Raw genomic sequence first — 51011 nt, forward strand, 5'->3', positions numbered from 1 at the left:
TTTTTTAGAAATTTTTTTATTTTTTTTTTTTAAAATTTCTTCTACTTTTTGTTCTATAGGTAACCCATGACAATCCCATCCAGGGATAAATGATGTATAATATCCATCCATATTTTTAAATTTTATAATAATATCTTTTAAAATTTTATTAAAAGCATGACCAATATGAATATTACCATTAGCATATGGTGGCCCATCATGTAAAATAAATTTTTTTCTATTTTTTTTAGTATTTGATATTTTTTTATATAAATTATCTTTTTCCCATTGTTCTAATATAGTTAATTCATTTTTTGTTAAACATGCTTTCATTGGAAATTTTGTTTTTGGTAAATTTAAATTAAATTTATTTTTCATACTAATTATCTTTAATTTATTTTTAATTTAATAAAATTAATAAGTATAAATTTTATTTTATTTATATATAGATATTATATATAATAGTATTTCATGTAAATATTTAATTTTTATAAAAAAATAAAAATTATTAATATAATTAGAAGGAATTTTTATATGGCAAATATAAAATCATCTAAAAAAAGAGCTTTAAAATCAGAAGAAAAAAGAAAACATAATATTAATTATCGTTCTATGTTACGTACTTTTATTAAAAAAGTTAAAAATGCTATTTCTGATAAAAATATTGAATTATCAAAAAAAAATTTTCAAAAGATGCAATCTGTTATTGATAAACAAGTACAAAAAAAGTTAATTCATAAAAATAAAGCATCTCGTTATAAATCTAGAATATATAATAAGATTATAAATCTTCTTTAACTATTATTAATATTAATTAAATACTAAAATAATGAATATTCATTTAATGAATGTACCTGTGCCTATTACTTTAACAAAAAGAGCATTAAAAAAAATCAAAAAATTATACAATAAAAATATAAATTTTAGAATATTTATTTTAGGTGGAGGATGTAGTGGGTTTAAATATGACTTTATTTTAGATAAAAAAATAAAAAAAAATGATATTGTAATAAATTTATCAGATATTAATATTGTAATAGATAAAATAAGTATGCAATATTTATCAGGAAGTATTATTGATTATATTGAAAGTATTGAAGAATCTAAATTTATTATTAAAAATCCATATATGAAAAATACATGTAATTGTGGTTCTTCTTTTGATATTTAATATAAAAAATTTATTAATATAAGGAAAAATTTATGTCCAATACAAAATTAGTATTATTACGTCATGGACAAAGTGAATGGAATAAAAAAAATTTATTTACTGGATGGCATGATATAGAATTATCTCCAGAAGGAGAGATTGAAGCAATACAAGCAGGTAAAGTATTAAAAAAAAATAATTTTAAATTTGATTATGCATATACATCTTTTTTAAAAAGAGCAATAAATACTTTATGGTTAACTTTAAAAGAATTAGATCAACTTTGGATTCCTGTTAAAAAAACATGGAGATTAAATGAAAGACATTATGGAAAATTACAAGGAATGAATAAAGATGAAATTACAAATAAATTTGGTATAAAAAAAGTACAAAAATGGCGTCGTAGTTTTATTTCTGAACCACCATCATTATCAATTAATGATCCTAGATGGTCCAGATTTGATCAAAAATATTCTAAATTAGAAGATTATCAGTTACCTTTATCAGAAAGTTTATCTAAAACTTTAGAAAGAGTAATATATATATGGAAAAATAGTATATCATCTAAAATTATGAATGGAGAACGAATTATTATTGTTGCTCATGGTAATTCATTAAGAGCTTTAATTAAATATATTGAAAATATTAATGATGCTGATATTATTAATTTAAATATTGCTACTGGTATTCCTATAATTTATGAATTTGATAATAATCTTAATTATAAAAAAAAATATTATTTAAATAATTAATATATAATAAAATATTATTTTATTTTTTTTTAGATCCAGCTTGGATAACTGTAACTGCAATTGTATAGATTATATCTTCAATTGAAGCACCTCTTGAAAGATCGTTAATTGGTTTTTTTATCCCCTGTAATATAGGACCTATAGAAATTATTTTAGATGTTCTTTGAACTGCTTTATAAGTAGTATTACCGGTATTAAGATCAGGAAAAATAATAATATTCGCTTTCCCGGCAACTAAAGATTTTGGTGCTTTATATTTACCAATACTTTTTATAACAGCTGCATCATATTGCAATGGTCCATCTATTATTAAATTTGGTAATTTATTTTGTACTAATTTAGTTGCTTTATATACTTTTTCAACTTCAATACCTGTACTAGAATTACCAGTTGAATAAGAAATCATTGCTATTTTAGGTTTTATATTAAATAATTTACTAGTTTGTGCTGATTGTATTGCTATTTCAGCTAATTGTTTATAATTAGGATTAGGATTAATTGCACAATCACTAAATATTAATATATTTTTAGGTAATAACATAATAAATATTGATGAAATTATAGAATATTCGGGTAAAGTTTTAATAATTTGTAATGCAGGACGTATAGTATTAGCAGTTGTTGCATTAGCTCCAGAAACAATACCATCTACTTCATTATTTTTTAACATCATAGTAGCTAAAAACATGTTATCTTTTAATAATTTTATAGCATTATTTTCATTCAATAATTTATCTTTTCTGATATACATTAATTTTTCTATATAATTATTTCTAATATATTTAGGATCAATAATATTCATATTATCATTTAAATCTATATTATTGATTTTAGCTATATTTATAATTTCTTTTTTATTACCTAATAATATGCATTTAGCTATATTTTTTTTAGAGCATATTGCTGCTGCTTTAAGAGTACGTAATTCATTACCCTCCGGTAATAATATTGTTTTTTTAAATTTACAAGCTTTATTAATTAAATTATATTTAAATATAAATGGGGAATTATAAATTTTATAATTTATATATTTTTTATTATTTAGAATTTTAGAGGGAATATATAAATTAATATAATTAATAATATTTAATATTAATTTATCATCACTAGTTGGGAAATTATTTTTATAAATACTCTGTATTTTTAAATAAATTTTATAAAAATTATTTTTTGTGTATATAAGATATATATTATTATTAATAATTTTAGAAAATTTTTTTATAATTAGATCAGATTCTTTTTTAATAAAATCTGTAAATAATATAGCTTTACAAAAAATATTTTTAGATAAAATATTATATATTTTTTTTATATTTTGATTATCTTTTAAAGATATAATAATTAAAGACTTAACAAAAAATTCTTTATTTACAAAAATTTGCTTATTAAAAAAAATAATATATTTAATATTATTATATTTCAAATTAATAGGTAAATTACAATTTAAATATATGCATATAATTTTTAAATCTATTCCAAATATAAAATTTTTTAACCATGGAATACATATAATCTTTTCTTTATTAAAAGATAATAAATTATTATTTATAATATTTTTTTCTTTTTTTAAAAAGAAATTTTTAAATATATTTATATTATAAAAAAAAGGATTACTATTTTGATTAGTGAATTTTTCTTTAACAAAAGAAAATATATATTTTGATTTTAAATCATATATATTTTTTTTAAAAATAATATCAATTATTGATTTTGTTTTTTTTAAAGTTTCATTTTTTGAACACATAGATGTAACAAAAATAATTTTTGCATCAAATATATTTGCTATATCACAATTTAATTTAAATAATATTTGCTCAATATAAAAAGGTATTATTCCTTCTATTAAGATAATATCTGTATTTTTTATATTTTGAAAATATTTTTTAATTATATTTTCAATAATATTATTATATGTAGTGTCATTATTTAATAAATTAATATCATTAATTTTTAATGAATTAATAGATTTTATATTAAGATTATTATATTGATTTAAAATATTATTAGTGTAATCAAAATTATAATTTTCTATTTGAGAAATAGGTTTAAAAAATTTACATCTTAATTTTTTATTATTAAAATAATTTAATAATCCTATATTTATACTAGTAAAAAAATGAATATCAATATTTATTGGTATTGACATAATTATTTTTAGCATATTATTATACACCTTTAATGTTAATTAATTTTTTATATTATTTATTATTAATTATAATATTAAATGTATCTTGTGCTATCATTAATTCTTCATTTGTAGGAATAATTAATATTGGTATACTATGAGTAGTATTTATAAGTCCAGTTTTACCAAATTTTATTTCATTATTTAATTTATGATCGATAAAAATATTTAAAATTTTTAATTTTTCTATTGTTTTTTCTCTAATTAATACGCTATTTTCTCCAATACCTCCTGTAAAAATAATTGCATCTATTTTTTCTTTCATTAAAATACTATAGGAAGCTATATATTTAGCTAAACGATATATAAATATATCAGCAGCTCTTTTTATTTTAATATCTTTAAAATAATTATTTTCAATATATCTAAAATCACTAGTTATAGTTGTTAACCCTAACATGCCTGATTTTTTAGTTAAAATATTATAAATTTCATCTATTTTAATATTTAAAATATTAAACATGTAAAAAATAATTGCAGGATCGATATCTCCACATCTTGTCCCCATAACTAGCCCTTCTAAAGGAGTTAATCCCATTGAAGTATCAATACTTTTACCATTTTGTATCGCAGTAATAGATGAACCATTACCTAAATGGCATGAAATACAATTTAATTTATTTAATGGAATATTTAATATTTTTGCAGCAATTTTGGTAACATATCTATGACTAGTACCATGTGCTCCATAACGACGTATTTTATATTTTTCATAAAATTCTATTGGTAAAGCATATAAATATGATTTTTCAGGAATTGTTTGATGAAAAGAAGTATCAAAAACAGCAATTTGTTTATTTTTTAAATGAGGTAATATTTTAATTATTTCTTTAATACCTATTAATTGAATAGGATTATGTAAAGGAGCAAAAATTGATGCATTTTTTATTGCTTTTAAAACTTTTTTTGTAATAATTACAGATTGTATAAATTTTTCTCCTCCATGTACTACCCGATGACCTACTGCTAATATATTATTATATAATAAATTTTTTTTTAAAATAATATTTATTATATAATTTAATATTATTTTATGATTAATTTTTGAATAAAAAATTTTTTTTTTTTTTATATTATTAAAATACCATTTAACATAAGAATGTTTAGTATTAAAATTTTCAGCTAAACCAAACAATAAAATTTTTTTTTCTAAAACATTGATAACTGAAAATTTTAAAGATGAACTACCGCAATTAATCACAAGTATCAATTTATTTGACATTTATTTTCCTAAATAAATATTTTAATAAATATATTTTATTATATATAAAAAAATCTTAAAATTATATATAAGATATATGATAAATTTATTAATAATAAAAAATATAATATATACATCATCAATAATTTAATATATTATATATTTAAATGGCGCATTGGCAGAATGGTTATGCAGAGGATTGCAAATCCTTTTATTTCGGTTCAATTCCGGGATGCGCCTTGTATAAAATAAAATAATTTATTTTTATTTTGCCCAGATGGTGGAATTGGTAGACACAAGGGACTTAAAATCCCTCGGCATTTATATTGCTATGCGGGTTCAATTCCCGCTCTGGGTATTTATGTTTTTTATAAAAAATATTCATATTTTTGTAAAATATTATTAAAATAAATAAAGAAAAACGATTGTTTTTTATTTAAAAAATAATTATATAAATTTTTATCAATATGTTTTAATGAATATAATAAAATAAAAATTATTAAATATCCTTTTAAAATACCAAAAAATAATCCTAATATTTTGTTAAAATTATTTATATAATAAAAATATATAATTTTTTTATTTAAAAATTTTTTAACTATATTTCCTGATATTATGGTTAATAAAAAATAAATAAATAATAAAAAAATTTTTTTAAAATAAAAATTAATTATTGTATAATCTTTTATAATCAGGAAATAATCATAATATTTTCTAGATAAATAAAAAGATATAAACCAAACAAATATTGTTAATATTTCTTTTATAAATCCTCTAATAAAACTAAATATCGTGGAAAATAACAATATTAATATAAATAAATAATCAATTATTAACATATTTTTTATATATTTCTTTATTTGTATTAAATTATTTAAAATTTTAAAATAATTTAAAATAGTAAAAAATGAACTAAATTATACAATTTATTCAAAACAAAATCTTTTTTTTAAAAAAAATTTATTAAATTAATTTTTTAAAAAAAAATAGATTATGTTTTATATTTGGAATTCTAAAATGTGTTGGATATTCAACTCCTGCTAAAAATAAACCATTTGGTTTTACTGTAACTGCGGCTTTAGTTCTATCTTCAGATTTAATTAATTCTAATAACCAATCTTCGTTTTGATTACCAATACCTATTTCTATTAAACTTCCTACAATATTTCTAACCATATGATATAAAAAAGCATTTGCTTTTATATCTAAAATAATATAATTTCCATATTTTTTAATGTCACAATTTAGAATATTTCTAAAAGAAGATCCATTTTTTTTTTTTCCAGATTGAAAAGAAGAAAAATTATGTTCTCCTAATAAATATTTCATTGCATTTTTTATTTTTTTAATATTTAATTTATGATTAGATAAAGTACTTAAATTATTAAATATTGCTGATCTATATTTATTATTATAAATAATATAAAAATATCTACGAGATAGAGCGCTAAATCTAGCATGAAATTCTTTTTTTACTGATACTATCCATTTTATAACTATATCTTTAGGTAAAAGACTATTTATCCCTAAAATCCATGATTTTTTTTTTCTAAAACTATATGTTTCAAAATGAACAACTTGGCCTAAACTATGTACTCCTATATCAGTTCTCCCTGCACAAAAAATAATTACATCATGATTAGCTATTTTAGAAATAACTTTTTCTAAATATTCTTGTATAGTTTTTTTTTTATGATATTTTTTTTGTTTTTGCCATCCATGATAATTAGTACCATTATATTCTACACCTAATGCAAATTTATATTTTTTTTTAAATTTTAAATTTATCATTTTATATTTATATACCTTAAGATATGTTAAAAATTGTATTTTACTAAAAATTAGTTACATTTTTTTAAAAATTCTATAAAATAATATTTTAATAATTTAAATAAAATTTAAAAACATAATTATGTGTGAGTATAAATATAATGAAAATATATAAAAAAAATAATAAATTTGTTAATAAAGTATTAAAATTAATTACTACTATATTTATAGTATACTCAACAATTATATATGCAAATGAAAATATATTTAATATTATATCTCAACCAGAGATTGATGTTAAATCATATATTTTAATAGATTATAATACAGGTATTATTTTAACTGAAAAAAATTCAAACGATATTCAAAAACCGGCTAGTTTAGCAAAAATTATGACTAGTTATGTAATAGGAAAAGCATTATCTAAAAATAGAGTACATCGAAATGATGTGGTTACGGTAAGTAAAAATGCTTGGGCTGCAGGAAATAATGAATTTAATGGTTCATCATTAATGTTTTTAAAAATAGGAGATCATATTTCTGTAAAAAATTTAATTAAAGGAATTATATTACAATCAGGAAATGATGCATGTGTTGCTATAGCAGAATATATATCTGGTAATCAACAAAATTTTGTTAGATTAATGAATTTTTATGCACAAAAAATAGGATTAAAAAATACTTTGTTTAAAAATGTACATGGATTAGATGAAGATGGGCAATATACATCAGCAAAAGATATGGCTATTATGGGTAAATCTTTAATTCACGATTTTCCTTATGAATATAATATATATAAAGAAAAAAAATTTACTTTTAATAATATTTCTCAAAAAAATCGTAATTTATTATTATGGGATAAAACATTAAATGTAGATGGTATTAAAACAGGTCATACTGAAAATGCTGGTTATAATATAATTGCTTCAGCCACAAAAAATAATATGAGATTGATTGTTGTTATTTTAGGAGATAAAACTGAACAATATCGTAAAAAAAATAGTAAAAAACTATTAAATTGGGGTTTTGAAACATTTCGTACAATTAATCCAATAAAAAAATATCAAAAAATAGCTTCTATTCCAATTTTATATGGTAAACAGAGTTATGTTAGAATTGGAATTAAAAATAATGTTTTTTTAACAATACTTAAAAATCAAGAAAAAAAAATAAAAATTTTATATCATGTAAAAAATAATAAAATATTTGCTCCAATTTATAGAAACCAGGTATTAGGTCATTTAACCTTTATGATTCATAATCATATAGTTGGTCATTATCCATTAATTGCATTAGAAAATATACCAAAAGGTAATATTTTTATTCGTTTATTAGATTATATAAGATTATTATTAAGTAAATGGATACACCAATAAAAATATAATAATATCATTTATATAAAAAATAATGTATAAAAAAAATTTTATTATAAGAGATTTAGGTATAGAATCATGGTATATAACTTATAAAAAAATGTATAATTTTAATTATATAAGATCTAATAATACATTAGATGAAATATGGTTAGTTGAACATAATCCTATTTTTACTCAAGGAAAATTATCTAAAGTAAAAGATATATTATTTTATAATCATAAAATACCAATTTTTAATACTGATAGAGGAGGGAAAATTACTTATCATGCTCCAGGACAACAAATTTTATATATTTTAATTAATTTAAGAAAAAGAAAAATAAAAATTAAATCATTAATTTTTATTTTAGAAAAAACAATTATTAATATATTATTATACTTTGGAATAAAACCTGATTATTCTTTTAATCATATGCCTGGTGTGTATGTAAATAATAAAAAAATAGCATCTATAGGGATAAAAATTTCAAAAGGATTTACTTCACATGGAATGTCATTTAATATTAATATGGATTTATTACCTTTTAATTATATTAATCCTTGTGGATTATATAAATTACAAATGACACAAGTAAAAGATTTTATTCCATATATAAAAATAATGACAATTAAAAAATTATTAATAAAAGAATTTTTATTCTTAATTAATAATATTTAAAATAAATTAAATTATTTTTTTTTTAAAATTTTTATTTTATAATAATATTATATATTTTTTAAAATAAATAATTTATATAATATGAAACAAAAAATTTTAAAAAAACCTAATTGGATTAAAATTAGATTTTCAGTAAAAAAAATTAATAAAATAAAAAAAATTAAATCTATTTTAAAAAATAATGGATTATATTCAGTATGTGAAGAAGCTTCTTGTCCTAATTTAATCGAATGTTTTGGAAAAGGACAATTAACTTTTATGATTTTAGGTAATATATGTACAAGAAATTGTCCATACTGTGATGTAACTCATGGTAGACCAAAAATAAAATATGATGAAAATGAAGCTTCTAACTTAGCTAAAATAATTTTTAAAATGAAATTAAAATATGTTGTTATTACTTCTGTAAATCGTGATGATTTACATGATGGAGGGGCAAATCAATTTATTAATTGTATAAAAAAAATACGAGAAAAAAATACTAATATCAAAATTGAAATTTTAGTTCCTGATTTTAAAAATTGTATAGAAAAAGCTTTAAATATATTAAGTTATGAATTGCCTGATGTTTTTAATCATAATATAGAAACAGTAGAACGTTTATATTATAAAATACGTCCTGCCGGAAAATATCAAAAATCTTTAATATTATTAAAAAAGTTTAAAAACTTATTTCCTCATATTATGACTAAATCAGGATTAATGGTCGGATTAGGAGAAACAAAAAAAGAATTATTTAATACTATAAAAGATCTAAAATATAATAAAGTCGATATCCTAACCATAGGTCAATATTTACAACCTAGTAAAAATCATATACCTGTTTATAAATATCTTAATTTAAATGAATTTTATCAAATTAAAAAAGAAGCAGAAAAAATTGGTTTTAAAAAAGTAATATGTGGTCCATTTATACGTTCTTCATATAATGCTGAAAAATTTTTCTTTTAGAATTATGTTTATTAAAATAAAAGATGCCTCTGATAAAATTTAAAAATTTTATTTTTAATTATTTATAATTAATAAAATAAAAAATTTTTTATTTATTAATTCAAATAAATAAATGTTTTAAATAATTTTAATAAAAAATAAATTTTTCAGAGGCAATTTTATTAAACCTTTTTCTTACTGACTAAGGAAATTTAAAGAGCAACAACATTAGCAGCAGAAGGTCCTTTGGCTCCGTTAGTAATTTCAAATTCTACTCTTTGGCCTTCGGTTAGTGTTTTAAAACCACTACTTTGAATTGCAGAAAAATGTACAAAAACATCTTTACTACCATCTTCAGGAGTAATGAAACCAAAACCTTTAGATTCATTAAACCACTTAACGTTACCTTTAATCTTGGACATCAATTATTACCTTTACATAAAAATAGACACCAAATTTGTGTCATTTAAAAGTACATCAATTAATAATACATTTGTCTAGTGAAACAAATCAAAAAAGTGATAAATATCAAATTTTTGATTTTTTTTTTAAAAAAAATATTTATTTTTTTTTAAAATATATTAAATTTATTGATATAATGTGGTTTTTTTAGGATTAAATTTTTATGGATTTATTATTAGGAAAAAAAATATTAATTACTGGGATTTTAAATAAATATTCGATTGCATATGGCATAGCTTGTACTATGTACAAACATAAAGCAAATTTAATATTTACATATCAAAATAAAAAAAATAAAGAAAAGATAAAAAAACTAGCAGGGAAAATGACAAAAAATCCACTTATAAAGTGTGATGTATCTAAAGATACTGATCTTAAATATTTATTTTTTAAAATATCACAAATATGGAATAAATTTGATGGTTTTGTACATTCTATTGCATTTGCGCCTAATAATACTTTAAAAGGAGATTTTATTAAAAATACATCTCGTTTAACATTTCAAATTTCACATGATATTAGTTCTTATAGTTTATTAGGTATGGTAAAAGAAAGTATAAATATATTAAATGAAAAATCTTCAATTATTGTATTAACTTATTTAGGATCAAGAATTGTCATCAATAACTATAATATTATGGGATTAGCAAAATCCTCATTAGAGGCTAATATTCGTTATATCGCATGTAATATTGGTAATAAAAATATTAGAATTAATGGTATTTCACCAGCTCCATTAAAAACTAGTGCATCTTCACAAATAAAAAATATTAGTAATATCATAAAATTATATAAAAAAAATAGTCCTTTATCAGAAAAAATTACTATAAAACATATAGGTAATGTTGCCACTTTTTTAGCTTCTGATTTATCTTTAGGTATAACGGGAGAAATAATAAACTTAGATTCTGGATTTAATATAAAATAAATATTTGAAAAATAAATTAATAAATGATAATTTTTAAATTTAAATAAATATTTTTTATACTATATGTTTTTATATATAAAAATAAATTTTTTATACTTAAGGAATAAATATGATAATCGGGATACCTAAAGAAAAATATTTTAAAGAAAAAAGAATAGCTATGACTCCTTTAAATATTAAAAAATTAATAAAATTAGGATTTAAAGTATATGTCGAAAAAGATGCTGGAATTCTTTCTTATTTTCAAAATCAAGATTTTATAAATGCAGGAGCAAAGATAGTAGAAAATAAAAAAATTTGGGAATCTAATATAATAATAAAAATTCATCCTCTTGATATAGAAGAAACTAAACTTATAAAAAATAATAGTATATTGATTAGTTTTATTTGGCCAAACAAAAATAGTATTTTGTTAAATATTTTAGTAGAAAAAAATATAACTACTATTGCAATGGACACAGTTCCCAGAATATCTAGAGCACAATCTTTAGATGCATTAAGTTCCATGAATAATTTATCTGGTTATAGAAGTATTATAGAATCTATAAATTTATTACAAAGAACTCCAAATGGACAAATAACTGCTGCAGGCAAAATATTACCAGCCAAAGTGATGGTTATTGGAGCAGGGGTAGCTGGATTATCGGCTATTGGTACTGCTAAAAGTTTAGGAGCAAAAGTAATCGCTTTTGATAAAAGGAAAGAAGTAAAAGAACAAATTCATAGTATGGGTGCTGAATTTTTAGAATTAAAAGAACAACAAGAAGATAATGATAATGAATATAAAACTCTTTCATCTAAAAAAAAATTACAATTAGAAAAAGATTATTTTACTAATATTGTAAAAACAACAGATATTATTATTACAACAGCAGTAATTTTAAACAAAAAAGCACCTATTTTAATTACTAAAGATATGATTAAATTAATGAAACCAGGTAGTATTATCTTTGATCTTGCAATTGAAAATGGGGGTAATTGTGAATTAACAGAAATAAATAAAATAATTACTACAAATAATAATATAAAAATATTAGGATGTACTAATTTACCTAGTAAATTAGCACCACAAGCTTCACAATTATATAGTACTAATATTATTAATTTAATGAATTTATTATCTAAAAATAATTTAGGTAAAATTTCTATTAATTTAGAAGATGAAATTATAAGAAATATGACTATTATTTATGATAAAAAAATTATTTGGCCTGCCCCAAAAATTATATTAAAAAAAACAAAAAATGATATAGAAGAAAAAAATAATTTCGAAAAAAATAAAAATAGTGTAAATATAAAAAAAAATACATGTTTTTTTAAAAGTAATTATTTTTTATATACTATAGGATTATTCTGTATTTATTATATAACAAATTTTATTCCTTATGAAATAATACCTCATTTTATAATCTTTTTATTATCTTGTATAATAGGATATTATGTGGTATGGAATGTAGATCATAAATTACATACTCCATTAATGTCTGTTACAAATGCAATTTCTGGTATTATTATTATTGGTTCTATATTACAAATAAATAGTAATTATTTTACTATAATTATATTATCATCTTTAGGAACTTTATTATCTAGTATTAATATTTTTGGAGGATTAACTATTACTCAACGTATGTTACAAATGTTTCGTAAAAATTAGGAGAATTTATAAATGTTTTTTGATAGGTCATTAATATTTATATATACTATATCAGCAATATTATTTATATTAAGTATTGCAAGTCTTTCAAAGAAAGAAACCTCCCAAAGAGGTAATTTACTTGCTATTAATGGTATGCTGATTGCTATTATAATAACCATATTAAAATCACCAATTAATAATATTGGTTATGTATTTGGGGCAATTTTTTTAGGAGCAATTATAGGAATTAGTATTTCTAAAAAAATTGATATGACTAAAATGCCCCAATTAATTGCAATATTACATAGTTTTGTTGGATTAACTGCTATTCTTGTTGGATTTAATAATTATTTATCATTAATTTATAATAAAAACATATTTTACAAAAATATTGATATTCAATTAGTGGAAATATTTATTAGTATTTTTATTGGTTCAATAACTCTAATTGGATCTATTATTGCTTTTAATAAATTATCTGGATTTATTAAATCAGAAACTTTAAATATTAAACATAAAAATAAAATACATATTTTAACTTTATTTACATCATTTATATTTATGATAATTTTTTTAAAAACACATAATATAAAATTACAAATTACAGTTTTAGGTTTAATATTTTTAATTTCACTAATATTTGGTTTTCATTTAATAATGAGTATTGGTGGAGCAGATATGCCTGTAGTAATTTCAATGTTAAATTCATATTCAGGATGGGCAGCTGCATCCTCTGGATTTATGTTAACTAACGATTTATTAATTATCACTGGAGCGTTAGTTGGGTCTTCTGGAGCTATACTTTCATATTTAATGTGTAAAGGTATGAATAGATCATTTATTAATGTACTTATTGGAGGAAATAATAAATTTTCTAATCAAAACAAATCTATTTTAAAAAATAAAGATATTAAAAATTATAAGAAAATATCTATTGAAAACACAGTAGATATATTAAAAAATTCTAATAGTATTATTATTGTTCCCGGATATGGTCTGGCTGTATCTCAAGCACAATATCCTCTTTCTGAGATAGTTAAAAAATTACTTTTATTAAATATTACTGTAAGATTTGCTATTCATCCTGTAGCAGGACGTTTACCAGGACATATGAATGTTTTATTAGCAGAAGCTCATATACCATATGATATAGTTTTAGAAATGGATGAAATTAATAAAGATTTTATTAATACAGATACTGTATTAGTAATAGGAGCTAATGATACAGTTAATCCATCAGCACAAGAAGATATTAATAGTCCTATATCAGGAATGCCTGTTTTAGAAGTATGGAAAGCAAATAATATTATTATTCTTAAAAGAAGTATGAGTCAGGGATATTCAGGAATTAATAATCCTCTATTTTATAGAGATAATAGTTATATGTTATTTGGGGATGCGAAAGATTTAATAAATAAAATTTTAAAAATAATCTAATAAAAAAGTTTACTCATTGTATATAAATAAAAAAATACTAGAGTAAACTTTACTTATATTAAAATAATTAAATAGATATTTTTAAAATTAAATTTTTTATAGAATAAAAATATTTAAGGTCTTTTTACTGGAGAAGTCGCATATCTTTTAGCAGCATGTCCACCAGCACCTTTTTTATTATTTAAATTGAATGATGAATTTATTAATTTATTATTATAACAATTTGTAAAATTACTCTGTATTTTTTTTTCACTTGATGAAATATAATTTCTATATAATTTCTTTTTTGTTATAAAATTATTATTTTTTATTTTAGAACTATTTTTATAAAAAAAATCAGAAATAATAATATTTGTTGTTTTGAACATTATTTTTTTTTTATTATGTAATTTAATTTTATCTAATACGATTTTATTAATTTTAATATGATTTTTAAATTTATTGAATTCTATTCTCTTTTCTAAAGAAATATTAGATATATTAGTTTGCTTATCATTATTAGAAATTTTACTATTACTAGTAATAGTATTACTATATTTTTTTTTACGAAAATAATAATTTTGATTGATTTTTATTTTTAAAAAATTTTTTAATTTAATATAATTAAAATTATTTTTATAATTTTTTTGGTTTTTAAAAATTAAATTATTATTTAATTTTACTGGTTTTAATTCATTTTTTATAAATTTTAATTTAGAAATAGGTATAATTTTTTTTTTATCCCAAATTAAAAGTTTTTTTTCTGTATTTAAATTAATTTTATCAGAAATATTATTAATATTTTTATTAAAATTATATTTTTTATTATTGAAAAAATATTTATTAAAAGTATTTAAAATAATTTTATTTGTAAAAATTATTTTTTGTATAAAAAAATTTTTTATTTTTTTAATATAAAATTTTTTTCTATTTAAAAAATTAAATAATTTATTTATTATATAAAATGGATATTTTTTTTTTTCCATTATAGTTTGATTATATATATTTAATGTTTTAATTTTATTATTTTTATCTATTATATTTTCATGTAAAAATTTATTTTTAAAATAATGATAATTATAAATATTTGCATTTAATTTACTAATTTTTTTAATTATAAAATAAACATTTTTTTTATCTTCTCCATGTTTTATTCGTATAATAGAATAATTAGGTGTATTTAATTTATCATTAGGGATGATGAATGTTCTTATCTTTCTATTTTCAATTGCATTCACTGCATTTCTTTTTTCATTTAATAGATAAGATGCTATTTTTACAGGAACTATAGCGTATACTTCTTTTGTATTTTCTTTAAAAGATTCTTCTTCTATTAATCTTAAAATAGATAAAGATAAAGATCTACTATCTCTTAAATTTCCATTACCTAAACATCTAGGACATAAATAATAATTAGATTCTTTTAAAGAAGATCGTAGTCTCTGACGAGACATTTCTAGTAATCCAAATTTTGAAATATTATTTATTTGAATTTTCGCTCTATCTTCCCGTATATTATTAAGTAATCTTTTTTCTACAGCTTTTTTATTTTCTAAAAGTGACATATCAATAAAATCAATTACAATTAATCCACCTACATCGCGTAATCTTAATTGTCGAATAATTTCATCAGCAGCTTCTAAATTAATATTTAATGCAGTTTCTTCAATATCTATACCTTTAGTAGCTTTAGAAGAATTTACATCAACTGATGTTAATGCTTCTGTAGTATCAATAATAATTGATCCTCCTGATGATAATCTAACTTTTCTTTGAAAAGCTGTTTCAATTTGTGATTCTATTTGATAATGACTAAATAAAGGAACAGTTCCTGTATATAATTTAATTTTATGATTTAAATCTGATCTTCCTAAAATATTAATATGTTTTTTTGCTAATTTTAATATTTTAGGATTATCAATTAAAATTTCATTTATATCTTGATATAAATAATCACGCAATGCTCTGATAATTATATTACTTTCTTGATATATTAAAAAAGGTGCTGATTTATTTTTAGCTATTTTTTTGATCATATTCCAATGTTTTAATCTAAATTTTAAATCTGATTTAAATGTTTCTATATCTTTACCTAATCCAGCAGTACGAATTATTAAACTCATATTATTGGGTAAATATAATAATGATAATATTTTTTTCAAATTTCGTCTATTTTCTCCTTCTATTTTTTTAGATATTCCATTTGCACTGGGATTATTTGGCATTAAAACTAGATAACTTCCAGCTAAACTAATAAATGTTGTTAATGATGCTCCCTTATTTCCCCGTTCTTCTTTACTTATTTGAACAATAATTTCTTTACCAATTGATAAAGAATTTTTTAAATTTAATTTATTAAATAAATTTTTATTATTATCATTAGATAAATATTCTTCTGTAATTTCTTTAATTGGTAAAAAACCATGTTTATCTACTCCATAATCTACAAATACCGCTTCTAAACTTGGTTCAATACGCGTAATTTTACCTTTATATATATTAGATTTTTTTTGTTTATAATTAGAATTTTCTATATCTAAATCATATAATTTTTGTCCATCTACTAGAGCAACACGTAACTCTTCATGTTGAGTAGCATTTATTAACATTCTTTTCATAATAACTTACTCATGTATTTTTTTATAAATTGATTAATATTTTTATATAAAATAAAAAAATTATGTAACAAGAAAATTGTATTTAATATTTTATGAATAGGTTTAAATTAAAAATTTTAATTATTTTAAAATCATAAAATATATTTTATGATTATTTATAATTTATAAAAAAATTTTATAAAATATTTTCTTTATTTAAAATATTTTATTTATTTTTATTTTATAAAATTATTTATTAAATAAATAATAACATAAATTTTTATTTTAAAATAATCATTTTATATGGAAAATATATTAAATATTATTATATTTTTTTATAATTATTAATTATATTAATAATAATTAATTTACCTTAAAAAAATTTCTATAATTTTATGTATAAAATAATAAAGAATAAAATCATAACTATCCCATCTACTATTGAAAATCAAAGAGTTGATAATTTTTTAATAAATAAATTTAAAAATGTTCCTAAAAGTAGGATATATAGAATGTTAAGAACAGGAAAAATAAAAGTTAATAAAAAAAAAATACTTCCAAATTTTAAAATTAAATCTCAAGATATAATTAAAATTTCTTTTATTTATATAAATAAAATAAAACCTATTAAAAATAATATAATATTAAGTAAAATAAAATTTTTTAAAAAAATGATAATTTTTGAAGATGAATATATGTTAGCTATTAATAAACCTTCTGGTATAGCAGTCCACGGAGGTAGTGGTATTAATTATGGTATTATTGAAAATTTTAGATATTTATTCAAAAAAATAAAGTTTTTAGAACTTGTACATAGAATTGATAAAGAAACTTCTGGAGTTTTATTAATAGCTAAAAAAAGATCAATATTAAAAATATTACAACAACAATTAATAGAAAAAAAAATACTTAAAGAGTATATAGCTTTAGTTAAAGGAAATTGTTTTGAAAAAAAAGATATTTATATTAAAAATTTTTTAGTAAAAAATTTTTTAAATAAAAAAATTAAAGTAAAAATAGATCATAATAAAGGAAAATATTCAGAAACTAAATTTAAAATTATTAAAAATTATAAAAATTTTATGTTAATAAAAATAAATCCGTTAACAGGCAGAACACATCAAATTAGAGTTCATATGGCTTATTTAAATTATCCTATAATTAATGACCAAAGATATGGTGATAATAGTTTAAACTCTAAATTTAGAAAAAATTTTAATATAAATAGATTGTTTTTACATGCAAAAAGTCTACAATTAATACATCCTAAAAATAATAAAGAAATTAAAATTTATGCTCCATTAAGTAATGAATTAAATAATTGTTTGCTAAATTTAGAACATTACTAAATAATATTGCATATATAAATAAACATATTTATAATATGTATATAATTTAATTTAAATAATATATTATATCAAAATTTAATAAAATAAAAAAGGTATATAAATAATAATATGGCTGTTCAAAAACATAAAAAATCAAGATCTAAAAGAGGTATGAGACGGTCTCATAATAAATTATCTAATAATAAATTTTTATTAATTAATAAAAAAACAGGTAAAAAATATTTATTTCATCATATGACTGATGATGGATTTTATAAAGGTATACAAATTATAAATAAAAATAATAAATAATTATAAAAATTTTTAAATATTTATTATAAAAGATATAAAATATGAAAAAATTTGCTGCTATTTTCCCTGGGCAAGGCACCCAATTTATTAAGATGATATATTCATTATATATAAAATATAAGATTATAAGAGATACATTTAATTCTGCTTCAGAAGTTCTGCAATATGATTTATGGAATATTATTAAAAATGGCCCATTAAAAAAATTAAATATAACATATTATACTCAACCTGCTATTTTAACTACATCTATAGCTATATATAGATTATGGTTACAAAAAAATAATATTATACCTAATATAGTTACTGGATATAGTTTAGGTGAATATACTGCTATGGTATGTAGTGATATTATTAGTTTTATAGATGCTATTAAAATAGTAAAATATCGAGGTAAATTAATGCATCAAATATCATCTAATTTAAATGATTTCAATATAAATGGATATTATATGCAAACCATTATTGGTTTAAAAAAAAAAAAATAGAAAAAATTTGTAAAAAAATATCTAAGAATAATTATATTATATCAATAGCTAATTATAATTCTTCAAATAATATAACAATTAGTGGAAATAAATTAGCTATAATAAAAGCTATTAAAATATTTAAATCTTTAGGTGCATCTACAATACCTATTAATATAAATATACCTTCTCATTGTTTATTAATGAAACCTATAGCATATAAATTTAAAAAATTTTTAGATAAAATTATTATTAATAAACCAAAAATTAAATTTATTAATAATGTAAATTGTAAATATGAAAAATCACCTAAAAAAATTAAAAAAAATTTAGTAAAACAACTATATTCTACAGTTAATTGGGTAGGATGTATAAAATATATAGAACAACACAACATATTTAATGTAATAGAATTTACACCTAAAAATATGCTTAAAAAAATATCAAAAAAAATTACAAATAATATTTGTATAAATTCAATTTATAACTTAAAAACATTTCTTTTAACATCAGAAAAATATAAAATTTGTAATTAATAATATGTTAAAAAATTTTAATTTAAAAAATAAAATAGCTTTAGTAACAGGAGCAAATAAAGGAATAGGCTATAGTATAGCTAATACATTCATAAAATATGGAGTATATGTAATAGGTACATCAACTAATATTTATGGAATAAAAAAAATTAATAATTATTTAGGAAAAAATGGAGTCGGGTTAATTCTTGATTTAAAAAATAAATCACCTTATATTATTAATAATTTAATTAGATATATTATTAAAAATTTTAAAACTTTAGATATACTTGTTAATAATGCAGGAATTATATATGATAAACTTGTATTAAATATGAAAGATTATCAATGGGATAATGTTTTACAAATTAATTTAACTTCTATTTTTAGAATTTGTAGAGAAGTTATTTATTATATGATAAAAAGATCATTTGGTCGTATAATTAATATTAGTTCAATTGTTGGCATAACTGGTAATATCGGGCAAGCTAATTATGCAGCATCAAAATCAGGAATTATTGGATTTAGTAAATCTTTAGCTAAAGAAGTAGCTTCAAAAGGTATTACTGTAAATGTTATATCTCCTGGATATATTAAAACTGATATGACATCACATCTTAAAAAAAAAAATTATGATAATATCATATCACAAATTCCATCTAAACGTTTTGGTTATCCTCAAGAAATAGCTGATGCTGTAATTTTTTTAGCTTCTGATAAAGCATCTTATATAACAGGAGAAACACTTAATATTAACGGGGGATTATATATGGGGTAATTTTATTATTTTATTTTTTTACAAATTATCCTAAAATAATTTTATAGGAAAATATAACGAGTATGAGTAATTCTATTACTAAACGTGTTAAAAAAATTATTATTGATCAATTAGGAATAAAAAAAGAAGATATTACAAATTCTTCTTCTTTTAAAGAAGATTTAGGAGCAGATTCTCTTGATACTATTGAAATTATAATGGCATTAGAAGAAGAATTTAATATTGAAATTTTAGATGAAGATGCTGAAAAAATTACTTCTATTCAAGAAGCTATTAATTATATTAATAATTATAAAAATTAAAATTTAATTTAAATTATGGAATTAAGAGTAAGTAACATATTTTACTCTATTCCATAATAATAAATTTTAAAGAATATAATTTTTTATATAGAAGAAATATATAATGTTGAAACGTAGGCGTGTAGTAATTACTGGTATTGGCATGATTTCCCCAATAGGAAATACAATAGAATCTAATTGGTATAATCTTATTAATGGTAATAGTGGTATTGATATAATTAATCATTTTAATACCGATCAATATAAAACTAAAATTGCTGGATTAATAAAAAATTTTAAATATAAAAATCATTTTTTTAATAGAAAAAAAAAAAATATTGATTTATTTATCCAATATGGATTAATAGCATGTCATGAAGCTATTAATAATTCTGGGTTAATACTTAATAAGTATGATAATCCTAGATTTGGAATTGCTATAGGTTCTGGATTAGGAGGAATGAATTTAATAGAAAAAAATACTCAAATTTTAAATAAAAAAGGTCCTAAAAAAATTACTCCATTTTTAATGACATCAACTCTTATAAATATGTTAACAGGAAATATTGCAATTAATTATAAATTAACAGGTCCTAGTTTGACTATTAGTACAGCTTGTAGTTCTGGGATAAATAATATTGGTATTGCTTTTAAAATTATATCTTATAATGATGCTGATGTTATGATAACTGGGGCATCAGAAAAAGCTGTAACTCCTTTAAGCTTAAGTGGGTTTTCTTCAATGAATGCTTTATCAAGAAGAAATCATCAACCACAACAAGCAAGTAGGCCTTGGGATAGAGATAGAGATGGATTTGTTCTAGGAGATGGAGCAGGTATTTTAATTTTAGAAGAATATACTCATGCTAAAAAAAGAAATGCGAATATTTTTGCAGAATTAGTAGGTTTTGGTATGAGTAATGATTCATATCATATAACTTCACCACCTATAAATGGTAAAGGGGCACAATTAGCAATGTTTAATGCATTAAGAGATGCAAATCTTAATCCTGAAAATATTAAGTATATAAATGCACATAGTACATCAACAAAAATAGGAGATATAGCAGAAGTAAATGCTATTAAAAAAATTTTTAAAAACAACTATTATAAATTATTTGTAAGTTCTACTAAATCAATTACCGGACATTTATTAGGTGCTGCTGGAGCAATTGAATCTATTTACTCTATTTTATCTTTAAAAAATCAAATAGTTCCTCCTACAATTAATTTAGATAATCCTGATAAAAATTTAGATTTAGATTTTATTCCTAAAATTTCACGAGATGTTAAAAATATGAAATATGTATTATGTAATTCTTTTGGTTTTGGTGGATCTAATGCTACATTAATTTTTAAAAAAATATAAAATTTTAATTTTAAATATTTTTATTTAAAAAAATGAATGTTAGTTATATGATAATATATAAATATCTAATTTTAAAAAAAAAATGAATAAAAAAAAATTTATTGTAATAGAAGGAATAAACGGTGCAGGAAAAACTACTATTTGTAATTATATAATAAAATTACTAAAAAATTTTAATATTAAAAATATTATTAAAACTCATGAACCTGGAGGTACTCCAATTGCAGAAAAATTAAGAAAGATTATTAAATTTTCTCAAGGAGAAAAAATCTCTTATAAAACAGAATTATTATTAATATATGCAGCTAGATTACAATTATTAGATAATATTATAAGAAAAAATATTAATATAAATTGGATTTTATCAGATAGATATGATTTATCTACATATGCCTACCAAATAGGTGGAAGAAATATAAATAAAAAAAACATCTTATTTTTACAAAATTTTATTAAAAATAATATAAAACCAGATATAATTATTTATTTAGATGTAAATCCAGTAATTGCTTTACAAAGAATAAATAATAAAAATTATGATAGAATTGAAAAAGAATCTATAAATTTTTTTTCTAGAGTAAGAAAATATTATTTAAGAATAGCAAAAAAAAATAAAACTATAAAAATAGTTGATGCCAATAATAAATTAAAAAATGTAAAATCATCAGTAAAAAAAATTATTAATAAATTAATATTAGTATAAAATGAAAAAATATCCCATATTACCATGGTATCCATGGTTAAATTTTTTTTATAAAAAAATAATTTATCAATTTTTAAATAAAAAAAATTACAAAGCTTATATTTTTTGTTCTTTAAATGAATTAGGGACAAATAATTTAATTTATGCTTTAACTAAATGGATTTTTTGTATTAATAAAAAAAAATTATATAGTTGTTCTAAATGTCAAAATTGTATTTTAATAGAGAATCATATTCATCCTGATTTACATATTATTAAAAATAATAAAGAAAAAAATAGTATTAGTATCGAAATAATTAGAAATCTTACTGAAATAATTTATCAATCATCTTATAAAGATATGGGTAAAATTATATGGTTTCCTTATGCTAAACAATTAAATATTTCATCTAGTAATGCTCTTCTAAAAATTTTAGAAGAACCTTCAAATAATATTTGGTTTTTTATACAATGTACTCATAAAAATGAATTATTACCGACAATATATAGTCGTTGTCAATTTTGGAATATATATCCTCCTAATGAAAAAATAGGTACATTATGGTTAAAAAAAAAAATAAAAAACTATAAAATTTTTAAAAAAAAATCATTAAAAACTGCATTACGTTTATGTAATTATTCTCCAATTAAAGCATATCAATTATTAAATAACGTAATATGGAAAAGTAGAAATACTTTTTATACTATTTTAGTATCTTCTTTAGAAGAAGATATAATGAAATTATTATCTATTTTAAATAGTAAAAATATTCTATTATATTTAAATTGGATTTATTTAATTTTATTAGATGTTATTAAAATACATTTAAATATAGATAAAAAATTTTTATACAATTTAGATCACATATACTTAATATATAAAATATCTAATTTAATTATAGTAGATAAAATTTTATTAATGGTAAAAAAAATATTATTTTATAATAATCTGTTAATAAAGATTAATAATATTAATCATGAATTAGTATTAATTAATTTATTATTATCTTTAGAAGAGATATATAAATCTAATAATAAGTATTAATAATATTTATTAAATTTCATTTAAAATAGGATATTATAATGTTTAGTAATATATTCGCTAATATGCAAAAAATAGGTAAATCTTTAATGTTACCGGTATCTGTTTTACCTATAGCAGGGATATTATTAGGTATAGGGTCGGCTCATTTTTATTGGTTACCTAATGTTATTTCTAATATTATGGAAAAAACAGGTAGTTCTGTTTTTGCTAATATGCCATTAATTTTTTCTATTGGGATTTCTTTAGGATTTACTAAAAATAATGGTGTATCCGCATTAGCATCTGTCGTTTCTTATGGTATTTTAACAAAAACGATTGAAGTTATGATTCCTATTTTATTACATAATAATTATACACAAGAAATAGTTATTCAAAAACATCTTGCAGATACAGGAGTATTAGGTGGAATTATTGCTGGATCTATTGCTGCATATATGTTTAATCGTTTTCATAATATCAAATTAGTTGATTATCTTGGTTTTTTTTCTGGTAGTCGTTTTATCCCTATAATTTCCGGATTAACATCAATTTTTATTGGTTTATTATTATCTTTTATCTGGATTCCAATTGGAAAAATAATTCAATCTTTTTCATATTGGGCTGCTTATCAAAACCCTATTGTTGCATTTGGTATTTATGGAATAATAGAAAGAACTTTATTACCTTTTGGTTTACATCATATTTGGAATGTTCCATTCCAAATGGAAATAGGTTCATTTATGAATATATTTACTAAACAAATATATCATGGTGATATTGCAAGATATATTGCTGGAGATCCATCTGCAGGTAAATTAGCAGGAGGTTTTTTATTTAAAATGTATGGATTACCAGGTGCAGCTATTGCCATATGGCAAACATCAAAAAAAGAAAATAAAAAAAAAATCGGTAGTTTAATGTTTTCAGCTGCATTAACATCTTTTTTTACAGGAATTACAGAACCAATAGAATTTTCTTTTATGTATGCAGCACCATTATTATATATAATACATATTATTTTATCAGGATTATCTTTTCCTATTTGTATTTTACTTGGAATGAGAAATGGCACAAGTTTTTCTCATGGGTTAATTGATTTTATTATTTTAAGTGGTAATGGTTCTAAAATATGGTTATTTCCAATTATAGGTTTTATTTATATAATTATATATTATAATGTATTTAAAATACTAATTATTAAATTAGATTTACGCACTCCAGGACGTGAAAAAATACAAAATAATATATATAAAACAAATGATATATCATTAAATTATGGGGAAAAATTAGTTAAAGCTTTTGGGGGGAAAAATAATATTACTAATTTAGATGCATGTATTACTAGATTACGTATAACTGTGATAAATATAAAAAAAGTTAATGAAAAAGAATTAAAATTATTAGGAGCTTCTGCTGTTATTATTTCTGGTAATGGGGTTCAAGCAATATTTGGTACTAAATCAGATAATTTAAAAACAGAAATGGATAATTTTATAAAAAAAAATAATTATGAATAATAAAAAAAACATATTTCAACAAATTATATCTAAAAAAATAATTACTAATATTGTTTATCAAGATAATTTAGTTACAGCTTTTAATGATATAAAACCACAAAGTCCAATACATATTTTAATTATACCTAATATTTTTATAAAAACACTTAATAATATTAAATCCGAACATCAGTTATTACTAGGAAGAATGTTATTAGTTGCTTCTAAAATAGCAAAAAAAAAAAAAATTGATAAATCTGGATATAGAGTTGTTATTAATTGTAATCATCATGGATGTCAAACAATATTTTATTTACATATGCATTTATTAGGTGGACGACAAGGTATAAATATTTTTTTTTAGTTTAAAAAATTATATTTTTTAAAATTTAAAAAAAAATTTTTTGTATTGCTATGTATCTATTAATATAATACATAGCAAATTTTTCTATTTTATTTTTATTTAAAAATATGTAATATTAAATCTAATATTTTAGAAGAATATCCTGTTTCATTATCATACCAAGCAATTAATTTAAAAAAATTATTATCGATAGCTATACTTGCTTTTTTATCAAAAATAGATATTAATGTTGAGCCATTAAAATCACTAGATACTACGTCATCTTCTGTATAACCAATAATTTCTTTCATATAATTTTGAGATGCAAATTTAATAACTTTACAAATATCTGGTAATGTAGTTTTTTTTAAAATTTGAACAGTAAAATCAACAACAGAAACGTTAGCAACAGGTACTCTTAATGATATCCCTGTTAATTTATTATTTAATTCTGGTAAAACAATTCCTACTGCTTTTGCAGCACCGGTACTTGAAGGGATAATATTTTGGTATGCACCTCTTCCTCCTCTCCAGTCCTTCATAGAAGGACCATCTACTGTTTTTTGAGTAGATGTTACTGCATGAATAGTTGTCATAAGACCATTTTTAATAATATAATTATCGTTTATAATTTTAGCTAATGGGGCTAAACAATTAGTAGTACATGAAGCATTAGAAATGATATTTTCTCCACTATAATTATTAAAATTAACTCCTTTTACAAACATAGGTATTGAATTATCTTTAGGAGGAGCTGTAATAATAACTTTTTTGGCACCAGCTATAATATGTTTTTTTGCTAATTCTTTTGTTAAAAAAATTCCTGTTGATTCAATAACAACATCAATATTTAAATCATGCCATTTTAATTTAAGTGGATCTGATTCTGAAAATACATGAATAATATTCTTATTTATAATTAAATTATTTTCATCAACTTTAATCTTTTTCTTAAAATTACCATGTGTTGAATCATATTTTATCATATATGCCATATAATTTATTTCTAATAAATCATTAATAGCTATAATTTTAATTTTAGGATTTTTTTGAGCAACACGGAAAAAAATACGTCCTATTCTGCCGAATCCATTAATAGCAACTCTAATAGACATTTAATTATCTCCTAATCATAAATACAAAATTATAAAAAAATAAAATTTTTAAATTTATATAATATATAAAGAATATATTCTTTCGGGATTTAAAATATTTTCATTATTTAATGATGAAAAATTTTTATTAAAAATAAAATTTATATAATTTTGAATTAAATTAGATATAATAAAATTATTTGATTTTATAAAATAATCTAATGGAGAAAAAGTATTTATAGTTATCCATTGTAATTTTACTTTTTTAATTTTTGTTAATTTTGCAATTTTCATTATTGCACTATCAAAATCACCTAAACCATCAACTAATCCATATTTTTGAGCATCTTTACCTAAAAGAACCATACCATTAGCTATTTTTTTTACTTTTTCAATAGATAAATTTCTTTTTTTAGAAACTAAATAAATAAATTCATCATATCCAGTTTTAATATTTATGCTCATTATCTTTTCTTCTATAGAAGATAATTTTTCATCCATAGAAAGAGTAAATCTATCTGATATATTAACCCCATCTTTTTTTATACCAATTAAATCTAAAATATCACTAATATTATATACAACACTAAAAATACCAATAGAACCAGTTAAACTTACTGGATCTGCAATTATAAAATCAGCTACTGTAGAAATCCAGTATGCCCCTGATGCTGCCATTTTACCCATAACTACTACGATTGGTTTATGAATTTTTTTTAATAAAAGTAATTCGTTATAAATTGCTTTTGCAGCTAAAATATCACCTCCTGGACTATTAATTTTTAATATTAATCCTTTAATATTTGGATTTTTATATATTTCATTTATTTTATTTACAATAAGATCACTGCCATTTTTACCATATATCATAATTCCATCTATTGTAATAACTGCAATATTACCATTATTTTGTTGAATTCCATTATCTATATATAATTTTATATAATTATTAATACTAATTTTATTATATGTATTTTGGGTTTTATCTAAACCAAAATTTTGAATCATTTCTTTTTCAAAATCATTATTATTAGATATTTTATCTACTAATTTATTTTGTAATGCAAATAAAGCTAAATTCCCATGAGATTTTTTGAGAGATATTAATAAATTTTCGTCTGTAGGAAAAATTTCTTCTTTAGTTAATTGTCTATTAATTGATATAGTTGTTAAATAATCATCCCATAAATTATTTATTAATTGATTCATAACTATTTTATCATTATTAGACATATCTTCTCTTAAAACAGATTCAACTGCAGATTTATATTTTCCAACTCTAAATACATGAGTTTTAATTTTTAAATTTTTTAAAAAATTTTTTATAAAAAATTTTTTAAAATTTAGACCATATAATTTTACATTACCATATGGTAATAAAAAAACTTTATTGGCAAAACTAGCTAAATAGTATTGACTTTGGTCATACATATCTGAAATTGCATATATTTTTTTACCACTTTCTTTGAAATCATTTAAATATTTGCCTATATATCGTAAATTAGGAATATCAGAAATATTTAAATTATTAAGTCTTAATATAATACCATTAATATTTTTATCTTTTTTTGCAAAATTTATAGCATTAACAATATTAATTATTGGATCATTATTTTTTTTGTTTGTAAATTTATTAAATAATTTAAATATTAAATTATTTTTATAAAAAGATTCATTATCAAAATTTTCATCAAAACTAATTTCTAATACTTGATTATTTTTTTTTAATATTTGACTATTTGTGTTTTTTCTATGATTCACATTATATATGTAATAACATAATAAGAATATTAATAATATAAAAATGATATTTATTATTAACGTTCTAGTAAAATTAATTAGTGACCATAAATAACAACAAAAGAATTTTATTATATTCAATAACTTAATCATTTTTCACCTAATTTTTTAAAATAAAAATTTATTAAATATTTTTAAACTTTACCCAAATAGGAGCATGATCTGAAGGTTTAATTAAATTACGAATAGAGTATTCTATTCCTGAATTAGAATAATATTTTATTAATGAATTAGTAATTAAAATATTATCAATTCTTAACCCTTTATTAAAAACAAATCCTTTTGATCTATAATCAAACCAAGAAAATTTATTATTTGTTAAAGGATTCATTAATCTCCAAATATCAAATAGACCCCAATCAAGTAATTGATTCATATAAAATCTTTCTTTTGGTAAGAAAGAACATTTTCCTTTTTTTAACCATTTTTTACGATTTTTTTCTCCTATTCCAATATCTAAATCGGAAATACTAATATTAATATCTCCCATAAGTATAATATGATTTTTTGGATCTAAATTTTCTTTAATATAAAAATATAAATTTTTTAAAAAATTAATTTTATATTTAAATTTTATATTATTTTTTTGATTATCTCCTTGAGGAAAATAACAATTTAAAATCTTTATCTTACCAATAGCACTATCTAAATCAATCATTATTGATCTTTTTTGATTATTAAAAAAGTCTTTTAAAAAATTTTTTTGAATATTTAAAGGTTCTTTTTTACTTAATAAAGCTACTCCATAATTTTTTACTTGTCCACACATATAAATGTGATATCCTAATTTATATATTTCTTCTTTAGGAAAATTTTCATTATTTACTTTTGTTTCTTGTAACCCGATTATATCAGGATTATATATTTTTATAATTATTTTTAATTGATGTATATGTGCTCTTATTCCATTAATATTAAATGAAAAAATTTTCATAAAATTTCGATTTTAATATAAATTTTTATAATAAAGTAATTTATTAATAAATATTATTTTTCTATTTTTATAAAATAAATTTAAATAAAAAAAATAATTTTTCTATTATTTTTTGCCAATATGGTCTTTTTATCCATAAATTATATTCTAATTTTTGTGATTTTAAAATATATTTATTTTGTATATATAAAAGTGATTTATTAAATATAATATCATCTATAATTAAATTAATTTCAAAATTTAAATAGATACTTCTTATATCTAAATTTACAGTACCTATAAAACTAATTTTTTTATCTATAATAATACTCTTTGTATGTAAAAATCCTGTTTTTAATTGATAAATATTAACTCCCGATTTTAATAATTTATAAAAGAAAAATTTACTAGCCCAATAAATAAAAATTGAATCATTATATTTAGGAATAATAATTTTTACATCTACACCACGTTCAGAAGCTATACAAATAGCAGATAATAAATTTTTACTTGGTATTAAATAAGGTGTTGTAATAATTAAACTTTTTTTAGCTAAAAATATAGCTGTAATTAAAGAATTATGAATTATTTTTTTAGATAATTTTAATCCTGAAAATATTACTTGTATTCTATTAATATTATTTTTATTCTGATATTTTACTAAATTATTTTTTAATTGATTAATGGATAATATATTTTGTCCTGTTTCTATTTCCCAATCATATGAATAAATAATACTAATCGTATTAACAATAGGGCCAGTTATACGAATCATTAGATCAATCCATTTACCTATTTTAGTATTTTTTTTAAAATTAGTTGAATCTACCATATTCATACTACCAACATAAACTATTCTATTATCAATTAATATTATTTTTTTATGTTGTCTTAAATCTATTCTAGAATAAAAAAAATTGAAAATTGTAATATTCAATGATTTAATTATAAAAACACCAACTCTTAACATAAGATGATACCAAGAACTATAAAAAAAATTTTTACTTCCAATAAAATCTAACATAATATAACATTTAACACCTCTTTTAGCTGCTATTATAATAGATTCTGAAAATTTATTTACTAATCCTCCGGGTATCCATATATAAAAAACAATATGAATACTATATTTTGCTGATTGTATATCATTAATTAGTGATGTAAATAATTTAAATGATGAGTTAAATAATTTAATAGAATTATTAGTCATACTCAATAAATTTTGTTTATTTTCACATAATTGAAATAATGTTTCTATTTTTTTATTTACATATATATTTTTAATATATAATTTATAATATATTTGTAATTTTTTTAGTAATTCACTATAGCGAAACCATATTTTTTTAGCCTGTTTAGATTTATATTGTGTTTTTGAATAAATTTCTCCAAAAATAAAATAAAAAATAATCCCTATTTTAGGAAAAACATATAGAATAAGATACCACAATATATAAGATTTTATATCTTTATATTTAATAAAAATTCTAATTATAATAAAAATTAATAATATAATATTACTATATAATAAAATTAAATTTAAAATATTAATCATATTATCTAAATTATTTAAATATAGTTAAAAAAAATTAAAATATAAGTATTTTAATACTAAAATTTAAAATAAAAAATATATATTTTTTAAATTTGAAAAAGAAAATTAATAACATCCCCATCCTGTATTATATATTTTTTACCCTCTATTTTCATTTTACCAAATAATTTTGCTTTTGTTTGATTTTTATAAAAAATAAAATCTTTATAATGAATTACTTGAGCTCTAATAAATCCTTTTTGAATATCACTATGAATTTTTTTAGCAGCAATTAATGCTGTTGTACCTTTTAAGATACTCCATGATCTAGTTTCTTTAATTCCTACTGTATAAAAAGTATGTAAATTTAATAATTTAAAACTATTAAGTATTATTTTTTTTAAATCATTATTTTTATTTATTGGTAATATTTTTTGTTTGTTATTAAGATTAATAATACAAATTTTTAAAACTAAATAATTTTTACTAAGAATATTTATTTCATCTAAAAAAAATTGGTTATTAATATTATTTTCATCTATATTAGCAATAATAATTATTGGTTTAATTGTTAATAATTTTAATTTTTTTAAAAAATCTATTTCTTCTATATTTAATTTTAATAAATTTAATAATTTACCATTTTTTAAGTAATTTAAACAAATATCTAATAAATATTTAAATTTATTATTAATATGTTTTTTATTATTTTTTAATTTAAATAATAAATTTATATCAAAATTAATAATTTCATTATTTATAATATCGACATCTTTTATAGGATTAAATGATAAACTTAATATATTTTTATTTTTAAAACACCGTATTACATGAATTATAGCATCAACTTCTGATATATTATGTAAAAACTGATTTCCTAATCCCTCTCCTTTGGACGCTCCTTTTATTAAACCTGCAATATCTACAAAAGTTACAGTAGATTGTATTATTTTTTTAGATTTTATTAATTTAGATAAATAAAGTAATCTATTATCAGGAACAGTTACTATACTAGTATTTGGTTTTATTGTGCAAAAAGGATAATTTAATGCATCTACATTAGAATTAGTTAATGCATTAAATAATGTTGATTTCCCTACATTTGGAAGTCCAATGATACCACATTTTAATTCCATTATTTTATTATCCTATTATTTTTAGAATGTAAATAATTTATTGCTTTATTATAATTATTAGTTTTAATAAAAACTAGTAAGGCTTTAATACTATTTTTTATAGTTAAATTAATATTTTTTTGTTCGGTTAATGTAGGAGGGGTTAATACAAAATTATTTACTTGATCTTTACATCCAGGATGACCTATCCCTATACGTAACCTATAAAATAATTTATCATTAAATATTTTTATAATATTATTAATTCCATTATGGCCTCCACTACCACCTCCATATTTAAATTTTATAATTCCAGGTAAATAATCTAATTCATCATGAATAACTAAAATATTTTTTAATAAAATTTTATAAAAACTAGAGACAATAAATATTGATTTTCCTGAATTATTCATTAAAGAATTTGGTATTAATAAAATTATTTTTTTATTTAAAATATTTAAATAACCAATATTTTCATTTAATTTTTTTATTTTTTTAAATTGAATATTAAATTTATTAGATAAATTAATAATATAATTAGAACCCATATTATGACGAGTTTTAATAAATTTATTATTTAAGTTATTACCTAATCCTACTATCATCTTTATATTATTCAAATATTTACCTTTTTATTATTTTAATCTATTTAAACATTACAGATATAGATTCTTCATTACTAATTCTTCTTATTGTTTCTGCAAGCATATAAGATAGAGTTAAGACTCTAACATTTTTTAATTTTTTAATTTTTTTTGTTAATGGGATACTATCACATACAATAATTTCATCTATTACAGAATTATAAATATTCTGAATAGCATTACCTGAAAAAATAGCATGAGTCACATAAACAAATACTTTTGTTGCTCCATTTTTTTTTAAAGCTTTTGCTGCTTGACATAATGTTCCTGCAGTATCAACAATATCATCTATTAAAATACAATCTCGTTGATTAACATCTCCAATAATATTCATAATTTCTGTAGTATTTAAATTATTTCTTCTTTTATCTATAATAGCCATATCTGTTCCATTAAATAATTTTTTTGCTATTGATCTTGCACGAATTACCCCTCCAATATCAGGAGAAACTATTATAGGATTATTATATATATTTTTTGATATATCTTTTAAAAAAATAGAACTTGCGAAAACATTATCTACAGGAACATTAAAAAATCCTTGAATTTGTTCTGCATGTAAATCAACTGTTAATATTCTATTAATTCCTACTCTAGATAAAAAATCAGCTATTACTTTAGCAGTAATAGGTACTCTAGCAGAACGGATTCTTCTATCTTGTCTAGCATAACCAAAATAAGGAATAACAGCAGTTATTCTTCCAGCAGAAGCTCTTTTAAATGCATCAATCATTATAATTAATTCAATTAAATTATCATTAGTAGGATTACAAGTAGATTGTATGATAAAAATATCATTTCCTCTTACATTTTCTTTTATTTTAACAGAAACTTCTCCATCACTAAATTTACCTACAAATATTTTACCTAAATTAATATATAGATGATTAGCAATATTTTTTGCTAATTTAGTAATAGCATTACCAGCAAATAATTTCATATTAGTCATATAAAATCCTTAAAAATTATAAATATAATTTTATTTAAATTTTTTCATATAAAAAATAAAATTTTAATATAGAATTAATAATTCTATTAAAAATAAATAAAATATTATTTGTTAATATATAAAAATAATACTAAATATAGTATATATTATTATTAATGTAATTTTTTAAAAAAATATTTTATTTATAAAATTTAAATATTAAAATAATAATTATGAATTCTTCTATCCTTAAAAAACTTAATATCTTATATAAAAGATATAATTATATATTAAAAAAGTTAAGCGATTATAAATCGTATAATAATCACGTATCTTTACGAAATTTATCAACTGAATATTCAAAATTATCTAATATAATTAAACCATTTATAAAATGGAAAAAATTAGAATTAAATTTACTTAATAATAAAATTTTATTAAAAGAAAAGGATAAAGAAATATATCTAATGGTATTAGAAGATATAAAAAATATTAAAATTAAACAAAAAAAAATAGAAAAAATATTATATAAATTACTTTCTCCTCAAAACAAAGAAGAAGATAATCGTAATTGTTTTTTAGAAATAAAAGCTGGGGCTGGTGGGCATGAAGCAGCAATATTTGTAAAAAATATTTCAAGAATGTATATTAGATATGCAGAATCAAAAAAATGGAAGATAGAAATAATACATATTCATTATAATGATAATAGTAATGGTTTTAAAGAAATTATTTTAAAAATTATAGGAATTGGAGTTTATGGTAAATTAAAATTTGAATCCGGTGGCCATAGAGTACAAAGAATCCCTGAAACAGAATCACAAGGAAGAATACATACTTCTACATGTATTATTGCAGTTATGCCTGAATTATTAAAAACAGAAATTCCAGAAATAAATAATCAAGATTTAAAAATTGATACTTTTAGATCTTCTGGAGCAGGGGGACAACATGTTAATACAACTGATTCTGCTATAAGAATTACCCATATCCCAACAGGGATTGTTGTAGAATGTCAAGATGAAAGATCTCAACATAAAAATAAAGCTAAAGCTTTAGCTGTATTAGCTACAAGAATATATACATTAGAAATGGCAAAAAAAAATAAAGATAATGCAATAAAAAAAAAAATATTATTAGGTACTGGAGATCGTTCAGATAGAAATAGAACATATAATTTTATTCAAAAAAGAGTAACAGATCATCGTATTAATTTAACATTATATAAATTAAACGAAATTATGGATGGTAATCTAGATATATTAATAAAACCTATTATTCATCAATATAATGCTGATAAATTATAATTTTTAAAAAAAAATATGATTATTAATCAATGGTTAAAATATGCTTCTAATCTTTTAAAACAGAATAAAATATTAACATATCAATTAGAATCAGTCATATTATTATCTTTTGTCTTAAAAAAATCTAAATCATGGATTTATGGTTTTAATGAAACTAAAATAAATTTGAAACAATTTAAAATTTTACAAAATTTTTTAAAAAGAAGAATTACAGGCGAACCTATAGCTTATTTATTAGGTTTTTGTGAATTTTGGTCATTAAAAATCTATGTATCACCTTATGTTCTAATACCTAGAAAAGATACAGAAATTTTAGTTAATGTTGTTTTAAAAAAAATTAATAATAATATAGAAAAAATTTTAGATTTAGGTACTGGAAGTGGAGCAATAGCATTAGCAATTGCTTCTAAATATAATTTTCTTAAAATTACTGCTGTAGATATTTCTCAACAAATTATTAATTTAGCAAAATATAATGCTAAGAAATTATATATTAAAAATATTAATTTTTTAATTAGTAATTGGTTTAGTAATTTAAAAAATAATAAATTTGATATTATAATAAGTAACCCCCCTTATATAAGTGATTATGAATATCATAAATTAAAAAAAGAATTAAAATTTGAACCTATTAAATCATTAATATCATTAAATAATGGATTATCTGATTTAAGATATATTATTTCTAAATCTTCAGAATATTTAAATAATTATGGATGGTTAATATTAGAACATGGATATAAACAAGGATATATTTTAAAAAAAATCCTTAAGATTGAAAACTTCAAAAATATATCACAATATTGTGATATACAAGGATATTATAGAGTTATTTGTGGACAAAAAATTTAAAATTAATATTTTAATATATTTAAAATAAAAATTTTGTTATTATTAATAAAAATTAATATTTTAAAAGTAAAAAATGGCACAAAATGATAATTTTAAAAAAATAGATTTATCTAATAAATTATTAGAAATAGATCATAGAATTATAGGTAAAAAATTAAATTTATATCATTTCCAAAATGAATCTCCAGGAATGGTTTTTTGGCATAATAATGGTTATATTATATTTAAACAACTAGAAAAGTTATTACGAAGAAAATTAAATCAATATAATTATTTAGAAGTAAAAACTCCTTTAATTACTGATTTTGCTATTTGGAAAAAAACGGGTCATTGGAAAATTTATAAAGAATCTATTTTTACTACTTTTTCTGAAAATAGAAATTATTGCATAAAACCTATGAATTGTCCTGCACATATTCAAATTTTTCAACAAAAATTAAAATCATATAGAGATTTACCTTTAAGAATTGCTGAATTTGGCATTTGTCATAGAAATGAACCATCTGGTTCTTTACATGGTCTAATGAGATTAAGAAATTTTACACAAGATGATGCTCATATTTTTTGTAGAAAAAATCAAGTAGTTAAAGAAATAGAAAATTGTATTCATATGATGTATGATATTTATCATCTTTTTGGTTTTAAAAAATTTCTTGTAAAATTATCCACTAGACCACCAAATAAAATTGGAGATAATAAAATTTGGGATCAAGCAGAAAATAATTTATCTTCTATTTTAAATAAATTAAATATTAATTTTGAATACCAAATAGGAGAAGGAGCTTTTTATGGTCCTAAAATAGAATTTTCTTTTTTTGATTGTTTAAATCGAGAATGGCAATGTGGTACAATACAATTAGATTTTACATTACCAAAATGTTTAAATTTATTTTATATAAATAATAAAAATAAACACAGTACTCCAATAATAATTCATCGTGCTATTTTAGGTTCTTTAGAAAGATTTATAGGAATTATTCTTGAAGAATTTTCTGGATATTTACCTATTTGGGTAGCTCCAATTCAGATTATAATACTAAGTATTAGTGAAAAACATATTAAATATGTTTTAAAATTATTTAAGATAATTAAAGAAAATAATATTCGTGTTAAATATGATATAAATAATGAAAAAATTTCATTTAAAATTAGAAAATATGCAATACAACATATTCCATATATTTTAATTTGTGGAGATAAAGAAGTCAAAAATAATCTTATCTCTATAAGAGATTGTTTTGGTAAAAATTTGGGATTTATGAAAATTCATGATATTATCAATAGAATAGTAAATGAAATTAAGAATTATTATATTAATAAAAAAAAATAAGAGAGGTAAGATATTAAAATTGGAAAAAAAACCATACAATTTTCTCGACCTAATAAAATTAATCAAAATATTAGGAGCAAAATTGTAAGATTAATAGGATTAAATGGTGACCAAATTGGTATAATTAGTTTAAAAGAAGCTTTAATAAAAGCAGAAAATACAGGATTTGATTTAGTTGAAATTAGTCCTAATTCTGAACCTCCTGTTTGTCGTATTATGGATTATGGTAAATTTTTATATACAAAAAATAAAGCTTCTAAAGAACAAAAAAAAAAACAAAAAATAATCCATTTAAAAGAAATTAAATTTCGTCCTGGTACAGATATAGGAGATTATAAAGTAAAATTACGTAATTTAATTCGTTTTTTAAAAAAAGGAGATAAAATAAAAGTTACTCTCAGATTTAGAGGAAGAGAAATGATGCATACTAAATTAGGATTTTCTATGTTAAATCGTATAAAAAATGATTTAGCTAAATTTGCTATAGTAGAATCCTTTCCATCCAAAGTCGAAAGTAGACAAATCATAATGATTCTAATACCAAAAAAATAATTATTAATAATTTGGCGGGTTATAATATGAGTAAATTAAAAACAGTACGTAGTGCTGCAAAACGTTTTAAAAAAACGGGTACTGGTCTTTTTAAACATAAACAAGCTAATTCAAGACATTTATTAACTAAAAAAAACAAAAAAAAAAAAAGATTTTTAAGACAAAAAAAAATAGTTAAAAAAGGAGATTCATATTCATTAAAAATCTGTTTACCTTATTTATAATAAATAAGGAAGATATATAATATATAATAATTACAGGAATTTAAATCATATGGTAAGAATTAAACGCGGAGTAACAGCAAAAGCAAGACATAAAAAAATAATAAAACAAGCTAAAGGATATTATGGAGCAAGATCTCGGACTTATCGATCTGCTTTTCAAGCAGTAATTAAATCAGGACAATATGCTTATAGAGATAGAAAACAAAAAAAAAGAAAATTTCGACAATTATGGATTATGAAAATTAATGCAGCAGCTCGTCAAAAAAATATATCTTATAATTATTTAATATATAAATTAAAAAAAAATAATATTAATATTAATAGAAAAATGTTAGCTAACATGGCTATGTTTGATAATTTATCCTTTAATAAATTAATAAATTTTTCGAATAATTAATTTATTAATTTTATATATAAGATATAAATATTTCCTATATTATATATTTTTATTAAAATAAATAATTATTTATGTTATATTAATGAGAATATCATATATGATATCTGATGATATAGTTATTATTATAAAAAAAGAAATTTATGCAGTAAAAGATATTAATGAATTAAATATATTAAAAATTAAATATTTAGGTAAAAAAGGATATATTACAAAACAGTTTCTATTAATAAAAACCTTAAAAAAAGAAGAAAAAATTAATAAATGTATTATTTTAAATAAACAAAAAAAGAAAATAAAAGAAATAATAAAAAAACGTCAAAAAGAAATAGAAATAGAAAAAAATAATAAAAAACTTTTAAATCAAAAAGTTGATATTTCATTACCTGGAAAATATATTAAAATAGGATCTGAACATCCTATAAAAAATATAATTAATAAAATTGAAAATTTTTTTATAAAAATTGGTTTTGAAATAGTTGTAGGGCCAGAAATAGAAGATGTTTATCATAATTTTGATGCATTAAATATTCCAAAATATCATCCTATAAGAACAGAACAAGACACATTTTGGTTAAATAAAAATATATTATTACGTACTCAAACTTCTAATATTCAAATTAGAATAATGAAAAAATCAAAACCACCTATACGTATATTAACTTCTGGTAAAGTATATCGTAATGATTACGATCGTAACCATACTCCAATGTTTCATCAAATAGAAGGATTATTTATTGATAAAAAAGTAACATTTACTGATCTAAAAGGTATATTAGTATTATTTTTAAACTTTTTTTTTGGTAAAAAATGCAAAATACGTTTTAGACCTTCTTATTTTCCTTTTACAGAACCTTCTTTAGAAGTAGATATTTTAAATCAAAAAAAACAATGGATAGAAATATTAGGAGCAGGAATGGTACATCCTAATGTATTAAAAAATGTTAAAATAAATCCTTCTAAATATTATGGATATGCTTTTGGAATAGGAGTAGAAAGGTTAGCTATGTTACATTATAATATTCATGATATCCGCCTATTTTATGAAAATGATATACGTTTTCTTAAACAATTTAAATTCAATAATTTTATATGATAAAATTTAGTGAATCATGGCTACGTGAATGGTTAATTTATGATAAAGACATTTATTATTTATCAAAAAAGATAACAATGTTAGGATTTGAAATTGAAAAAATTGAGTATTTTAAAAAAAATACAATTTTTGATAATATCTTAGTAGGAGAAATAATTAAATATTCTTTATATAAAAAAAAACCTAAAATTTATAAATTAAAAATATTAGTTAATAATACAAAATTATTAAAAATTTTTTCTGATATAGATAATTTAGAAAATAAAACTAAAGTTATTTTAGCTACTAAATATTCTTCTTTATATAATAAATATATTAAAATCCCAGAATATTCTTTTTTATTAAAATCTGAAGGATTACTATGTTCTTATAAAATTATTAATATTTATCAAAATAATTTTTTAAAAAATAATTTAATTAAATTACCTAATAATAGTAATAATGGAGAAAATGCAAATAAATATTTAAATTTAACTGAAAAAATTTTACACATTAATACCCCAACTAATAGACCCGATTGTTTAAGTATCTTAGGATTTACTAGAGATTTATCTGTTTTAAATAAATTTTTTTTTTTTAAAAAACCATATAATAATATTCTAAGTAATAATTCAAAAAAATATAAAATTAATATTAATATTAATAGTAATATTAATAATATATTATATCAATATAATTATTGTATAATTAAAAATGTTAATTTCAAAAAAAAAATACCATCATTTATTAAAAATAGATTATTTCAAGCTGGAATTCAAATTATATCTAAAAATCCATTATTAAATATTCATAATTATATAATTTTAGAATTAGGATATCCAATACAATTTTATGATTTTAGTAAAATTAAGGGAAATATTTATATTAAAAATAAAAAAAAAAATAAATATAATTTTTTAAATTTTGAAAATCAAAATATAAAATCAATAATTAATGATTCTTTATTAATTATAACAGATGAATCTAAAATTTTATCTATACCAGGTATAACACAGAATAAAGATGTAATTGTTAAATTAGCAACAAAAGACATTTTAATAGAATGTTTATTTATAAATAGAAAATATTTGACATCTTTATTTAGTAAGAATAATTATTCTAATAATAATTCTAATATTTATAATAGATATTTAGATCCATTAATACAAAAAGAAGTTATGATAAGAACAGTAAATTTAATATTAGAAATATTTGGTGGAGATAGAAGTAAAATTTATACTATTAATATTAATAATATGTATAACTTACAAAAAATAATTAAACTTTCATTTGAAAATATATACAAAATTTTAGGTTTTTATATATTAAAAAAATATATAATTAATATTTTAAATAAATTAGGTTGTATAATTATTAAAAAAACCAATAATAATTATATAATCAAAATACCGAGTTGGCGTAATGATATAAATATTGAAGCAGATTTAATAGAAGAAATTATTCGTGTATACGGATATAATAAAATTCCTAATAAAATTGAAATATATTTAATTAAAAAAAATATTTTAGAAAAAAAAATACAATCAAAAAATATAAAAATCAATCTTAAAAAAATTAAAAATATTCTAATTAATAAAGGATATTATGAAGTAATTAATTATAGTTTTATTAATCCTGTAACACAATTAATTTTATATCCAAAAATAGAACAAATTAAAATTATTAATCCTCTTACAACAGAAACATCTGTTATGCGTAATTCTTTATCGTATGGACTAATAAATAATATTATTTATAATCAAAATAGACAACAAAAAAATTTACGTTTTTTTGAATATGGATTATGTTTTTTTAAAAATTTAAAAAAAAAAATAGGAATCTCACAAAAATTAATGTTATCCGGGATAATAAATGGAAATTTATACTCTGATTATTGGAATGAAAAAAATAAATTAATAAATTTTTATGATATAAAAGGGGATATAGAATATATTTTCAATTTTTTAAATAAATATAATAAAATAGAATTTCGCCAACAATATAATGAAAATAATACAATATTACATCCATATGTAAGCGCATTAATATATATTAATAATATTAATATTGGATCTGTGGGAATGTTACATCCCAAATTAATAAATTATTTTAACCTTCATTATGATACTTTTTTCTTTGAAATTTTTTTTGAAAAAATTATTATTAATAATGTTTTTTATTTTCAAAAAATTACTCATCTTCCAATAAATAAAAGAGATATTTCTTTTTCTATAAAAAAAAATATTTATTTTATAGATATTTTATCTGTTTTAAAGAATTTAAAATTAAAAGAAATTATTAAAATTAATTTAATTGATATATATCAAGGAAATAATATCCCAATAGGATATAAAAATATTACATTAAGTTTATTAATACAAAATAAATATTATACATTAAATGAACAAGAAATTAATAAAATTATAAATAAATGTATTTTAGAATTAACAAAAAAATTTCAAATTTTATTAAGAGATTATATTCCTGATCATCATAAAAAATTTTAATTTATTTTTTTATAAAATAAATTAATTTTATTAATTAAGTATTTTACTTATAAATAATATATATTATTTATATAATAAATATATTTTTTTTATACAAAAGTAAAAAAATGTTTACAGGTATTATTCAATCTATAGGTAAAATTCAAAAGATCATTTTGAATAAAAATTTATATTATTTATATATAAAAACAAATAAAAATTTTACAAAAAATTTAAAAATAGGAGAATCTATTTCAAATAATGGATGTTGTTTAACAATTATTAAATTATGTAATAACATTATTATTTTTAATATAATAAAACAAACATTTAATGTTACAACTTTTAAAAAAGTAAAAATTGGAGATTATGTAAATCTTGAAAAACCTATTAAAATAAATAATTATTTTGGTGGACATATAGTATTAGGTCATATTACTGATACAGCTATTATTACTAATATTAAAAATTATACTTCTTCAAAAATTTTATGGATAAAACCTAATAATGTTTTACAAATGAATTATATTTTAGAAAAAGGTTCTATATGTATAGACGGTGTTAGTTTAACAATAGATAAAAAATTAAAAAATAAATTTAGTGTAAATATAATACCTAAAACATTATCTAATACTACATTATCTAGTAAAAATATTTATAATTATGTAAATATTGAAACTGATATATATGTAAGAAGTATTATTCAAACTGTAAAAAAATTATATAATAATAATATTGAATATTTTAAATAAAATGGAAAAAGGAGTATAAATGATAAAAGAAAATAGAATTAATATTCTAAAAAAATTAGAAGATCGTAATATTATTTATCAAGTAACTAATAAAAATAATTTATATAAAATCTTAAATGAAAAAAAAATTAGTCTTTATTGTGGATTTGATTTAACAGCAGACAGTTTACATATAGGACATCTAATACAATTAATTACACTTAAATATTTTCAAGAATTAGGACATAAACCAATAATTTTATTAGGAGGAGCAACAAGTTTAATTGGAGACCCTAGTTTTAAATTAAAAAAAAGAAAAATAAATATAATAGATAATATAAATTTATGGTTTAAAAAAATTAGTTTACAAATAAATAATTTTTTAGATTTTAATTGTGGGGAAAATAGTGCTATTATAATTAATAATTATGAATGGTTTAATAAAATGAATGTTCTCTTTTTTTTAAAGAAAATTGGTAAATATTTTTATATTAATCAAATGATTAATAAAGATTCAATAAAAAAAAGAATGATAAATAATAACACTGAAGGAATTTCTTTCACTGAATTTTCTTATAATTTATTACAATCATATGATTTTGCTTATTTAAATAAAAATTTTAATGTTATACTCCAAATTGGAGGTTCAGATCAATGGGGAAATATTGTATCTGGAATAGATTTAATAAAAAAAATATACAAAAAAAAAGTTTTTGGTATAACTACTAACTTAATTATTAAAGATGATGGAACAAAATTTGGGAAAACTGAAACAGAAACAATTTGGTTAGATCATCAAAAAACTAATACATATAAATTTTTTCAATTTTGGTTAAATATCCCAGATTCAATTGTATTTAATTTTTTAAATATGTTTACTCATTATACATCAGAAATCATAGATAATTTTAACAAAAAAAAAAATAATGTTAAAAAAAATAGTCCACAATATCTTTTAGCTGAATATATGACTAATCTGGTACATGGTAAAGATAATTTAATAATATCTAAAAAAATAACTAATTTACTTTTTTATAAAAAAGTACATAATTTTTCAGAAAATGATTTCTTAATATTATCTCAAAATATTGAAAATCTTTATTTAGAAGATAAAAATTTTAATTTACAAACAATACTTATTCTAAGTAAATTTGCATCTTCAAAAAGTAAAGCTTCTATTTTAATCAAATCAAATTCAATATATATTAATAACGAAAATATATCTGATATTTCATTTATTTTTACAAAATATCATAAAAAATTTGATCATTTTACTTTATTACGTAAAGGTAAAAAAAATTTTTGTTTAATTTACTGGAAATAAAAATAAATCTATATCTTACATTACTTATGCGTTCTAGAGGATTTGAACCTCTGACTTTCACCATGTCATAGTGACACTCTAACCACTGAGTTAAGAACGCATAAAGAGTATTAATTAAATAATAATATACTATAAATATATAATAATCAATTTTTTTGTATTTTTATAATACGTAATAAAATTAATATTACTGAAATTATTAATCCAATAATAAATCCAATCCAAAAACCAGATGGGCCCATAGGTTTCGAAGTAATTAAACTTGTAACAGATAAAATATAGCCAATAGGTAAACTTATAATCCAATAAGATATAAATGTAATAAAAAAAATAGATTTAGTATCTTTATATCCTTTCAAAATACCAGATCCAATAATTTGGATAGAATCTAAAAATTGATAAAAAGAAGCTAATAATATTAAATGAGATGATAAATTTATAATATTTTTATTAGAATTATATAGTTTAGCAATTTTTTTTCTAAAAAAAATACTTATTAAAATAGTAAAAATAGATATTATTACTCCTATAATTTGTGAAATCCAACTAATAATTTTTGCCTTTTTTTTATGACCTAACCCTAAATACACGCCTATTAATATAGTAGTAGCGATACTTAATGATAAAGGGATAATGAAAATTAAAGAACTAAAATTTATAGCTATCTGATGACTAATAACATCATCTATTCCCATAAATAATGATATTAATAAAGAAACAATGCTAAATAATGTAATTTCAAAAAAAATAGATAATCCAATAGGTAATCCTAATTTTATTATTTTTTTTAAAATTTTCAGATCTAGATTTTTTGAAAAATTTAAAAAAATTATTTTTTTAAAATAAATTGATTTAGATATCCATATCATGGTTATAATAAATAATATCCAGTATATTAATACTATAGAAAAACTACATCCTAAAACGCCTAATGGTGGTATATAACTAAAACCATAAATTAAAATATAATTAATTGGGATATATAAAATTACTCCAATCCAACTAATAATCATATCAGGAATAATTAATGAGAATGATATACATAAACAACGTAATATTTGTAACAATAAATATCCTGGTATACTCCAAATAATAATTTTTAAAAATTTTTCAATTTTAAAAATAAAAATTTTATCATGAAATAATAATAATATTAAATAATCTATTTTAGATAAAATAAATATCATAATAAATGAAAAAATTATTGCTAATAAATATGATTGTTTAATATAATTTACTATTTTTTTATAATTATGAGATATATATAATTTTGTAATAATAGGAATTAAAGATAAAAAAATACCATGACCAAATAATATTATTGGTAACCAAATTGATATTCCAATTGATAATACTGCTATGTCAATTTTATTAAAAGAATTAGACATCATCATATTAATTATACTTATTAAAATATAAGCTATTTGTGTTAAAATTATTGGTATAGCAATATTAAATAATTTTTTTATTTCAATTAAATATTTTCGCACGGATAACCTTTTTTATTTTATTAAAATTTATAAAAAACAAATTTTATTAAAAAAATAATATTTTACTTTTAAAAAACTTTAAATTATTATATATATAATTATTTTGATTTAAATTATTTTATTATTATAAATAAAATAGAGAATTTTATGAAAATTTTTAATAAAATTAAAAAACAAATTAATAATAATCCTATTATTTTATATATGAAAGGTAACCCAATACATCCTCAATGTGGTTTTTCTGATAAAGCTGTAAAAATTATTTCATTTTATAAAATAAAATTTACTTATATTGATGTTTTAAAATATCCAGATATTAGAAAATATTTACCTAAATATGCTAATTGGCCAACATTTCCCCAATTATGGGTTGATAATAAATTAATAGGAGGTTATGATATATTATATACATTACATAGTAATAATGAATTAAAAGATATTTTAAATTTTAAAAAATAATAATTTATATTTATAAAAATTAAGAAAAAAAAGAAGGAGGCCATCCACCTTTCTTTTTCCATTTATTAACTAATCTGCAAAATAATTTAGCAGTGCGATTAGTATCGTATAATGCTGAATGTGCTTGATTATTATCAAATGGAATACCAATTGCATGACATGATTTGGCTAGAACAGTTTGACCTAAAATTAATCCACACATTGATGTTGTATCAAATATTACAAAGGGATGAAATGGATTATCATTTTCTAATTTAGTACGTTTTACTGCTTCCATAATAAAACTATGGTCAAAAATTGCATTATGAGCTACTATAACTGCTTTTTTACATTTATTGATTTTTATATCTTGAGAAATTTTTTTAAAAATTTTTTTTAAAGCTTTTTTTTCAGTTATAGCACCTCTTAAAGAGGTATTTATATTAATCCCATTAAAAGCTAATGCTTCTGGGGAAATATTTGATCCTTTAAAGGGTAAAATATGAAAATGTAATGTCTCATTTGTTTCTAACCAACCGTTATGCATTTTTAATGTTATTAAGCTTATTTCTAATATAGCATTAGATTTAGAATTAAATCCCGAAGTTTCAATATCAATTACAACAGGATAAAAACCTCTAAATCTATAAGATAATAGATCTAACTTTGATAAGTTATTCATTTTTATTCTTTAAATTTTTATTTAAATATATTTTATATTAATATTATATAAATAAATAAATTATACTTTTATCAAAAAAATTACAAGTATAAAATATTTTATATATGTTTATATTTTAAATAAATATTAATGTAATTAATAAAATTATTTTAAATAAAAATAATTTTAGTTAATTAAAGGCGATAAAAATGTTAACAAAAATAATTAAATTTAGACAAAATAATTTTTCATTTTATGTAATTCATTTATATAATAATCAGCCTGAACTTATATTTAATGCAATTAAAAAAAAAATAAATCATTCTCCTATATTTTTTAAAAAAATGTCAGTAATTATAAATATTAATTATATAAAAAATGAAATAAATTGGGAAAAAGTTTATAATGCTATTATTTCTACAGGAATTAAGATTATAGGAGTAAGTGGTTGTAATAATAATAAAAATATAATTAGAAGTATAAATAATACTGGAATACCTATTTTATTTACAAATAATAAAGATAATAAAAAAATTATAAATCATGATTTTCAAGATCAAAAAAAAAATATTAATAATATAACACAAAAATCTATTATTAAAATAATAAAGGAAAAAAGTTCTTTATCATTAAAAAAAAATATTATTTATAATAGAAGTAGAATTATTTATAATCCAATTAGATCCGGACAACAAATTTATGCTTATAATAGTGATTTAATTATTATAAATAATGTTAGTACAGGAGCAGAATTAATAGCAGATGGAAATATTCATGTTTATGGTTTTATGAGAGGAAAAGCTTTATCTGGAGCTAATGGTGATAATAATTGTCAAATTTTTTGTACTCAATTATTTGCTGAATTATTATCTATTGCTGGTGAATATTTACTTCAGGATCAAATTCCTAATAAATTTTTGGGAAAATCATCAAGAATATATTTAAAAAATAAAGTATTAACAATAAAATCATGTAATTAAATTTTATTTAAATTTACTATTAAAGGAAATTCTAATGCGTATAATTGTTGTTACTTCAGGTAAAGGTGGGGTAGGCAAAACTACTTCTAGTGCTGCAATAGCTACAGGATTAGCTAAATATGGGAAAAAAACAGCTGTTATTGATTTTGATATTGGATTACGTAATCTTGATTTAATTATGGGTTGTGAAAGAAGAGTAGTATATGATTTTATTAATGTTTTACAAGGAGAAGCAACATTAAATCAAGCTTTAATAAAAGATAAAAAAAATAAAAATTTATATATTTTACCTGCTTCACAAACAAAAAATAAGGATGCTTTAACCTATAAAGGTGTTGAAATAATTTTTAAAAATTTATATAAAATGAATTTTGATTTTATAATTTGTGATTCACCAGCAGGTATTGAAACTGGAGCTTTAACTGCATTATATTTTGCAGATGAAGCTATTATTACTACTAACCCGGAAATTTCTTCTATTAGAGATTCAGATAGAGTTTTAGGTATTATTTCCTCACAATCAAAAAGAGCAAAATATGGAGAAGAACCTATTAAAGAATATTTATTATTAACACGTTATAACCCACTTAGAGTGGATTGTGGAGATATGTTAAGTATTGATGATATTATTGAAATTTTAGGAATTAAAATGATAGGTGTTATCCCAGAAGATCCTTTAGTTTTAAGAGCATCAAATCAAGGCAAAAGTATAATTTTACACAATAATTCTAATGCTTCTTTAGCATATAATGATACTGTTAAACGTTTATTAGGAGAAAAAATTCCTTTACGTTTTATAAAAAGTGAAAAAAAAAGTTTTTTACAACGTTTGTTTTGGAGATAATATGAATTTTATTAATTTTTTTTTATCAAAAAAAAAAAAAACTGCTAATATTGCTAAAAAAAGATTACAAATTATTATATCAGAAGAATCAAAAAAAGGATATATATATCCTTATTATATAATACAGTTAAAACAAGAAATATTAAAAGTAATTTCTAAATATGTTAAAATTAATCCTAATATGATTAATATAGAATTAGATGATAAGAAAAATAATATATCAATATTAGAATTAAATATTACATTACCTAAAACTAAAAAATATATTAAAAAAAATAATAAAAAATAAAAAATTTATATTTATAATGTATTTTTAATATAGTTAATAACATAATTTTTTTTAATTCTTTTTTTATTTAATAAGATATTATTAATTATATCAATAATTTCTTCTGAAGAAGAAATTTGATTTTTAATAAATGATATTTTTAAATTTTTATTTAGTATTAATTTTACATTATATTTAAAATATTTATTAATATCTGAAATTAATACCCATATACCTTTTAATAATAAAATTTTATTAATAACATCATTATAATTTAATAAACATTCATTACTCTTACCAAGCCATAAACCTTTTTTAGTTCTTTTATATAAAGAAAAATATAAAAATTCTTTATTACATTTAATAATAGTTATTATTTGTTTGATTCCTGTTATTTTCCAAGATTTTTCTGCTAAAATCATTAAATGGGATAATCCTATTTTAGGAATATTTAAAGCATAAGACATACTTTCTATTGTTGCTATACCTATTCTTATGCTTGTAAAATTACCTGGACCTAAATTATATCCTAATAAATTTATTTCAGATAATAACATATTAGTTTCACTTAAAATACTATTAATTAAAAATAGTATATATTTAATATGTAAACAAGGACAAAACTGAATTTTTTTATAAATAATTCCATTATTTTTAAAAATAACTAAACAATATTTTGTAGATGTATCAATAGTTAAAATATTTTTATACATATATCTCTGATTTAAAAATTAATTTATTGTTTAAAATTTAAATTATGTTATAATTTCAATGTTTTAATAACAATTCAAACTATTCTATCAAATAATTATAATATATTATTATTATAAAATAAAATATTAAATGTTTAAATTTATAATAAATTTAATAATTAATAATTTTATTAAAATTTTATTTATAATAAAATTATTTTACATAATTATTATAAGAGATAAAATCAATAATAATTAAAGTAAGGAATAAAACTCGTGACAACAATAGTTAGTGTAAGGAAAAATGGGGATGTAGTTATTGGTGGTGATGGACAAGCAACTCTTGGTCACATTATAATGAAAGGTAATGTAAAAAAAATTCGTAAGTTATATCATGATACAGTTATTGCCGGTTTTGCTGGTGGTACTGCAGATGCTTTTACTCTTTTTGAATTATTTGAACAAAAATTAGAAGTATATCAAGGAAACTTAACTAAATCTGCTGTTGAGCTAGCTAAAGATTGGAGAACGGATCGTATTTTACGTAAATTAGAAGCTTTATTAGTAATTGCGGATAAAATTACTTCTTTAATTATTACAGGTAGTGGAGATGTTATACAACCTGAAAATAATATAGTAACTATTGGTTCTGGAGGTCCTTATGCGCAAGCTTCAGCTCGAGCTTTATGTGAAAATACTAATTTAAATGCATATGAAATAGTAAAAAAATCTTTAAAAATAGCAGGAGATATTTGTATATATACAAATCATAATTTTACTATTGAAAAATTACAATGTAAATAAGCATGAGGAAAATGCTAATTATGTCTGAGATGACCCCAAAAGAAATTGTGAAAGAATTAGATAAATTTATTATTGGACAAGAAAGTGCTAAAAAAGCTGTTGCTATAGCATTAAGAAATCGTTGGCGTCGTATGCAACTAGATGAAAATTTAAGACAGGAAGTTACACCTAAAAACATATTAATGATTGGACCTACAGGAGTAGGAAAAACAGAAATTGCACGTAGATTAGCTAAATTAGCTAATGCACCGTTTATAAAAGTAGAAGCCACTAAATTTACTGAAATTGGTTATGTTGGAAAAGAAGTAGATTCTATTATTCGTGATTTAACAGATGTTGCTATAAAAATGATAAGAATACAAGCATTTAATAAAAATTGTTATAGAGCAAAAGAAATGGCAGAAGAAAGAATTTTAAATGTTTTAATTCCTAATAAAAATAATTGGAATCAGGATGATAATATTGAATCTATAAGACAAAAATTAAAAATAAAACTTAAAAATGGATTATTAGATAATCAAGAAATTGAAATTAATGTAGCAAGCACTCCTATGGGTATTGAAATTATGGCCCCACCAGGAATGGAAGAAATGACTAGTCAATTACAATCATTATTTCAAAATTTAGGAGGGAATAAACAAAAAAAACGTAAATTAAAGGTTAAAGATGCTATTAAATTATTAATAGAAGAAGAAGCTGGAAAATTAATTAATAATGAAGATATTAAGCAAAAAGCTGTCGAAGCAGTAGAACAAAACGGTATTGTATTTTTAGATGAAATCGATAAAATTTGTAGAAGAAGTAATAATGTATCATCAGATATTTCTAGAGAAGGAGTACAAAGAGATTTATTACCATTAGTAGAGGGATGTACAGTATCAACAAAACATGGA

At 19.4% G+C, this 51011-nt stretch carries 53 protein-coding genes and 3 tRNA genes (1 of these 56 running past the window's edge); 38 read left to right on the forward strand and 18 right to left on the reverse strand.

Features of this window, described 5'->3' with window-relative positions:
• Positions 1–357, reverse strand: partial view of an isoleucine--tRNA ligase gene (gene ileS, locus GJU04_RS00310; RefSeq protein WP_168892926.1) — the beginning only. It extends 2427 nt beyond the left edge of the window; only the first 357 of its 2784 coding nucleotides appear in the window; its start codon is at positions 355–357; the stop codon falls past the left edge of the window.
• A 156-nt stretch (positions 358–513) separates the two neighbouring features.
• On the opposite strand from ileS, the gene rpsT reads away from it, so the two are divergent.
• The 3 genes from rpsT to gpmA are packed head-to-tail and all read left to right on the forward strand — an operon-like array spanning position 514 to position 1881.
• Positions 514–777, forward strand: coding sequence for a 30S ribosomal protein S20 (rpsT, locus tag GJU04_RS00315; RefSeq protein WP_168892927.1), 264 nt, complete (start codon positions 514–516; stop codon positions 775–777).
• Between the two features lie 31 nt (positions 778–808).
• The gene (gene erpA, locus GJU04_RS00320) at positions 809–1150 is read left to right on the forward strand and encodes an iron-sulfur cluster insertion protein ErpA (protein ID WP_246208782.1); all 342 of its coding nucleotides are present in this window, start codon (positions 809–811) and stop codon (positions 1148–1150) included.
• A 32-nt stretch (positions 1151–1182) separates the two neighbouring features.
• On the forward strand, positions 1183–1881 hold the full coding sequence (gene gpmA / locus GJU04_RS00325; protein WP_168892928.1) for a 2,3-diphosphoglycerate-dependent phosphoglycerate mutase: 699 nt from the start codon (positions 1183–1185) through the stop codon (positions 1879–1881).
• 19 nt (positions 1882–1900) lie between these two features.
• Here gpmA and pta read toward each other — a convergent pair whose 3' ends face one another.
• On the reverse strand, positions 1901–4042 hold the full coding sequence (gene pta / locus GJU04_RS00330) for a phosphate acetyltransferase (protein ID WP_168892929.1): 2142 nt from the start codon (positions 4040–4042) through the stop codon (positions 1901–1903).
• A gap of 37 nt (positions 4043–4079) precedes the next feature.
• Positions 4080–5288, reverse strand: a complete 1209-nt coding sequence (locus GJU04_RS00335; RefSeq protein WP_168892930.1) for an acetate kinase — start codon at positions 5286–5288, stop codon at positions 4080–4082.
• A 148-nt stretch (positions 5289–5436) separates the two neighbouring features.
• Here GJU04_RS00335 and GJU04_RS00340 point away from each other — a divergent pair.
• Both GJU04_RS00340 and GJU04_RS00345 read left to right on the forward strand, forming a co-directional pair.
• Positions 5437–5507, forward strand: a tRNA-Cys gene (locus GJU04_RS00340).
• A gap of 31 nt (positions 5508–5538) precedes the next feature.
• A tRNA-Leu gene (locus tag GJU04_RS00345) sits at positions 5539–5625 on the forward strand.
• 10 nt (positions 5626–5635) lie between these two features.
• On the opposite strand, the gene GJU04_RS00350 is transcribed toward GJU04_RS00345, so the two are convergent.
• Complete coding sequence (locus tag GJU04_RS00350) at positions 5636–6106, reverse strand: CvpA family protein (RefSeq protein ID WP_168892931.1); 471 nt, start codon at positions 6104–6106, stop codon at positions 5636–5638.
• A 124-nt stretch (positions 6107–6230) separates the two neighbouring features.
• Complete coding sequence (truA, locus tag GJU04_RS00355; RefSeq protein ID WP_168892932.1) at positions 6231–7058, reverse strand: tRNA pseudouridine(38-40) synthase TruA; 828 nt, start codon at positions 7056–7058, stop codon at positions 6231–6233.
• A gap of 140 nt (positions 7059–7198) precedes the next feature.
• Between truA and GJU04_RS00360 the strand changes: the two genes are divergently transcribed.
• The 3 genes from GJU04_RS00360 to lipA all read left to right on the forward strand — a co-directional run bounded on the left by GJU04_RS00360 (position 7199) and on the right by lipA (position 10022).
• Entirely contained in the window at positions 7199–8413 is a 1215-nt protein-coding gene (locus GJU04_RS00360) for a serine hydrolase (protein ID WP_168892933.1), read from the forward strand.
• Positions 8414–8444: 31 nt separating this feature from the next.
• The gene (lipB, locus tag GJU04_RS00365; protein ID WP_168892934.1) at positions 8445–9071 is read left to right on the forward strand and encodes a lipoyl(octanoyl) transferase LipB; all 627 of its coding nucleotides are present in this window, start codon (positions 8445–8447) and stop codon (positions 9069–9071) included.
• Positions 9072–9134: 63 nt separating this feature from the next.
• Positions 9135–10022, forward strand: coding sequence for a lipoyl synthase (gene lipA / locus GJU04_RS00370; RefSeq protein WP_281351277.1), 888 nt, complete (start codon positions 9135–9137; stop codon positions 10020–10022).
• Between the two features lie 191 nt (positions 10023–10213).
• On the opposite strand, the gene cspE is transcribed toward lipA, so the two are convergent.
• Positions 10214–10423, reverse strand: coding sequence for a transcription antiterminator/RNA stability regulator CspE (cspE, locus tag GJU04_RS00375; RefSeq protein WP_168820769.1), 210 nt, complete (start codon positions 10421–10423; stop codon positions 10214–10216).
• Between the two features lie 203 nt (positions 10424–10626).
• Here cspE and GJU04_RS00380 point away from each other — a divergent pair, with 203 nt between their 5' ends.
• From GJU04_RS00380 to GJU04_RS00390, 3 genes are all read left to right on the forward strand, one after another.
• The gene (locus GJU04_RS00380; protein WP_168892936.1) at positions 10627–11391 is read left to right on the forward strand and encodes an enoyl-ACP reductase FabI; all 765 of its coding nucleotides are present in this window, start codon (positions 10627–10629) and stop codon (positions 11389–11391) included.
• A 109-nt stretch (positions 11392–11500) separates the two neighbouring features.
• Positions 11501–13048 carry a Re/Si-specific NAD(P)(+) transhydrogenase subunit alpha gene (locus GJU04_RS00385; protein ID WP_168892937.1) on the forward strand — a complete coding sequence of 516 codons (1548 nt, stop codon included), beginning with the start codon at positions 11501–11503 and terminating at the stop codon, positions 13046–13048.
• A 12-nt stretch (positions 13049–13060) separates the two neighbouring features.
• Positions 13061–14467 (forward strand): NAD(P)(+) transhydrogenase (Re/Si-specific) subunit beta, encoded by a 1407-nt coding sequence (locus GJU04_RS00390; RefSeq protein ID WP_168892938.1) that lies wholly within the window; start codon positions 13061–13063, stop codon positions 14465–14467.
• Between the two features lie 113 nt (positions 14468–14580).
• On the opposite strand, the gene GJU04_RS00395 is transcribed toward GJU04_RS00390, so the two are convergent.
• Positions 14581–17064 (reverse strand): Rne/Rng family ribonuclease, encoded by a 2484-nt coding sequence (locus tag GJU04_RS00395; protein WP_168892939.1) that lies wholly within the window; start codon positions 17062–17064, stop codon positions 14581–14583.
• 374 nt (positions 17065–17438) lie between these two features.
• Between GJU04_RS00395 and GJU04_RS00400 the strand changes: the two genes are divergently transcribed.
• The 11 genes from GJU04_RS00400 (at position 17439) to GJU04_RS00450 (ending at position 25659) form a co-directional block, all read left to right on the forward strand.
• Positions 17439–18392, forward strand: a complete 954-nt coding sequence (locus GJU04_RS00400) for an RluA family pseudouridine synthase (protein WP_168892940.1) — start codon at positions 17439–17441, stop codon at positions 18390–18392.
• A gap of 108 nt (positions 18393–18500) precedes the next feature.
• Positions 18501–18683 carry a 50S ribosomal protein L32 gene (gene rpmF / locus GJU04_RS00405; RefSeq protein ID WP_168892941.1) on the forward strand — a complete coding sequence of 61 codons (183 nt, stop codon included), beginning with the start codon at positions 18501–18503 and terminating at the stop codon, positions 18681–18683.
• Positions 18684–18724: 41 nt separating this feature from the next.
• Entirely contained in the window at positions 18725–19171 is a 447-nt protein-coding gene (locus GJU04_RS00410) for an ACP S-malonyltransferase (RefSeq protein WP_168892942.1), read from the forward strand.
• A 182-nt stretch (positions 19172–19353) separates the two neighbouring features.
• Complete coding sequence (locus GJU04_RS00415) at positions 19354–19686, forward strand: hypothetical protein (RefSeq protein WP_168892943.1); 333 nt, start codon at positions 19354–19356, stop codon at positions 19684–19686.
• A 4-nt stretch (positions 19687–19690) separates the two neighbouring features.
• Positions 19691–20443, forward strand: a complete 753-nt coding sequence (gene fabG, locus GJU04_RS00420; RefSeq protein ID WP_168892944.1) for a 3-oxoacyl-[acyl-carrier-protein] reductase — start codon at positions 19691–19693, stop codon at positions 20441–20443.
• 62 nt (positions 20444–20505) lie between these two features.
• Complete coding sequence (acpP, locus tag GJU04_RS00425; protein ID WP_168892945.1) at positions 20506–20745, forward strand: acyl carrier protein; 240 nt, start codon at positions 20506–20508, stop codon at positions 20743–20745.
• Positions 20746–20851: 106 nt separating this feature from the next.
• Entirely contained in the window at positions 20852–22093 is a 1242-nt protein-coding gene (gene fabF, locus GJU04_RS00430; protein WP_168893272.1) for a beta-ketoacyl-ACP synthase II, read from the forward strand.
• A gap of 82 nt (positions 22094–22175) precedes the next feature.
• Positions 22176–22796 carry a dTMP kinase gene (gene tmk, locus GJU04_RS00435; RefSeq protein ID WP_168892946.1) on the forward strand — a complete coding sequence of 207 codons (621 nt, stop codon included), beginning with the start codon at positions 22176–22178 and terminating at the stop codon, positions 22794–22796.
• 1 nt (position 22797) lies between these two features.
• The gene (locus GJU04_RS00440) at positions 22798–23820 is read left to right on the forward strand and encodes a DNA polymerase III subunit delta' C-terminal domain-containing protein (RefSeq protein ID WP_168892947.1); all 1023 of its coding nucleotides are present in this window, start codon (positions 22798–22800) and stop codon (positions 23818–23820) included.
• A gap of 38 nt (positions 23821–23858) precedes the next feature.
• On the forward strand, positions 23859–25316 hold the full coding sequence (gene ptsG, locus GJU04_RS00445; RefSeq protein ID WP_168892948.1) for a PTS glucose transporter subunit IIBC: 1458 nt from the start codon (positions 23859–23861) through the stop codon (positions 25314–25316).
• Entirely contained in the window at positions 25309–25659 is a 351-nt protein-coding gene (locus GJU04_RS00450) for an HIT domain-containing protein (RefSeq protein ID WP_168892949.1), read from the forward strand. Before ptsG ends, GJU04_RS00450 begins: the two co-directional genes overlap by 8 nt.
• A gap of 95 nt (positions 25660–25754) precedes the next feature.
• Here the strand turns inward: GJU04_RS00450 and gap are convergent, their stop codons facing one another.
• From gap to GJU04_RS00485, 7 genes are all read right to left on the reverse strand, one after another.
• Positions 25755–26753, reverse strand: a complete 999-nt coding sequence (gap, locus tag GJU04_RS00455; RefSeq protein ID WP_168892950.1) for a type I glyceraldehyde-3-phosphate dehydrogenase — start codon at positions 26751–26753, stop codon at positions 25755–25757.
• Positions 26754–26807: 54 nt separating this feature from the next.
• Positions 26808–28625: a signal peptide peptidase SppA gene (gene sppA / locus GJU04_RS00460; protein WP_168892951.1), complete on the reverse strand. Its 1818-nt coding sequence runs from the start codon at positions 28623–28625 to the stop codon at positions 26808–26810.
• 31 nt (positions 28626–28656) lie between these two features.
• The gene (xthA, locus tag GJU04_RS00465) at positions 28657–29466 is read right to left on the reverse strand and encodes an exodeoxyribonuclease III (protein ID WP_168892952.1); all 810 of its coding nucleotides are present in this window, start codon (positions 29464–29466) and stop codon (positions 28657–28659) included.
• 67 nt (positions 29467–29533) lie between these two features.
• Positions 29534–31000 (reverse strand): cardiolipin synthase, encoded by a 1467-nt coding sequence (gene cls / locus GJU04_RS00470; RefSeq protein WP_168892953.1) that lies wholly within the window; start codon positions 30998–31000, stop codon positions 29534–29536.
• A gap of 86 nt (positions 31001–31086) precedes the next feature.
• Positions 31087–32115 carry a redox-regulated ATPase YchF gene (gene ychF / locus GJU04_RS00475; RefSeq protein ID WP_168892954.1) on the reverse strand — a complete coding sequence of 343 codons (1029 nt, stop codon included), beginning with the start codon at positions 32113–32115 and terminating at the stop codon, positions 31087–31089.
• Entirely contained in the window at positions 32115–32714 is a 600-nt protein-coding gene (pth, locus tag GJU04_RS00480; protein ID WP_168892955.1) for an aminoacyl-tRNA hydrolase, read from the reverse strand. The genes ychF and pth overlap by 1 nt, the downstream gene beginning before the upstream one ends.
• Before the next feature lie 25 nt (positions 32715–32739).
• Positions 32740–33687: a ribose-phosphate pyrophosphokinase gene (locus GJU04_RS00485; protein ID WP_168892956.1), complete on the reverse strand. Its 948-nt coding sequence runs from the start codon at positions 33685–33687 to the stop codon at positions 32740–32742.
• A 212-nt stretch (positions 33688–33899) separates the two neighbouring features.
• Here GJU04_RS00485 and prfA point away from each other — a divergent pair, with 212 nt between their 5' ends.
• The 10 genes from prfA to tyrS all read left to right on the forward strand — a co-directional run bounded on the left by prfA (position 33900) and on the right by tyrS (position 43941).
• A complete protein-coding gene (prfA, locus tag GJU04_RS00490; protein WP_168892957.1) occupies positions 33900–34973 on the forward strand; it encodes a peptide chain release factor 1 in 1074 nt (357 codons plus the stop codon).
• 15 nt (positions 34974–34988) lie between these two features.
• Positions 34989–35825: a peptide chain release factor N(5)-glutamine methyltransferase gene (gene prmC / locus GJU04_RS00495; RefSeq protein ID WP_168892958.1), complete on the forward strand. Its 837-nt coding sequence runs from the start codon at positions 34989–34991 to the stop codon at positions 35823–35825.
• A 73-nt stretch (positions 35826–35898) separates the two neighbouring features.
• A complete protein-coding gene (thrS, locus tag GJU04_RS00500) occupies positions 35899–37155 on the forward strand; it encodes a threonine--tRNA ligase (RefSeq protein ID WP_168892959.1) in 1257 nt (418 codons plus the stop codon).
• Positions 37156–37167: 12 nt separating this feature from the next.
• Positions 37168–37707 carry a translation initiation factor IF-3 gene (infC, locus tag GJU04_RS00505; RefSeq protein WP_168893273.1) on the forward strand — a complete coding sequence of 180 codons (540 nt, stop codon included), beginning with the start codon at positions 37168–37170 and terminating at the stop codon, positions 37705–37707.
• A 26-nt stretch (positions 37708–37733) separates the two neighbouring features.
• Positions 37734–37931, forward strand: coding sequence for a 50S ribosomal protein L35 (rpmI, locus tag GJU04_RS00510; RefSeq protein WP_168892960.1), 198 nt, complete (start codon positions 37734–37736; stop codon positions 37929–37931).
• 49 nt (positions 37932–37980) lie between these two features.
• A complete protein-coding gene (gene rplT / locus GJU04_RS00515; RefSeq protein ID WP_168892961.1) occupies positions 37981–38328 on the forward strand; it encodes a 50S ribosomal protein L20 in 348 nt (115 codons plus the stop codon).
• An 82-nt stretch (positions 38329–38410) separates the two neighbouring features.
• The gene (gene pheS / locus GJU04_RS00520) at positions 38411–39421 is read left to right on the forward strand and encodes a phenylalanine--tRNA ligase subunit alpha (protein ID WP_425482530.1); all 1011 of its coding nucleotides are present in this window, start codon (positions 38411–38413) and stop codon (positions 39419–39421) included.
• Positions 39418–41907, forward strand: a complete 2490-nt coding sequence (pheT, locus tag GJU04_RS00525) for a phenylalanine--tRNA ligase subunit beta (protein WP_168892962.1) — start codon at positions 39418–39420, stop codon at positions 41905–41907. Before pheS ends, pheT begins: the two co-directional genes overlap by 4 nt.
• Before the next feature lie 107 nt (positions 41908–42014).
• Positions 42015–42638 (forward strand): riboflavin synthase, encoded by a 624-nt coding sequence (locus tag GJU04_RS00530; protein ID WP_168892963.1) that lies wholly within the window; start codon positions 42015–42017, stop codon positions 42636–42638.
• 19 nt (positions 42639–42657) lie between these two features.
• The gene (tyrS, locus tag GJU04_RS00535; RefSeq protein WP_168892964.1) at positions 42658–43941 is read left to right on the forward strand and encodes a tyrosine--tRNA ligase; all 1284 of its coding nucleotides are present in this window, start codon (positions 42658–42660) and stop codon (positions 43939–43941) included.
• Between the two features lie 27 nt (positions 43942–43968).
• Here tyrS and GJU04_RS00540 read toward each other — a convergent pair.
• Both GJU04_RS00540 and GJU04_RS00545 read right to left on the reverse strand, forming a co-directional pair.
• Positions 43969–44041: transfer RNA gene (locus tag GJU04_RS00540), tRNA-Val, on the reverse strand.
• A gap of 46 nt (positions 44042–44087) precedes the next feature.
• Positions 44088–45431, reverse strand: a complete 1344-nt coding sequence (locus tag GJU04_RS00545) for an MATE family efflux transporter (protein WP_168892965.1) — start codon at positions 45429–45431, stop codon at positions 44088–44090.
• A gap of 147 nt (positions 45432–45578) precedes the next feature.
• Between GJU04_RS00545 and grxD the strand changes: the two genes are divergently transcribed.
• Entirely contained in the window at positions 45579–45890 is a 312-nt protein-coding gene (grxD, locus tag GJU04_RS00550; protein WP_168892966.1) for a Grx4 family monothiol glutaredoxin, read from the forward strand.
• A gap of 19 nt (positions 45891–45909) precedes the next feature.
• Here the strand turns inward: grxD and rnt are convergent, their stop codons facing one another.
• Entirely contained in the window at positions 45910–46551 is a 642-nt protein-coding gene (gene rnt / locus GJU04_RS00555; protein ID WP_168892967.1) for a ribonuclease T, read from the reverse strand.
• A 188-nt stretch (positions 46552–46739) separates the two neighbouring features.
• Between rnt and minC the strand changes: the two genes are divergently transcribed.
• Genes minC through minE form a run of 3 tightly spaced genes read left to right on the forward strand, consistent with a single transcriptional unit; the run spans position 46740 to position 48643 of the window.
• Positions 46740–47510 carry a septum site-determining protein MinC gene (gene minC / locus GJU04_RS00560; RefSeq protein ID WP_168892968.1) on the forward strand — a complete coding sequence of 257 codons (771 nt, stop codon included), beginning with the start codon at positions 46740–46742 and terminating at the stop codon, positions 47508–47510.
• 34 nt (positions 47511–47544) lie between these two features.
• On the forward strand, positions 47545–48354 hold the full coding sequence (gene minD, locus GJU04_RS00565; RefSeq protein WP_168892969.1) for a septum site-determining protein MinD: 810 nt from the start codon (positions 47545–47547) through the stop codon (positions 48352–48354).
• Between the two features lies 1 nt (position 48355).
• A complete protein-coding gene (gene minE, locus GJU04_RS00570; RefSeq protein WP_168892970.1) occupies positions 48356–48643 on the forward strand; it encodes a cell division topological specificity factor MinE in 288 nt (95 codons plus the stop codon).
• A gap of 11 nt (positions 48644–48654) precedes the next feature.
• Here minE and tsaB read toward each other — a convergent pair whose 3' ends face one another.
• A complete protein-coding gene (gene tsaB / locus GJU04_RS00575; RefSeq protein WP_168892971.1) occupies positions 48655–49335 on the reverse strand; it encodes a tRNA (adenosine(37)-N6)-threonylcarbamoyltransferase complex dimerization subunit type 1 TsaB in 681 nt (226 codons plus the stop codon).
• Between the two features lie 255 nt (positions 49336–49590).
• Between tsaB and hslV the strand changes: the two genes are divergently transcribed.
• Together hslV and hslU are read left to right on the forward strand one after the other, a co-directional pair.
• Positions 49591–50118: an ATP-dependent protease subunit HslV gene (gene hslV, locus GJU04_RS00580; protein ID WP_168892972.1), complete on the forward strand. Its 528-nt coding sequence runs from the start codon at positions 49591–49593 to the stop codon at positions 50116–50118.
• 20 nt (positions 50119–50138) lie between these two features.
• Positions 50139–51011: ATP-dependent protease ATPase subunit HslU (gene hslU / locus GJU04_RS00585; protein WP_168892973.1), on the forward strand; the 873-nt coding region annotated here is incomplete at its 3' end.

The sequence above is a fragment of the Enterobacteriaceae endosymbiont of Donacia marginata genome, assembly GCF_012567685.1.
In the GTDB taxonomy this organism is placed as follows: Bacteria; Pseudomonadota; Gammaproteobacteria; order Enterobacterales; family Enterobacteriaceae.

Coding starts and splice junctions, on each gene's coding strand:
- rpsT (WP_168892927.1), top strand. CDS start 514: ATGGCAAATATAAAATCATCTAAAAAAAGAGCTTTAAAATCAGAAGAA.
- erpA (WP_246208782.1), top strand. CDS start 809: ATGAATATTCATTTAATGAATGTACCTGTGCCTATTACTTTAACAAAA.
- gpmA (WP_168892928.1), top strand. CDS start 1,183: ATGTCCAATACAAAATTAGTATTATTACGTCATGGACAAAGTGAATGG.
- pta (WP_168892929.1), bottom strand. CDS start 4,042: ATGCTAAAAATAATTATGTCAATACCAATAAATATTGATATTCATTTT.
- GJU04_RS00335 (WP_168892930.1), bottom strand. CDS start 5,288: ATGTCAAATAAATTGATACTTGTGATTAATTGCGGTAGTTCATCTTTA.
- GJU04_RS00350 (WP_168892931.1), bottom strand. CDS start 6,106: ATGTTAATAATTGATTATTTATTTATATTAATATTGTTATTTTCCACG.
- truA (WP_168892932.1), bottom strand. CDS start 7,058: ATGATAAATTTAAAATTTAAAAAAAAATATAAATTTGCATTAGGTGTA.
- GJU04_RS00360 (WP_168892933.1), top strand. CDS start 7,199: ATGAAAATATATAAAAAAAATAATAAATTTGTTAATAAAGTATTAAAA.
- lipB (WP_168892934.1), top strand. CDS start 8,445: ATGTATAAAAAAAATTTTATTATAAGAGATTTAGGTATAGAATCATGG.
- cspE (WP_168820769.1), bottom strand. CDS start 10,423: ATGTCCAAGATTAAAGGTAACGTTAAGTGGTTTAATGAATCTAAAGGT.
- GJU04_RS00380 (WP_168892936.1), top strand. CDS start 10,627: ATGGATTTATTATTAGGAAAAAAAATATTAATTACTGGGATTTTAAAT.
- GJU04_RS00385 (WP_168892937.1), top strand. CDS start 11,501: ATGATAATCGGGATACCTAAAGAAAAATATTTTAAAGAAAAAAGAATA.
- GJU04_RS00390 (WP_168892938.1), top strand. CDS start 13,061: ATGTTTTTTGATAGGTCATTAATATTTATATATACTATATCAGCAATA.
- GJU04_RS00395 (WP_168892939.1), bottom strand. CDS start 17,064: ATGAAAAGAATGTTAATAAATGCTACTCAACATGAAGAGTTACGTGTT.
- GJU04_RS00400 (WP_168892940.1), top strand. CDS start 17,439: ATGTATAAAATAATAAAGAATAAAATCATAACTATCCCATCTACTATT.
- rpmF (WP_168892941.1), top strand. CDS start 18,501: ATGGCTGTTCAAAAACATAAAAAATCAAGATCTAAAAGAGGTATGAGA.
- GJU04_RS00410 (WP_168892942.1), top strand. CDS start 18,725: ATGAAAAAATTTGCTGCTATTTTCCCTGGGCAAGGCACCCAATTTATT.
- GJU04_RS00415 (WP_168892943.1), top strand. CDS start 19,354: ATGAAACCTATAGCATATAAATTTAAAAAATTTTTAGATAAAATTATT.
- fabG (WP_168892944.1), top strand. CDS start 19,691: ATGTTAAAAAATTTTAATTTAAAAAATAAAATAGCTTTAGTAACAGGA.
- acpP (WP_168892945.1), top strand. CDS start 20,506: ATGAGTAATTCTATTACTAAACGTGTTAAAAAAATTATTATTGATCAA.
- tmk (WP_168892946.1), top strand. CDS start 22,176: ATGAATAAAAAAAAATTTATTGTAATAGAAGGAATAAACGGTGCAGGA.
- GJU04_RS00440 (WP_168892947.1), top strand. CDS start 22,798: ATGAAAAAATATCCCATATTACCATGGTATCCATGGTTAAATTTTTTT.
- ptsG (WP_168892948.1), top strand. CDS start 23,859: ATGTTTAGTAATATATTCGCTAATATGCAAAAAATAGGTAAATCTTTA.
- GJU04_RS00450 (WP_168892949.1), top strand. CDS start 25,309: ATGAATAATAAAAAAAACATATTTCAACAAATTATATCTAAAAAAATA.
- gap (WP_168892950.1), bottom strand. CDS start 26,753: ATGTCTATTAGAGTTGCTATTAATGGATTCGGCAGAATAGGACGTATT.
- sppA (WP_168892951.1), bottom strand. CDS start 28,625: ATGATTAAGTTATTGAATATAATAAAATTCTTTTGTTGTTATTTATGG.
- xthA (WP_168892952.1), bottom strand. CDS start 29,466: ATGAAAATTTTTTCATTTAATATTAATGGAATAAGAGCACATATACAT.
- cls (WP_168892953.1), bottom strand. CDS start 31,000: ATGATTAATATTTTAAATTTAATTTTATTATATAGTAATATTATATTA.
- ychF (WP_168892954.1), bottom strand. CDS start 32,115: ATGGAATTAAAATGTGGTATCATTGGACTTCCAAATGTAGGGAAATCA.
- GJU04_RS00485 (WP_168892956.1), bottom strand. CDS start 33,687: ATGACTAATATGAAATTATTTGCTGGTAATGCTATTACTAAATTAGCA.
- prfA (WP_168892957.1), top strand. CDS start 33,900: ATGAATTCTTCTATCCTTAAAAAACTTAATATCTTATATAAAAGATAT.
- prmC (WP_168892958.1), top strand. CDS start 34,989: ATGATTATTAATCAATGGTTAAAATATGCTTCTAATCTTTTAAAACAG.
- thrS (WP_168892959.1), top strand. CDS start 35,899: ATGGCACAAAATGATAATTTTAAAAAAATAGATTTATCTAATAAATTA.
- rpmI (WP_168892960.1), top strand. CDS start 37,734: ATGAGTAAATTAAAAACAGTACGTAGTGCTGCAAAACGTTTTAAAAAA.
- rplT (WP_168892961.1), top strand. CDS start 37,981: ATGGTAAGAATTAAACGCGGAGTAACAGCAAAAGCAAGACATAAAAAA.
- pheS (WP_425482530.1), top strand. CDS start 38,411: ATGAGAATATCATATATGATATCTGATGATATAGTTATTATTATAAAA.
- pheT (WP_168892962.1), top strand. CDS start 39,418: ATGATAAAATTTAGTGAATCATGGCTACGTGAATGGTTAATTTATGAT.
- GJU04_RS00530 (WP_168892963.1), top strand. CDS start 42,015: ATGTTTACAGGTATTATTCAATCTATAGGTAAAATTCAAAAGATCATT.
- tyrS (WP_168892964.1), top strand. CDS start 42,658: ATGATAAAAGAAAATAGAATTAATATTCTAAAAAAATTAGAAGATCGT.
- grxD (WP_168892966.1), top strand. CDS start 45,579: ATGAAAATTTTTAATAAAATTAAAAAACAAATTAATAATAATCCTATT.
- rnt (WP_168892967.1), bottom strand. CDS start 46,551: ATGAATAACTTATCAAAGTTAGATCTATTATCTTATAGATTTAGAGGT.
- minC (WP_168892968.1), top strand. CDS start 46,740: ATGTTAACAAAAATAATTAAATTTAGACAAAATAATTTTTCATTTTAT.
- minD (WP_168892969.1), top strand. CDS start 47,545: ATGCGTATAATTGTTGTTACTTCAGGTAAAGGTGGGGTAGGCAAAACT.
- minE (WP_168892970.1), top strand. CDS start 48,356: ATGAATTTTATTAATTTTTTTTTATCAAAAAAAAAAAAAACTGCTAAT.
- tsaB (WP_168892971.1), bottom strand. CDS start 49,335: ATGTATAAAAATATTTTAACTATTGATACATCTACAAAATATTGTTTA.